Below are 54,694 nucleotides of genomic sequence, written 5' to 3'. Positions count from 1 at the left end.
CCATCAAGTGGCATTACGACCAAGGGAAGAAGAAGAAAAACGCAACTGGCGGACAGTAAGCGCCCGCCAAACACATCCTTGGCGCTGGCGCCGAGGTGCTCAAATGCCGTACCGATTTCGCTGGCGGTAGCGGTGCCAGCGCCAGACCCCGAGCGCAGGCGGTGCTCCACGCATCGAAATGACCTCGACGTGGTTACTTCGGCGTGAGCCGATACAGGCCGCCCTCGCGGTCGTCCTCGATCAACCACAACGCACCATTCGGCGCCTGCGCGACGTCGCGCACGCGAAAGCCGACCGTCCAGTGCTCGGCCGGTGTCGCGATCGCACCGTGCACTTCGATCCGGTGCAGGGCGCGGCTGACGAGGCCGCTCGCGAATGCTGAGCCCTTCCACGTCGGAAACATCGCACCGCTGTAGAACATCAGGTTGCCCGGCGCGAAAACCGGCGTCCAGTAGATCACGGGCTTGACGAGGTCGGGGCGCGTGTCGGGGCTCGCGATGGGCACGCCGTCGTAGTTCACCGCATAGGAGACAAGCGGCCAACCATAGTTCTTGCCCGGCTCGATCAGGTTGAGCTCGTCGCCGCCGCGCGGCCCATGCTCGAGTTCCCAAAGGCGGCCATCCGGTGCGAACGCGAGGCCGTAGGGTGTGCGATGCCCCGTGGTCCATGTCTCGGACGGCGTCAGATTGGCGCCGTCAAAGAGATAGATGCGCACAACCGGCGCGCGCTTGGCCGCCTGCGTATCTCTTGGCGGATCAATCACCGCAATCGACCGTGCACCGGTCTTGCCCTCCATGGGGTTGCCGGGAGCGGGGTTGCCGTCCAGGGTCAGTCGCAGAATCTTGCCGGCCGGTTGGTTCGGGTCTTGGGCGGGGGTGAAGCGCTGCCGATCGCCGGCCGTGAGGAAGAGAAACCTCTGGTCCGGCGAAAAGGCCACGGCAGCGCCGACCTGGCCCCCCTTGCCCTTGATCGGGTCGCGCCAGATGACCTGCAGGCCCTCCAGCGCGGCGGTGCCTGTGCCGATCTTGAGCGTCGCGCGGGCGAGCGCCAGGCTCGAGGTGCCCGGGATCTGCCCGGGTTCCGAATAGGTCAGGTAGATCGCCCCATCGTTCGAATAGGACGGGGCCAAGTAGACGCCGAGCAGGCCGTTCTGATTTTCGTACAGCACCGGCGGCACGCCAGTGACTTCCAGCTTTTGCCCAGATGGGGTCGCGAGGAAGAGCTTGCCGATTTTCTCGGTGATCAGCATGCGTCCGTCCGGCAGGAAGGCAATGCGCCATGGCAGATCGAACTGCGCGACCTTCGTGAGCTGGAACGGAGGCGATGGGGTGGGGGGCAGAGTTCCGGCATTGATCTGCGCTGCCACGGGCGTAGCACCGAGGAGCAACCAAGGGATGGGTCCGAACTTCGGCAAGTGCATGGTTCGCTCCTCAATGGATATTCCGAAGAGTACCGTGAGAGCACTGCCGAGCACCAGACTATCGGCGCGATGCGCGCTGAGTCTCGCTTTCCGGGACGTCTGCGGCTTCCGTTTCCGAAAGCTGCCTCTCACCCACGGCAGCTTGTGGCCGCAAGCAGTCTTTCCACTTAAATGATTCTTTGTCGCCTGTTTGAGCGCGATGCAGCGGTGTACTCAGGCGCCGCAGTTGTGCTGCATAAAAAAGCCACTGGCACACGGGAACGTGTTCAGTGGCTTTTCTTAGTGCTACTGGAATGCTAGCTGTCAGCGCTTGCTGGATAAGCGATAGAGGCCAATTTGGCTCTTATTTCGCGGCCGCCATGGCCTGCGCGATCCAGCCGTCAAAGGTTTTCTGGTGCGCCTTGATCCAGCTGTCGGTGTGGCGCTCGATGTCCTGCTGGCGGTTCTCGCCGTCCCGCAGGCGCCGGTTTTGGCGGCTGATGTCGCCAATCGGCAGTTCCATGACTTCGAACAGCTTGGCGGCGGCCGGGTTCTTTTCGACGAAGGCCTTGTTGGCCACGATGTACTCGTTGTTCAGCGGAAAACCGTAGTTCTTGCCATTGGGCAGACGCGTGTCCGTGCCCGCCTGCAGCCCTGGCATGGCCGAGAAAGGCACTTCGAGCCAGACGACTTCCTTGCCCGGGCGCAGCACGTTGCTCAGCCAGTAGGGCGTCCACGCGTAGTAGAGCACCGGTTTGCCGGCCTTGAAGCGCGCCACGGTATTGGAAATCAGCGCCGGGTAGTTGCCCTGCGTGTAGGTCACGGTGTCGCGCAGCTTGAAGGTGGTGAGGTGGTGCTCGATCACGGCTTCGCCGCCCCAGCCGGCGCTGGCGCCGATCAGGTCGGCCTTGCCGTCGCCGGTGCTGTCAAAGAGTTGGGCCAGCTTCGGGTCGGTGAGCTGGCTCAGGTGGGTGATCTTGTACTGGTCGGCGGTTTTCTTGTCGATCAGGTAGCCCTGGGCGGCGCCGGCCGAGTAAACGCCGCGGCGCGAGAGCTTGGCGTCGCCGCCGGCGGTCTTGTAGAACTCGGAGTGGTGCGGGTTCCAGTGGTTGGCGATGAAGGTGGCGTCGCCGTTGGCCACGGCCAGGTGGGCCGTCGGGTAGGCGACTTCCTTGATCGGCTGCACGTCGTAGCCGAGCTTCTCGAGCGCGCGGCTGACCAGGAGCGTCTGGAAGGTTTCCTCGGTCAGCGCGCTTTGCAGCGGCTGCACCTTCACGCCCTTGCCGGGCAGATCGGCGGCGGCGTGCGCTGCCAGGCCCAAGGCCAGCAGGCCGGCGGCGAGCAGGGTGGAGGCGAAATGGCGGGTGTTCATCATGCGGGGTTCCTTTGCGTGCGAAGAGAGGGAAACGGGCCGCCGGGGCGCATCGAAAAGGCGCCATCAGCTATCTTTCAAATAGCTGATGGCGCCCTATCGGTGAGCGCCTGGGGCCGATGGGGCTGTTACTTGGCGGCGGCCAGGGCCTGCGCGACCCAGCCGTCGAACGTCTTCTGGTGGGCCTTGATCCAGCCGTCCACGTGGCGCTCCACGTCCTTTTGCTTGTTCTCGCCGCTGTTCATGCGCTGGTTCTGCGCGTTGATGTCGGCCACGGGCAGCTTCATCAGCTCGAACAGCTTGGCGGCGGCGGGGTTCTTGTCGGTGAACGCTTTGCTGGCCACGATGCGCTGCACGTTGACGATGAAGCCGTAGTCGCGGCCGTCGGCCATCTTGGTGCTGGTCTTGGAGGGGTTGCCCACCTGGGCCGAGAACGGCACCTGCAGAAACACCGCCTCCTTGCCGGGGCGCAGCACGTTGCTGATCCAGTAGGGCGTCCAGGTGTAATAGAGGATCGGCTTGCCCTGCTTGTAGCGCGCCATCGTGTCGGCCATCAGCGCCGCGTAGCTGCCTTGATTGTGCGTGATGCTGCCGCGCAGCTGGTAGGCGTCGAGGTGGTGCTCGATCGCCAGTTCGCAGCCCCAGCCGGGGTTGCAGCCGGTCAGGTCGGCCTTGCCGTCGCCGTTGGTGTCGAACAGTGCGGCGATCTTCGGGTCCGAGAGCTGCGAGAGGTTCGTGATCTTGTACTGGTCGGCCGTCTTCTTGTCGATCAGGTAGCCCTGCAGCGAGTTGTTGACATAGGTGCTGTTGCGCCAGATCTTGGCGTCGCCGCCGGCGTTCTCGAAGAACGCGACATGCAGCGGGTCCCAGTGGTTGGCCAGGAAGGTCGCGTCGCCGTTGGCCAGCGACAGGTGGCCGGTCGCGTACTCGATCTCCTGCGCGGGCTTGACGGTATAGCCGAGCTTTTCAAGCGCGCGGGACACCAGCAGCGACTGGAACAGTTCTTCGGCCACTGAACTCTTGATCGGCTGCACGGTGATGCCCTTGCCGGGCAGGTCGGCGGCGGCGGCCGGGGCGGCCAGCCCCCAGGCGAGCAGGCCGGTGGACAGGATGGTGCGTGCGAGCGCGCGGGAAATGTTCATCGGGAGGGTCTCCTTTCGATTGCGGAAAAACGGGCGGACGCTGCAGCGCGTCACTGCGGCTGGGAGGCCAGCTGCGCCGCGGCGTCGGGCTGGCCCTTGGAGGCTGCGGCAGAGGCGTCGGCCGCGCGCGGCACGCGCCGGCGCAGGCTGCGCAGCACCAGGCCCGTGGGCCCGGTGTGCCACCAGTGGCGCACGCCGCGGCGCGGCTGGCCCAGCGACTGCGTGATGCGGTCGAGCGTGATGGCCAGCAGCACGATGCCCAGGCCGCCGACGGTGGCCAGCCCCATGTCGAGGCGGCCGATGCCGCGCAGCACCATCTGGCCCAGGCCGCCGACGGCGATCATCGAGGCGATCACGACCATCGACAGCGACAGCATCAGCGCCTGGTTCACGCCAGCCATGATGGACGGCATGGCCAGCGGCAGCTGCACCTTCACCAGCATTTGCCAGGGCGAGGCGCCATAGGCGCGCGCCGCCTCGATCAGGTCGGGGCGCACCTGGCGGATGCCCAGGTTGGTCAGGCGCACCAGCGGCGGCAGCGCGAAGACGATGGTCACGATCACGCCGGGCACGTTGCCAATGCCAAACAGCATCACCACGGGCACCAGGTAGACGAAGGCCGGCGTGGTCTGCATGGCATCGAGCAGCGGGCGCATCCAGCGCTGGGCGCGGTCGCTGCTGGCCAGGAAAATGCCCAGCGGCAGGCCGATCGCAAGGCAGAACACCAGCGAAGTGAGCACCAGCGACAGCGTGACCATGGCCTCGGACCAGATGCCCAGCATGGCCACGAGCAGCAGCGACACCACGGTGCCGACGGCCAGCGCCCGGCCGGCGAACTGCCAGGCCAGCAGGCCCAGCAGCGCAACCATCGCGAGCGAGGGCACGCTCTGCAGCAGCCCCTCGACACCGGTCAAAGTGCTGTCGATCGGGCCGCGCACGGTCTGGAAGAAGGGGCGGAAATGCTGCACCACCCAGTCAAGGCCCTGGTTGATCCAGGACTCGATGGGCAGCGAGCCGTCCCACAACTGGTGCAGCGCAAAGCCGTCACTGGCCGCATCGGCCGCGCCCATGGCGTCCAGGCCCGCGGCGGGCGCGTCCAGCCAGTCGCTGCCGGCGTCGGCGTCGCCCTCGGTGGGCGACAGCGCCGCCCAGGGGTCGTTGGGCGTGTCTGCCATCGGCGTGGGGGCGCTCGCGTCCCACGGCGATGGCTCGGCCGCCATCTCAGTCTGGCTGGCCCAGGGGTTGGTGTCGGTCGGCGGCGGCAAGGCGGTGGCGGTGCCGGCGGGGGCCGTCTGGTCGACCGTGGCAAGGGATTCGTTCATGCTCAAACTCTCGGGTCAGTGGGCCGCGGCGCCGGCGGTCTCGGGCACGGCGGCAGGCAGGAGAGGGAGGGCGGCGCTGGCCTCGATCGGCGGCGTGTCGCGGTCGAGAAAGCGCAGCAGCGTGGTCTTGCTGATGGCGCCGCAAAAGCGCCCGCTGTCGTCGACGACCGGCACCGCGTGCGGCGCATGCGCGACCTGGCCAAACAGCCCGGCGACCAGCGCGTCGGCCGCGATGGTCTGCACGCCGGGCAGGTAGGCGTGCTGCAGGCCCAGCGGGCCGACATGGCCGTGCAGCGCGGCGCGCAGCGAGTCGGCCGAGACCATGCCCAGGTACTGCTGGCGCGGGCTGACCACGTAGGCATAGTCGCGGTCGTGCTCTTCGAGCAGCTGCAGCGCGGCGCGGCAGCCGCGGTCACTGCGCTCGGAAACCACGGTGAACGCCTTGCGCGCGATGTCGGCTGCCTTGAACACCGCGGCGGCATCGACGCCGCGCACGAAGCTGCGCACGTAGTCGTTGGCGGGGTTGCGCAAGATCTCGTCGGGCGTGCCGACCTGCACCACATGGCCGTCTTTCATGATGGCGATGTGGTCGCCGATGCGCATGGCCTCGTCGAGGTCGTGCGAGATGAAGACGATGGTGCGGCGCTTGACCTCTTGCAGGCGCATCAGCTCGCTCTGCATTTCGGTGCGGATGATGGGGTCGAGCGCCGAGAACGCTTCGTCCATCAGCAGGATCGACGGGTCGGATGCCAGCGCCCGCGCCAGGCCCACGCGCTGCTGCATGCCGCCCGAGAGCTCGTCGGGGTAGCTGGCGCCCCAGCCCTCCAGCCCGACCTGGGCCAGCGCCTGCGCGGCCTGGTGGTGGCGCTCGGCGCGGCCGACGCCGGCCAGCTCCAGGCCCAGCGCGGTGTTGTCGAGCACAGTCAGGTGCGGCATCAGCGCAAACGACTGGAACACCATGCTGATGTCCTTGCGCCGCAGCGCGCGCATCTGCGCGTCGGACAGCTGGTTGATGTCCGTGCCGTCGACCAGGATGCGCCCGGCCGTCGGCTCGATCAGGCGGTTGAGCATGCGCACCAGCGTGGACTTGCCCGAGCCCGACAGGCCCATGACGACAAAGATCTCGCCGGCGGCGATGGTGAAGCTCGCGTTGAAGACGCCGATCGACTGGCCGGTGCGCGCGAGGATGTCCTGCTTGCTGACGCCTTGGCGCACCAGCTGCAGGGCGTCCTGGGGCGCATCGCCGAAAACCTTGAACACATGTTCGATGGTGATTTGTTTGGCCACGGGGGCAGGTCTCCTCGGTTGGGGGTGCGGCGCTGCAGCGGAAAATCCGATGCGGCGGCCACGCCCGGTGGTGCGGATGCACGCGGAACGAAAAAAATTGGACACGGGTGTGTGACCAGCAGGCACCTGCAGGGCGGCGAAGCCATGCGGTGCCCGTCGTGCGCTTCAAAAGAGGTCTGGGCAGAGGACTCTTGAATCACGCGGACAGCGGGCAAAGCCTGCACGCTGCCGGGGCATCAGGGCCGAAGCATCGGCCGGAGGTGGGCGCGGGGCCCGAAGGGCGATTTCCGCAAGGGAAACGCCGATTACCTGTATTGAAGGTTGTAAAACACACAGAAAGTATAAAAATTTAAGGTGTTTGAGTCAAAAAAATGGTTTTTCAAAATTTGCTATACGCGCGCGTTGCACAGCAGGTGCTGCACCAAAGTACGTGTTTTTTTGTCAATAACGTGCAAGCTTGTCAACCGAAACGCGGGTCTGCCACTTAATGGAGCTTGTGCGGCTTCGGCCGCACGGTCTTTTGGGGTTTGCGGTCTTGTGCCGCTGCACCGCCCCTGCCACTGCCCATGCACCCTTCAGCCTCCCGCAACCCTTTGATCGATGCGTTCAAGGGGTTGGCCTGTGCCGCCATCGTCTGGCACCACCTCGCGTTTTACGGACCCATGTCCGACATCGCCCAGCCGCTGTGGCCGGGGGCGGTGGCCTGGCTTTACGACTATGGTCGCATGGCCGTGCAGGTGTTCCTGGTGCTGGGCGGCTATTTGGCCGCTGCGAGCCTGGCGCCCCTGGGCGTGGCGCGGTTCGACAGCGCCTCTGTGCTGGTCACGCGGCGCTTTGTGCGCTTGGTCGTGCCCTACGCCGCGGCCCTGGTGCTGGCCGTGCTGGCCGCCGCGCTGGTGCGCCCCTGGCTCGACGACGCCAGCGTGCCGGGCGAGCCGAGCCTGCCGCAGCTGCTGGCCAATGCCTTGCTGCTGCAGGACATCGTGGGCGAGGAGGCCTTGTCGGCCGGCGCCTGGTATGTGGCGATCGACTTCCAGCTCTTCGCGCTGACCTGCCTGCTGTTCGCAGCCGTGCGCAGCGTGCCCGGGCTGGCGCCCCGGCGCAGGGTGCGGTGGGCGCAGGCCCTGGTGGTGCTGGCCACGGCGGCTTCGCTGTGGGGCTTCAACCGCGACAGCGGCCTGGACATGTGGGGCGTGTATTTTTTCGGCTCCTATGGCCTGGGCGTGCTGGCGTTCTGGGCCGTGCGCGCGCCCCGCGCCACCCGGTGGCTGGCGGTCATGGCGGTGCTGGGTGCGCTGGCGCTGGCACTCGACTTTCGGCTGCGCATTGCCGTGGCCTGGGCCGTGGCGCTGGGGCTGGTCGGGGTGATGCGCTCCCCGGCGGTGCCGGCCTGGCCCGGCATGGCAGCGCTGCAGCGGCTCGGGCAGATGTCGTACTCGATGTTCCTGGTGCACTTTCCGGTGTGCCTGGTGGTCAATGCGGTGGTGGGCCAGCTGTGGCCGCAGTCCCCGACCTGGAATGCCGCCGGCATGCTGCTGGCGTTCGGGCTGTCGCTGGTCGCAGGGCGGCAGCTGTACGAGCAGGTGGAGCGCCGTGTGCCGTCGTGGACGCTGGCGCTGCGCTGGCAGGCTGGCCTCGTCGGCACGGGCGTGCTGGTGGCGCTGGCCGACAATTTTCCGTGACGTGTGCGGCCACCGCGGGTCCGCAGGCCGTTTTCGGGCGCGTCGGGCGGTGTGCGCTCCCGGCGCCGGCGGTCCATGAACCACGCCAGAAACGGCAGCAGCACCATCGAGCCCGGAACCACCCAGATCAGCAGGTAGGGGCTCACGGAGGAGGCAGTGCGCATGGCCTCGCGCAGGTGGGCGCGTTCGTGCGCGCTCCAGTGGCCTTTGCGCCGCTGGCGCACTAGCCACACGACCGAGCCCTTGAGGGTCGCCATGTCGCGGCTCAGGCGGGTTTTTTCCCGGCTGTTGCCCGCCAGGAACGCGCCAAACCAGTCGGGTGCACGGTCCTTGCGCCGCTGGAAGGCGCTGCGCCGGGGCGCCTCGGGCGCGGGCGGGGAATCGGTGGGGTCAGGCGCCTGAACAGGCAAAAGGTCATGCCCGGCCGGCGCAGCTGTGCGGTGCGGGGCAGGGCAGGGCACGGTGGCGCCTCGGGTGCTTGCGTTCAGCGGTGCAGCTCGCCCGCGCGTTCGGGCTGGTAGATGACTTCGGTCACGCGCACCGTCATGGCCTTGCCGCCGGGGCCGGGCCAGGCCAGCTCGTCGCCCACGGACAGGCCGAGCAGCGCGCCGCCCACGGGGGCGAAGATCGAGATGCGGTCGGCGCTGCCGTCCATGTCGCGGGGGTACACCAGCGTCAGGCAGAACTCCTTGCCGGTTTCGACGATGGAGAACTTGACGGTGGAATTCATGGTGACCACGGTCGGCGGCACCTGTTCGGGGGGCAGCACATCGGCGCGATCGAGTTCGGCCTGCAGTTCGGCCTTGCCGGCCAGGGCACTGGCCGGGATGGCCGCCAGCAGGGCTTCAATCCGGTCCATGTCCAGCGACGACAGAATGATCGGTGGTTTGCGCACGATAACTACCTCAGGCAAGTCTTTAACACCCGACTGTAGCTGATCGGCAATGCTGTAGCACCCCACGCGGACAATCCCGGCGCGCCTGCGCCGGGCCGGGGGCGCGGTTTTTACTGCGGATGTGCCGCGCCGCGGCAGTCGGCGTAGATGTCTTGCGCGGGTTCGTAGACGCTGCTGTGCACGTCCATGAGACCGAGCACGGAATGGAAGTAGTTGTCGTGCGAGATGCGGCGCTCGGCCAGCGTGCGCTGCAGGCACGCGGTGGCGATGCCGCTGCGCTCCTGCATGCCGGGCGAGAGCCAGGTGATCCAGGGCACATGTTTCTGCACGTCCGGGGCCACCGCGTAGGGCAGGCCGTGCAGGTAGAGGTTGTTCTCGCCGAGCGACTCCCCATGGTCCGAGACGTAGACCAGGGCGGTCTGCGCATGGGCCGACCGCGCTTGCAGCCACTGCACCGTGGCGTCGAGGAACTGGTCGGTGGCAACGATGCTGTTGTCGTAGGCGTTGACCACCTGCTCGCGGCTGCACTCCTGCAGGGCGTTGGACTGGCATTCGGGCAGGAATTTTTTCTGCGCCGCGTTCGAGCGCTTGGCGTAGGCCGGTCCGTGGCTGCCCATCTGGTGCAGCACCACCACGGTGCCGCGTGCGCGCTGTTCGGCCGGAAGGGCTGCGATGCGCGCGTCCAGGTCCTTGAGCAGGACGGGGTCCTGGCACTCGCCGCCGGGGCACAGGCCCGGGTCTTGCAGGCCGGTGGTGCTGGCCTGCGCCACGCGGTCGCACACGCCCTTGCAGCCCGACTGGTTGTCCACCCAGAGCACGGCCAGGCCCGCGTGCTGCAGCACGTCGAGCAGGTTCTCGGAGTTGGCCGAGCGGCCCGTGAAGCCGCTGCGGCCCAGGTGCGAGAACATGCAGGGCACCGATGCGGCCGTGCTGGTGCCGCACGACCAGGCATTGCGCGCGCTGGCCAGGTCGGTGCGCGCCGACAGCCGCGGCGTGGTGGCCCGTTCGTAGCCGTTGAGCCCGAAGTTGGCGCTGCGCGCCGTCTCGCCGAGCACCAGCACCAGCAGCGGGGGAGCGGACTGCGTGGCGTAACTGGCGCCGAGCTTGGCGTCGCGGCCCAGCGGCAGCAGCGTGCCGGTGTCCATGCGCAGCGGCGTGGCGGCGGCGTAGCCGAGCGCGTACACGCTGTTGAGCGGGTTGATCAGGTAGCGCAGCTGGGTGTGGTTGCGCATGGTCGAGGCAAAGTCCTGGAACACCAGCAGCAGGCTGCCCAGGGCCAGCAGCGCCGCGGCGAGCAGCAGCAGGCCGTTGTGCAGCAGGTGGCGCCAGGCCCCGAGCGGGCGCACGGGCTGGCGCAGCAGCCACCACAGCGGCGGCCCGACCAGCACCAGCACGGTGGCGGCGAGGCGCCAGTTGAGCAGGTCGCCCGCTTCGCGCGGGTCGGTTTGCACCACGTTGATCAGCATGCCGGGGTCGATCACGATGCCGTAGCTCAGCATGAAATAGGCGCCCAGGGCAGCCACCAGCAGCATCGCTGCCAGCACCGGTTTGAGCACGCGGCCCCAGGCCAGCAGGCTGAGCAGGGCGAGATTGCCGGCCAGCACGATGGCTGCGAAAGCCAGGGCAAAGCCCAGACCGCGCAGGCCGCTGTGTCCGGGCAGCGCTGCGACCGCGCGCCACAGCGGCAGGTTGCAGGCTGTGGCAAGCCAGAGGCTGACCAGCAGCACCAGCGCGGCCGGATGGAGCGGGCGCCGTGCTGGCACGGCGGAAGCGGCCGCCGAGCGGCGGCGAAGGCTGGCGGGTGGCTGTTGCCAGCGCTGCAGGAATTCGGGCATGGAGCGCGATTCTAGGGCGCGTTGCTTAGGCGGGGATTAAGCCCCGCAGCCGCCGGTCAGCCCAGCGCCGCAGCGTGGTGGCGCAGGTGGTCGTCGATGAAGCTCTGGATGAAGTAGTAGCCGTGGTCGTAGCCGGCCTGGCGGCGCAGCGTCAGCGGCTGCCGGACGCGCGCGCAGGCGGCCTCGAAGGCTTCGGGCAACAGCTGCTTGTCGGTCAGGAATTTGTCGGCCAGGCCCTGGTCGATCAGGATGCCGCCGGGGTAGGGCGCAGTGGGCTGCGCGGCCATCAGCGCGCTGGCGTCGTGGTTGCGCCACTGGGCCTCGTCTTCCCCTAAGTAGCCGGCGAAGGCCTTGCGGCCCCAGGGGCACTGCGTGGGCGTGGCGATGGGGGCGAACGCCGACAGGCTCTTGAACAGGCCCGGGTGGCGCAGCGCCAGCGTGAGCGCGCCGTGGCCGCCCATGGAGTGGCCGAAAATGCCCACGCGCTCCAGGTCGATTGGCAACTGCTGGCCCAGCAGCGGCAGCAGCTCGCGCGTGAGGTAGCTCTCCATGCGCCAGTGCGGCTGCCAGGGGGCTTGCGTGGCATCGAGGTAGAAGCCTGCGCCGACGCCGAAGTCCCAGCTGTCGGCTTCGCCCGGCACGCCCGCGCCGCGCGGGCTGGTGTCGGGCGCAACCAGCGCCAGGCCTAGCCCGGCCGCCAGGCGCTGGGCGCCGGCCTTGGTCATGAACGTTTCTTCGTTGCAGGTCAGCCCGGCCAGGTAGACCAGCGCCGGCACCGTGGCGCCCTGCAGCGCCTGGGGCGGCAGGTAGACCGAGAACTTCATCGGCAGGCCAATCTCGCGTGAAGCATGCTGGTAGAAGCGCTGCGCGCCGCCAAAGCAGGCGTGGGCTTTGGTCAGTTCCAGGGAAACGGGGGACATGGTTAACTCCTAAAAAAAGAGCTGCTAACGCTGGTATCCAGGGCGTTAGCAGCTGTTTTGATGCGCAAACCCTGATGGGGATTGCGCTGTGCGCTCATCTTTTTAATAGACGACCACCGAGCGGATCGACTTGCCTGCGTGCATCAGGTCAAAGGCTTCGTTGATGTCGGTCAGCGGCATGGTGTGGGTGACGAACGGCGCCAGCTGGATCTCGCCGGACATGGCCTGCTCCACCATGCCCGGCAGCTCGCTGCGGCCCTTGACGCCGCCGAAGGCCGAGCCCAGCCATTTGCGGCCCGTGACCAGCTGGAACGGGCGCGTGGAGATTTCCTGGCCCGCGCCGGCCACGCCGATGACCACCGACTGGCCCCAGCCGCGGTGCGCGCACTCGAGCGCGGCGCGCATCACGTTGACGTTGCCGATGCACTCGAAGCTGTGGTCCACGCCCCAGCCCGTCATCTCGACGATGACCTGCTGGATCGGCTTGTCGAAGTCCTTGGGGTTGATGCAGTCGGTGGCGCCGAAGGTCTGGGCCAGGTCGAACTTGGCGGGGTTGGTGTCGATGGCGATGATGCGGCCGGCCTTGGCCATCTTGGCGCCCTGGATCACGGCCAGGCCGATGCCGCCCAGGCCGAACACGGCCACGGTGTCGCCTTCCTGCACCTTGGCGGTGTTCTTCACCGCGCCCAGGCCCGTGGTCACGCCGCAGCCCAGCAGGCAGACCTGCTCGGGGTTGGCGTCGGGATTGATTTTGGCCAGCGACACGGCCGCCACCACGGTGTATTCGCTGAAAGTGGAGCAGCCCATGTAGTGGTAGATGGGTTCGCCGTTGTACGAGAAGCGCGTGGTGCCGTCGGGCATCAGGCCCTTGCCCTGCGTCGCGCGCACGGCCACGCACAGGTTGGTCTTGCCGCTCTTGCAGAACAGGCATTCGCCGCATTCAGCGGTGTAGAGCGGAATGACATGGTCGCCGGGCCGGACGCTGGTGACGCCTTCGCCGACTTCGACGACGATGCCAGCGCCTTCGTGGCCGAGCACGGCCGGGAACACGCCTTCGGGATCGTCACCGCTGAGCGTGAAGGCGTCGGTGTGGCACACGCCGGTGTGCGTGATCTTGACCAGCACCTCGCCGGCTTGCGGCGGGGCCACGTCGATCTCGACGATCTGCAGGGGTTCTCCGGCTTTGAAGGCGACGGCGGCACGGGATTTCATGGGCGGATCTCTGGAAAAGGGAAGGACAGAAAGGGCAGAGGGCGCGCGGCGGCTGAAGGACAATGGCCTTGGCGCTGAACCCCTGGGCGATGCACTACTGTAGGGCATGCCCTGGGCCACCGCGGCCGCGATGGCCGATGGCGCGGCCGCTTTGTCCGAATGTCATCGAAAAACGCACGCCCGGCCATGGCGCCAGGGGCTCGGCCAGTTTGGCCGCTCGGTTGCGGGTACGCCCTGCTAGCGCAGTGCGCCTCCAGAACCTGCGTTGTTTCTTCTGTCTTTTGCCTGCAAGCCCCTTCATGGACCACCACCACGCCCACGCCCACCGCGTCGATCTCGTCGTTTACCCTGGATTCAAGGCGCTCGAAGCCGTGGGACCGATGTCGGTGTTCGACTACGCGAATGTCCACCTGCGTCAGCACGGCCGGCCCGACGGTTATGCGGTGCGCGTGGTGGCGGCCCGGCGCGGCGCCGTGCCGTCCGACACCCTGATGGCGCTGGACGCCACGCACACGCTGGCCGAGCTCGAAGAGGAGGGCAGCGCCGGCTGCACGGTGGTGCTGGTGGGCTCGCGCAACATCGAACAGGTGCTGGCCGCTTCGCCTGAACTGGTGGACTGGGCCGCGCGCGTGGCGCCGCACGTGCCGCGCATGATCGCGCTGTGCTCGGGCAGCTTCTTCCTGGCCGCCGCGGGTCTTCTCGACGGCCGGCGTGCGGCCACACACTGGAGCGTGGCCGCCGCGCTGCAGCAGCGCTATCCGCGCATTGCGGTGGACGCCGACGCGATCTATGTGCGCGACGGCCATTTGTGGACATCGGCCGGCGTGACGGCCGGCATCGACCTGGCGCTGGCCGTGGTGGAAGAAGACTTCGGTCACGCACTGGCGCTGGAGGTGGCGCGCGATCTGGTCATGTACCTCAAGCGCCCGGGCGGGCAGTCGCAGTTCAGCGTGCCGCTGGCCACGCAGACCACCGGCCACCGCGGCGTGCAGGCGGTGCAGCAATGGGTGCTGGCCCACCTGGCCGAACCTTTGGGCCTGGCTCAGATGGCGGCGCAGGCGGCGATGAGCGAGCGGCACTTTCGCCGCGTGTTCCAGCAGGAGACCGGGCAGAGCCCTTCGGCCTTCGTCGAGGCGGCGCGGCTCGAAGGCGCCAAGCAGCTGCTCGAAGCGCAGGGCGGCCTGCCGCTCAAGACCGTGGCTGCGCGCGTGGGCCTGGGGTCCGAGCAGGCGCTGCGCCACCTGTTCGTGCGCCGCCTGGGCATCACGCCGCAGGCGTACCGTGAGCGCTTTGGCGGGCAGGCGCGCAAGGATCGCCCATGAAAAAAGCCCGCAGGCGGCTGCGGGCTTTGTGGGGTGCCAGGCGGAGCGGGTCGGTCAGATGCCCTTTACGTCGCGGCGGACCGGACCGGTGTAGAGCTGGCGTGGGCGCCCGATCTTGTACTCGGGGTCGCTGATCATTTCGTTGAGCTGGGCGATCCAGCCCACGGTGCGGGCCAGCGCGAAGATGCCGGTGAACAGGTTCACCGGAATGCCCATGGCGCGCTGCACGATGCCCGAGTAGAAGTCGACGTTCGGGTAGAGCTTGCGCGAGACGAAGTAGTCGTCTTCGAGGGCGATCTTCTCGACCTGCTTGGCCAGTTTGAACAGCGGGTCGTTCTCCAGGCCCAGCTCGGCCAGCACTTCATTGCAGGTTTCCTGCATGAGCTTGGCGCGCGGATCGTAGTTCTTGTAGACGCGGTGGCCAAAGCCCATGAGCTTGACGCCCGAGTTCTTGTCCTTGACCTTCTCCATGAACTCGCCCACCTTGGCCACGCCACCCTGGCGCTGGATGTCTTCGAGCATGTTCAGGCAGGCTTCGTTGGCGCCGCCGTGGGCGGGGCCCCAGAGGCAGGCCACGCCGGCTGCGATGGCGGCAAACGGGTTGGTGCCCGAGGAGCCGCACAGGCGCACCGTGGAGGTGGACGCGTTTTGCTCGTGGTCGGCGTGCAGGATGAAGATGCGGTCGAGGGCGCGCTCGAGCACCGGGTTGACGACGTAGTCTTCGCACGGCGTGCCGAACATCATGCGCAGGAAGTTGCCGGCGTACGAGAGCTCGTTGCGCGGGTACATGTACGGCTGGCCCTTGCCGTACTTGTAGGCCATGGCCACCAGCGTCGGCATCTTGGCGATCAGGCGGATCGCCGAGATCTCGCGGTGCTCGGGGTTATTGATGTCGGTGCTGTCGTGGTAGAAGGCCGACAGCGCGCCGACCAGACCCGTGAGCACGGCCATAGGGTGGGCATCGCGGCGGAAACCGCGCAGGAAGAACTGCAGTTGCTCGTTGACCATGGTGTGGTCCAGCACCAGCTTGTGGAAGTCGGTGCGAGCGGCTGCGTCGGGCAGCTCCCCCTTGAGCAGCAGGTAGCAGGTGTCGAGGTAGTCGCAGTGCGTGGCCAGCTGCTCGATGGGGTAGCCGCGGTACAGCAGCTCGCCCTTGTCGCCATCGATGTAGGTGATGGCCGACTGGCACGAAGCTGTCGACAGGAAGCCCGGGTCGTAGGTGAACATGCCCGTCTGTCCATACAGCTTGCGGATATCAATGACGTCCGGGCCAATGTTGCCTTGGTAGACCGGCAGGTCCACGTTGGGGCTGCCGTTACTGAACGACAGGGTGGCTTTGTTGTCAGCTAGCTTCATTGTTACTTTCCTTGGGTTGCCAATGGTTGGTGTAGGACTGCCTGTGTCAGTGCGGCTGTGCGCTGGTGCGGCCACCTTGGCGCAGCATGCCGAGCACTTCGTGCACCTCCGGCGCGTCCAGCGCGCCTTCGGGCTCGCGCCGGCACAGCAACAGGTCCAGCAGGTCGTTGTCGGCCAGGTCCATCAAGGCCAGAAGGCCGTGGGCATGGCGCTGCGTCAACTGGGGTTCGAAGCGGGTGAAAAACTGTTCAATGAACAGGTCGTTCTCCAGCAGGCCGCGCCGGCAGCGCCAGTGCAGCTTGCTCAGTTCGCGCTGATCCAGCAGCGGCGAAGCCGCCGCTGCGCTGGGGATGGAGGTGTCATCCATGGCCCGGGCTCAGATGGCGCGGCGCACCATCAGTTCCTTGATCTTGCCGATCGCCCGCGTGGGGTTGAGGCCCTTGGGGCACACATCGACGCAGTTCATGATGGTGTGGCAACGGAACAGGCGGTAAGGGTCCTCGAGGTTGTCCAGACGCTCGGCCGTGGCTTCGTCACGGCTGTCCGCGATGAAGCGGTAGGCCTGCAGCAGGCCCGCCGGTCCGACGAACTTGTCGGGGTTCCACCAGAAGCTCGGGCAGCTCGTGGAGCAGCTCGCGCACAGGATGCACTCGTACAGGCCGTCCAGCTCTTCGCGCTCCTCGGGCGACTGCAGGCGCTCTTTTTCGGGCGGCAGTTCATCATTGATCAGGTAGGGCTTGATCGAGTTGTACTGCTTGAAGAACTGCGTCATGTCCACGATCAGGTCGCGGATCACGGGCAGGCCGGGCAGGGGTTTCAACACGATGGTGCCCTGGAGCGTGTTCATGTTGGTCAGGCAGGCCAGGCCGTTCTTGCCATTGATGTTCATGGCGTCCGAGCCGCAAACGCCTTCGCGGCAGGAGCGGCGGAACGACAGCGCCGGGTCTTGCTCCTTGAGCTTGATCAGGGCATCGAGCAGCATGCGCTCGTGGCCATCGAGTTCGATCTCGATGGTCTGCATGTAGGGCTTGGTGTCCTTGTCCGGGTCGTAGCGGTAGATTTGGAATGTGCGTTTTTGCATGGTTCTTCTCTCGTGGGGCGACCTGGTTAGAACGTGCGGACCTTCGGGGGCACGCTGGCCACCGTCAGGGGCTGGAGGTTCACCGGTTTGTAGGTCAGGGTGTTGCTGGCGCTGTGCCACAGCGTGTGCTTGAGCCAGTTGACATCGTCGCGGCCCAGCGGCGCCGTGGGGTGGTCGGCCGGGTGCTCGTAGTCGTACACGGTGTGCGCACCGCGGCATTCCTTGCGAGCCGCTGCCGACACCATGGTGGCCTGCGCCACTTCGATCAGGTTGTCCACTTCCAGCGCCTCGATGCGCGCGGTGTTGAACACCTTGGACTTGTCCTGCAGCGTGACACCGCCCACGCGCTCGCGCAGTGCGGCGATCTTCTCGACGCCTTCGTCCATGCTGGCCTGGGTGCGGAACACGCCTGCGTGCTGCTGCATGGTCGAGCGGATATCGCCTGCCAGCACCTGCGAGTAGATGCCGCCGGTGGAGCTTTCGAGTTGGTTGAGGCGCTCGAGCGTCCGGTCGGCCGCGTCCTTGGGCAGGGGTTTGTGCTCTTTCTGCTGCTGGTTGAACTCGACGATGTGGCGGCCTGCCGCCTTGCCGAACACCAGCAGGTCGAGCAGCGAGTTCGTGCCCAGGCGGTTGGCGCCATGCACGCTCACGGCCGAGCATTCGCCCACGGCGTAGAGGCCGTTGACGATGACGTTGCCCGAGCCGTCGTGCGCAACGACCTGGCCGTGGATGTTCGTGGGCACGCCACCCATCTGGTAGTGGATGGTGGGCACGACGGGAATGGGCTCGCGCGTGATGTCGACGTTGGCGAAATTGACGCCGATCTCGTACACCGAGGGCAGGCGCTTGTGGATGGTCTCCGCGCCCAGGTGGTCGAGCTTGAGCAGCACGTAGTCCTTGTTCGGGCCGCAGCCGCGGCCTTCCTTGATCTCCTGGTCCATCGAACGCGAGACGAAGTCGCGCGGCGCCAGGTCCTTCAGCGTGGGGGCGTAGCGCTCCATGAAGCGCTCGCCATTGCTGTTCAGAAGAATCGCGCCTTCGCCGCGGCAGCCTTCGGTCAGCAGCACGCCCGCGCCGGCCACGCCGGTCGGGTGGAACTGCCAGAACTCCATGTCCTGCAGCGGAATGCCGGCGCGCGCCGCCATGCCCAGGCCGTCGCCGGTGTTGATGAAGGCGTTGGTGGACGCCGCGAATATGCGGCCTGCACCGCCGGTGGCCAGCAGCACGGTCTTGGCTTCGAGGATGTACAGCTCGCCGGTTTCCATCTCCAGCGCGGTCACGCCAACCACGTCGCCGTCCTGGTCGCGGATCAGATCGAGCGCCATCCATTCAACGAAGAAATTGGTCTTGGCCTTGACGTTTTGCTGGTACAGCGTGTGCAGCATGGCGTGGCCGGTGCGGTCGGCCGCGGCGCAGGCGCGCTGCACGGCTTTTTCACCGTAGTTGGCGGTGTGGCCGCCAAACGGGCGCTGGTAGATGGTGCCGTCGGGGTTGCGGTCGAACGGCATGCCGAAGTGCTCGAGTTCGTACACGACCTTGGGGGCTTCACGGCACATGAACTCGACGGCATCCTGGTCGCTGAGCCAGTCGCCGCCCTTGATGGTGTCGTAGAAGTGGTAGTGCCAGTTGTCCTCGGACATGTTGCCCAAGGAGGCGCTCACGCCGCCTTGCGCTGCCACGGTGTGCGAGCGGGTGGGGAAAACCTTGGACAGCGAGGCCACGTTGAGGCCCGCGCGGGACAGTTCCAGGGCGGCGCGCATGCCGGAGCCGCCGGCGCCGATGATGACGACGTCGAACTTGCGCTTGGTGATGTTGGCGTTGGTGTAGCTCATTGATTTAGCCTTTGATCGCGGATTGGGGCGTGGGGATCACATGCGCCACAGGACTTGGAAGCCCCAGGCGGTGCAGCCGACGAGCCAGGCAAGCGTGAAGACCTGCAGCGCCAGGCGCAGGCCGACGGGCTTGATGTAATCCATCCAGATGTTGCGCATGCCCACCCAGGCGTGCCAGGCCAGTGCGATGAGGACGATGAAGGTAAGGAACTTCATCCATTGGCTGGCGAAGATGCCGGCCCAGAGGTCGTAGCCCACCGGGCCCTTGGAGAAGATCAGCTGGGCCAGCAGCGCCAGCGTGAACAGCACCATCAGTGCGGCGGTCACGCGCTGGCTCAACCAGTCGCGCAGGCCATAGTGGGCACCTACGACGGTGCGTTTGTATCCGTAGTTGTCGGACATAGTGGATTTCCTCTCAGTCAATCGTGGAGCGCCTGCCGTGCGGTCGGGCGCCGCCGGGTGGATCAGTACAGGCCGAACAGCTTGGCGCCCAGCACCAGCGTCAGCGCAATGCTGACCACCAGCGTGAACAGGGCCGATGTCTTGCCAAATTGCTTGTTGACGGCGTCGTGGCTGACATCCATCCACAGGTGGCGCATGCCGGCAATGAGGTGGTGCAGATAGCCCCAGACCAGGGCCAGCGCGACGAGCTTGAGCAGCCAGCCCGGAACGAACCCCAGGCCTGCGCTGAAGGCGGCGGTGAAGCGGCCGTACGAGATCTCGGAGGACACCGAGGTGTCGAACATCCAAAGGATGAAAGGCAGCAGCAGGAACAAGACCGCGCCGCTGGCGCGGTGCAGGATCGACACCCAGGCTGCCGGTGTCATGCGGTAGGTGGTCAGGTCTTTGAAGGCGTTGATGTTGCGGAATTCAGGCCGCTTTTTAGCTAGCTCGGTCATGTCAAGTGCTTTCGTGGATGTAACTGCTTGGTAATTCGTGCGCCGGGGAAAGGCAAAATTCTATTGCAATGCAGCAAGAGGAGTCGTGTCGACTCGCCATTCTCGACTTTTTGGGGCTTCGGCCAGCGTGGGGCGCCGGTGCCGTCAGCTCAATTCGTTGTGGTAGTGGTGGGTGTCGGTGCGGTAGAGGCCGCGGCGTAACTCCATGGGAACATCGTTGTACGTGTAAGCAACTCTTTCCACGCTCAACAGGGGCGTTGACGGGGTGACTTGCAGCAGCGCGGCCTGGGCGGCATCGGGCAGCACGGCGCGGATCTTTTCTTCGGCGCGCACCATGCGCACGCCAAAATCGAGCTCCAGCATGGCGTAGGTCGGGCCTGGGTAGCTGGCCATCTGCGCGGCCGTCAGACCCTTAAAGGCCTGGCCGGGCAGCCAAATGTCTTCGAGGATGGTGGGGACGCCGACGAACGACAGCACGCGGCGCGCCTGCACCACCGAGTCGCCGGGGCGAAGGCCCAGCGTGCGCGCGATCTCGGCACCAGCGCGAACGCGCCGGCATTCGAGAATGTGGCGCTCTGCCGGGCCCTCCACGCCGGCGTCGCCGGTATCGGGCAGCAGCTTCAGGAAGCGGTACTGCACCTGGCGCTCGGCGTGCGTGGCGACAAAGGTGCCCTTGCCCTGGCGGCGCACGACCAGGTTTTCGGCGGCCAGGTCGTCGATGGCTTTGCGCACCGTGCCCTGGCTCACGCGAAAGCGTGCCGCCAGATCCATCTCGCTGGGAATGGCTTCGCCGGGCTTCCATTCGCCGGCCTGCAGGCTCTGCAGGATCAATCCCTTGATCTGCTGGTACAGCGGGCTGAACGCAGGCGCGGGCAGTCCGGCCGGGCTGGGGGGCGGGGCGGAATCGTCTGGTGCAGGCAGGGGCAGGGATGACATGGGCGCGGTGGGTGCGTGGGTGCGCCGGAGCCTGGTTCGGCTGTCCGGCACGGCGCACATCATATCTTATATAAGACATAAGACAAATTGACGCGGTGCGGAAATCGGCGCTAAAATCCGGCCGCAGTTTGCGGGGCACGTGTTGCTGGTCACAGGCGCAGGTGGTCTCCGCCGCTCCCCTACCTGTTTCCCTTCACCTCTGGAGTTTCCACATGACCAAGAAGCCCGTCCGGGTGGCCGTCACCGGCGCCGCTGGCCAAATCGGCTATGCCCTGCTGTTTCGCATCGCCTCCGGCGAAATGCTGGGCAAGGACCAGCCCGTCATTCTGCAACTGCTCGAAGTGCCCGCCGAGGGCCCGCAAAAAGCGCTCAAGGGCGTGATGATGGAACTCGACGACTGCGCCTTCCCGCTGCTGGTGGAGATGACCGCCCACAGCGACCCCATGACCGCGTTCAAGGATGCCGACTATGCGCTGCTGGTCGGATCGCGCCCGCGCGGCCCGGGCATGGAGCGTGCCGAGCTGCTCGCCGTCAACGGCGCCATCTTCACGGCGCAGGGCAAGGCCCTGAACGCCGTGGCCAGCCGCAACGTCAAGGTGCTGGTGGTCGGCAACCCCGCCAACACCAATGCCTACATCGCCATGAAGTCGGCCCCCGACCTGCCGCGCAAGAACTTCACCGCCATGCTGCGCCTGGACCACAACCGCGCCGCCAGCCAGATCGCAGCCAAGACCGGCAAGGCCGTGGCCGACATCGAGAAGCTGACCGTCTGGGGCAACCACTCGCCCACGATGTACGCCGACTACCGCTTCGCCACCATCAACGGCGAAAGCGTCGCCCAGATGGTCAACGATCAGGAATGGAACGCCAACGTGTTCCTGCCTACGGTCGGCAAGCGCGGAGCCGCCATCATCGAGGCGCGTGGCCTGTCGTCGGCCGCCTCGGCTGCCAACGCCGCCATCGACCACATGCGCGACTGGGCGCTGGGCACCAACGGCAAATGGGTCACCATGGGCATTCCGTCGGACGGCCAGTACGGCATTCCGAAGGACACCATGTTCGGCTTTCCCGTGACCTGCGAAAACGGTGAGTACAAGGTCGTCGAGGGCCTGGACATCGACGCCTTCTCGCAAGAGCGCATCAACACCACCCTGGCCGAGCTGCAGGGCGAGCAAGACGGCGTCAAGCACCTGCTCTGAACCGGGCCCGGGGCCCCGCGTGCGCCAACGCACCGGGGGGCTCCGGTACCCGCCTTCCCATTTCCGCTCCGCCAGTGCCTTTTTATCCATGACCCATCCCCGCGACATCCTCCTGGGCGCGCAGGCGCAGTCGGGCTTTCTGCCCGTGTGCGACCACTACAGCGGCGTTGAAGCGCGGATGCGCAAAAGCCTGCAATTGCAGGCCGAGATGGCTGCGGAGTTTGGCGCCTGCGTCTTTGACGTCACGCTCGACTGCGAGGACGGCGCGCCCGTGGGCGGCGAGGCCGCGCACGCGGCGCTGGTGGCGGCACTGGCCCAGGGCGCGGCGCCCGGCGCGCGCGTCGCGGCCCGCGTGCACCCTGTGGACCACCCGGCCTTTGCCAACGACATCGACACCATCGCCGGCGAAGCCGGCCACCGGCTGTGCCACATCATGCTGCCCAAGGTCGAGTCCGTGGACGACGTGCTGTTGGCCGAAAAGGCGTTGCAACGCGCGTCGGCCGGGCACCTGCCACTGCATGTGCTGATCGAGTCGCCTGCGGCCGTGCACCGCGCCTTTGAGATCGCCGCGCACCCGCGTGTGCAAAGCCTGAGCTTTGGGCTGATGGATTTTGTCTCGGCCCATGGCGGTGCCATTCCGGCCTCTGCTATGACCTCGGCCGGGCAGTTTGCGCACCCGCTGGTGGTGCGCGCCAAGCTCGAGATCGCCAGCGCCTGCCATGCGCATGGCAAAGTGCCCTCGCATTGCGTGGTCACCGAGTTCAGCGACCTGGCCGCGCTGCAGGCCGCCGCCGGCCGCGCCGCGGGCGAATTGGGCTACACGCGCATGTGGAGCATCCACCCCGCGCAGATCCGTCCCATCCTCAAAGCCCTGGCGCCGGCGCAGGACGAAATCGACAACGCTTCCAAACTCATAGCTACTGGCGCAGCCGCCGATTGGGCTCCCATCAGTTTTGAGGGCGCTTTGCACGACCGCGCCAGCTACCGCTACTTCTGGCAGGTGCTCGAGCGCGCCCACCAGACGGGACGGCCGTTGCCACCTGCGGTACAACACTGGTTTTCTCCGTCCCCTTTCTGACCCTTTTCCGCTTTGCTGGAGCCCCTATGAAAACCCTGTTCGCATCTGCCCTGATGGCCCTGGTGTCCAGCCTTGCCACGGCCCAGACGCCGGCGCCTGCCGCCGCCCCTGCCTCCAAGCCCGCGGCAAAGGCCACGGCCAAGCCCACCGCCAAAGCCAAGAAAGAAAGCAAGGCCGTGGTCGCCAAGGCCCAGCCCACCAGCAGCCGCACGCAGCTCAAAAGCGCCACCAGCCAGGTGGCCACCGGCCTCATGGCGGCCGAGGCCGCGCTGACCCCGGCGGAGCTGGCCATTGCCGAACGCGTGCACGTGGGCCATATCCCGTGCGAGTTGGGCGCCAGTGTGCAGATCGACGCCGATCCCCAAGCACCGGGCCACTTCCATGTGGGCGGCAAGGGCTTCAAGTACCACATGGTGCCGGTCGCCACGACCACCGGCACGGTGCGGCTCGAAGACGCCAAGGGCGGCGCCGTCTGGCTGCAGATTGCCAACAAGTCCATGTTGATGGACCAGAAACGTGGCCAGCGCCTGGCCGATGAATGCATGAGCCCCGCCCAGGTGGTGGTGGCCGAGGCCATCAAGAAAAACCCCCCGCCCAGCGTGCTGGAAGCGCCGCCTGCCAAGTGACGGCGTCCCTGCCGGGTTGCACCGGCCCCCATTGATGAACCAGAAGTAACCGGAGAAAAAACTACATGTTGCAAGCCTACCGTGAACACGTGGCCGAGCGCGCAGCGCTGGGCATCCCGCCGCTGCCCTTGACCGCCAAGCAGACTGGCGCGCTGATCGAGCTGCTCAAGAGCCCGCCCGCGGGCGAGGAAGCGGTGCTGCTCGACCTGATCACGCACCGCGTGCCCGCCGGTGTGGACGATGCCGCCAAGGTCAAGGCCAGCTACCTGGCTGCCGTGGCGCACGGAACCGAAAACTGCACGCTGATCGGCCGCGAGAAGGCCACCGAGCTGCTGGGCACCATGCTGGGCGGCTACAACCTGACGCCGCTGATCGATCTGCTCGACGACGCCGCGGTCGCCTCCGTCGCCGCTGAAGCGCTCAAGAAGACGCTGCTGATGTTCGACCAGTTCCACGACGTCAAGGAAAAGGCCGACAAGGGCAACACCTTCGCGCAGGCCGTGCTGCAAAGCTGGGCCGATGGCGAGTGGTTCACCAGCCGCCCCGAAGTGCCGCAGAGCATCAAGCTCACGGTGCTCAAGGTCACCGGCGAGACCAATACCGACGACCTCTCTCCCGCGCCCGACGCCTGGAGCCGCCCCGACATTCCGCTGCATGCGCTCGCCATGCTCAAGAACAAGCGCGACGGCATCACGCCCGAGGAAGACGGCAAGCGCGGTCCGGTCCAGTTCATCGAAGACCTGCGCGCCAAGGGCCACCTCGTGGCCTACGTCGGCGACGTGGTCGGCACGGGCTCGAGCCGCAAGTCGGCCACCAACAGCGTGCTGTGGTTCACGGGCGAAGACATTCCGTTCGTGCCCAACAAGCGCTTTGGCGGCGTCTGCCTGGGCAGCAAGATCGCCCCGATCTTCTACAACACCATGGAAGACGCCGGCGCGCTGCCGATCGAGCTGGACGTGAGCCAGATGCACATGGGCGACACCATCGAGCTGCTGCCCTACGCCGGCAAGGCACTCAAGGACGGCCAGGTGATTGCCGAGTTCGAGGTCAAGAGCGAGGTGCTGTTCGACGAAGTGCGTGCCGGCGGCCGCATTCCGCTGATCATCGGCCGCGGCTTGACGACCAAGGCGCGCGAGGCGCTGGGCCTGGAGCCGTCGACGCTGTTCCGCCTGCCGCAAGTACCCGCCGCCACCGGCAAGGGCTTCACGCTGGCGCAAAAAATGGTCGGCCGCGCCTGCGGCCTGCCAGAAGGCCAGGGCGTGCTGCCCGGCACCTACTGCGAGCCGCGCATGACCTCGGTTGGCTCGCAGGACACTACCGGCCCGATGACGCGCGACGAGCTCAAGGACCTCGCCTGCCTGGGCTTCAGCGCCGACCTGGTGATGCAGTCCTTCTGCCACACCGCGGCCTACCCCAAGCCTGTGGACGTGAAGATGCACCACGAGTTGCCCGACTTCATCAGCACGCGCGGCGGCATCTCGCTCAAGCCCGGCGACGGCATCATCCACAGCTGGCTCAACCGCATGCTGCTGCCCGACACCGTGGGCACGGGCGGCGACAGCCACACGCGCTTCCCCGTGGGCATCAGCTTCCCGGCCGGTTCGGGCCTGGTGGCCTTTGCCGCGGCCACGGGCGTGATGCCACTGGACATGCCCGAGTCGGTGCTGGTGCGCTTCAAGGGCCAGATGCAGCCCGGCGTCACGCTGCGCGACCTGGTGCACGCGATCCCGCTCTACGCCATCAAGGCCGGTCTGCTGACGGTGGAAAAGCAGGGCAAAAAGAACATCTTCTCGGGCCGCATCCTCGAAATCGAAGGCCTGCCGGACATGAAGGTCGAGCAGGCATTCGAGCTGTCCGACGCGTCGGCCGAGCGCTCGGCCGCCGGGTGCACGGTGCGCCTGAACAAGGCGCCGGTCATTGAGTACCTGCAGTCGAACATCGTGCTGCTCAAGAACATGATCGCCCAGGGCTACGAAGACGCGCGCACCATCGGCCGCCGCATCCAGGCCATGGAAGCCTGGCTGGCCAACCCGCAGCTGCTGGAGCCCGACGCCGACGCCGAATACGCCGCCGTGATCGAGATCGACCTGGCCGAGATCACCGAGCCCATCGTCTGCTGCCCCAACGACCCCGACGACGCCAAGACGCTGTCCGACGTGGCCGGCGCTGCGATCGACGAAGTGTTCATCGGCTCGTGCATGACCAACATCGGCCACTTCCGTGCCGCGTCCAAGCTGCTCGAAGGCAAGAAGGACATTCCGGTCAAGCTGTGGATGGCGCCGCCCACCAAGATGGACGCGCAGCAGCTCACCGAGGAAGGCCATTACGGCGTCTTCGGCGCTGCCGGCGCGCGCATGGAAATGCCCGGTTGCTCGCTGTGCATGGGCAACCAGGCGCAGGTCAAGGAAGGCGCGACCGTGATGTCGACCAGCACGCGCAACTTCCCCAACCGCCTGGGCAAGAACACCAACGTCTACCTGGGCTCGGCCGAACTGGCCGCCATCTGCTCCAAGCTCGGCCGCATCCCGAGCCAGGCCGAGTACCTGGCCGACATGGGCGTGATCAAGCAAAGCAGCGGCCAGATCTACCAGTACCTGAACTTCGACCAGATCGCGGAGTACAAGGACGTGGCGGACGGCGTGGCCGCCTGACGGCCCACGCCCCCTGCGGCTGAAAGCCCGGCGCTCGCAAGAGCGCCGGGCTTTTTTACTATGATTTCAGTAGCTATCAGCGCTTGCTGGGTAAGCGCTAGGGGCCGATTTGGTCTGAATTTTTGTCGGACTCGAGCACGCGCGCCAGCAGCGCCCCGTCCACCGCGTCGGCCAGGGGAATGCGCACGCGCAGCGGGCTGCCGGCCGCGGCCTGCAGGGCCTGGCCATCGAGCCCCTGCATGGTTTCCAGGCGTATGGTGCGGTTGCCGCTCGGGTGCACGATCTCGATCAGGTCCCCCACCGCAAAGCGGTTCTTGGTCTCGACCTCGGCCCAGCCGTCCTGCAGCGCCTTGACCTCGCCGACAAACTGGCTGCGCCGCATCTGCGAGCTGCCGCTTTCGTAGTTCTGGTACGCGTGGGCGGGACGGCGCTCGAGAAAGCCGCTGGTGTAGCCGCGGTTGGCCAGGCCCTCGAGCTCGGTGAGGAGTTCGGGGTTGAACGGGCGGCCGGCCACGGCATCGTCGATGGCCCGGCGGTAGACCTGCGCCGTGCGAGAGACGTAGTACTGGCTCTTGGTGCGGCCTTCGATCTTGAGCGAATCGACGCCGATATCGACCAGCCGCTGCACATGCTCGACCGCGCGCAGGTCCTTGCTGTTCAGGATGTAGGTGCCGTGCTCGTCTTCCATGATGGGCATCAGCTGGCCCGGCCGCTCCTTCTCTTCGAGCAGGTAGACCTGGTCGGCCCGCGGGTGGCGCGCGCCGCCACCGCAGGCGGCAAAGGCGGCGTGGTCGTCTTCCTGGGCCTGGGCGAAATCGAAGTCGCCTTCCATGCGCTGGGCCATGGCTTCGCCGGTGGTGGGGTCCACGGCGGCTTCCTGCGTGGCGTAGCTCCAGCGGCAGGCGTTGGTGCAGGTGCCCTGGTTGCTGTCGCGCCGGTTGAAATAGCCCGAGAGCAGGCAGCGGCCCGAATAGGCGATGCACAGCGCGCCGTGCACGAACACCTCGAGTTCCATGTCGGGGCATTCCTGGCGGACCTTCGCGATCTCGTCGAGGCTCAGCTCGCGCGAGAGGATGACGCGCTGCACGCCCACCGTCTGCCAGAACTTCACCGCCATGAAGTTCACGGTGTTGGCCTGCACCGAGAGGTGGATGGGCACCTGCGGCCACTTCTCGCGCACCAGCATGATCAGGCCGGGGTCGGCCATGATCAGCGCGTCCGGGCCCATGGCGATGATGGGCTCGATGTCGCGCAGGTAAGTGCGTACTTTGTCGTTGTGCGGCAGCAGGTTGCTGGTGAGGAAGAATTTCTTGCCGCGCGCATGGGCTTCCGCGATGCCCTGCGCGATCTGTTCGACGCGGAATTCGTTGTTGCGCGCACGCAGGCTGTAGCGCGGCTGGCCGGCATAGACAGCGTCGGCGCCGTAGTCGTAGGCGGCGCGCATGCGCTCCAGCGAGCCGGCAGGCAGCAGCAGTTCGGGGCTTTTGGGGGTCATCGCGCGATTGTCGGACGGCAGCGAGGCCGGCGTTCTGCGCTGGCTCAGCAAAACGGCAGATCCCGGGCCCCTTGCGGCGCCCGGGGCCTGGTCAGTCCTTGGGACGGAAGCCGATTTCGAGCGCCGAGGGCACGCGCCCGTCCACGTCGCGTGGCAGGGTTTCGGTTTTGTCGAGGGCGCGCAGCACGGCGTCGTCCCAGGCCTTGTTGCCGCTCGACTGCACGAGCCTGGTGCCGACGATGGTGCCGTCGGGCGCGGCGCGCACCTGCACCACGGCGCGCGGGTTGCCGCTCACCGCATCGGGGTAGACGATGTTGGGCTTGACCTTGGCCGCGACCCTGCCGCCATAGCTGCCCGAGGGGCCGGAGTCCTGCTTGGCGCTGCCGGTAGCGGTGTCGCCGCCCGTGGCACCGGCGAGGCCCTGCATGCGGCGGATGTTTTCCTGCCGGCGGGCTTCGGCGGCCTTGGCGCTGGCCTTTTCGAGGGCCTCCTGCTTGCGCTGGTCTTCCTGCGCCTGGCGCTTCTTGTCCTCGGCGGCCTGCTTTTGCTTTTCCAGCTTCTCCAGCCGTTCCTTCTCGCGCTCGGCCTTCTCGGCTTTTTCGGCCTTCAGCTGCTCGATCTTTTCCTTTTGCAGGCGCTCTTTTTTCTCCTGCTCCAGGCGGTCGCGGCGCTCTTCTTCCTTGCGCTCTTTCTCGCGCTTGTCGCGTTCGAGCTGCTGCTGGCGCTCTTTCTTTTCCTTTTCGAGGCGCTTTTTCTCGCGCTCGACGGCGATGTCGGCCGCGCGCGTGTCGGGCTCGGCCTGGCGCGGTTCCGGAGGAGGTGGCGGCGGAGGGGGGGGGGGCGCGGGCTGGACAGGCTCGGGCGGCTGCGGTGTGGGCGCCGGGGGCTCGGCGGCGCGCGGTGCCGCCTGCTGGGGCACGGCAGACCACAACTGGGCTTCCACCGCAGGCTGGTCGCTCTCGCTCTTCCAGTTTACGCCCCAGGTCAGTGCGCCGATCAGCATCGCATGCACCAGCACCGCCAGCACCACGGCACGCAGGCGCGCGGGCGGGCGGGGCGGGGCAAACTGGTCTCTATCGTCGTGAAATTGCATGGGTTCAGGGGGGCCGGTGCGTGCGTGGACTCAGCCGCCCTGGCGCACGGACAGGCCGACGCGCTGCACGCCGGCGCGCTGCAGCGCGTCCATGGCCTTGACCACGGTTTCGTAGCTGACGCCCTTGTCGGCCGTGATCAGGATGGCCGTGTCGTCGGGTTGCCCGGCCTGCCAGGTGCGGGCGGCCTCGCCCAGCGCCTGCAGCGTCAGCGGGCGCTCGCTGCCGTCGGTCTTGAGCTGCACACTACCGTCCTGCTGCACGATCACCTGGCCAAAAGTCTTGGGCGGCTTGCTGCCTTTGCCGACCGAGGGCACGTTGATGGCGCTGGGCGTGAGCATGGGCGCGGTCACCATGAAGATGATCAGCAGCACCAGCATCACGTCGATGAAGGGCACCATGTTGATCTCGTTGATGGTGCGGCGGCCGCGGCCGCGGGATGCCATGGCGGGCATAGAGGCTCCTCCTTCAGTGGCCCGAGGCCGAGGCGGTGGGCTGCGCGCCCAGATTGCGCTGCAGGATGTTGGAGAACTCCTCGATGAAGGTCTCCTGCTGGTTGGCCACGCGGTCGATGTCGTGGGCAAAGCGGTTGTAGGCAATCACCGCCGGAATGGCGGCGAACAGGCCGATGGCGGTCGCCACCAGCGCCTCGGCAATGCCGGGCGCCACGGTGGCCAGCGTGACCTGCTCCATGCCGGCAAAGCCCGTGAACGCGTGCATGATCCCCCAGATGGTGCCAAACAGGCCCACGTAGGGCGAGACCGAGCCCACCGACGCCAGGAACGACAGGCTCGACTCGATCACGTCCAGCTCGCGCTGGAAGCTCGCGCGCATGGCGCGGCGCGCGCCGTCGAGCAGGGTGCCGGGGTCGATGATGCGGCGCTCGCGCAGCTTCTGGTATTCGCGCATGCCGCTGGCGAAGATGCGTTCCATGGGGCCGGCGTTCTTGGCGTTCTGCGCGGCGCTGGCGTAGAGGTCGTTGAGGCTGGTGCCCGACCAGAAGTCGCGCTCGAAGTCTTCGTTGAGCGAGTTCACGCGCTTGAGCGCGAACAGCTTGCGGAAGATCGCGGCCCAGCTGGCGACGGACACGCCCAGCAGCAGCAGCATGACGAATTGCACGACCCAGCTGGCGTTCAGCATCAGCGACAGGATCGACATGTCTTGGGAATTCATGAGAGTTGTTCCAGGAGGGAGTTCGGGATGCGTGCGGGGCGCAGGCTGGCGGCGTCCACCCAGCCGATGCGGATGGTGCCTTCGCTGACGAGTGTGGGCGCTGGGCCGCTGTGGCACTCATTCTTCAATAGCGCCTGCTGCCTGATTGTCAGCGATGCGCGGCCTGCTTCCTGCAGCTGGGCGGTAACAAGGAGTTCATCGTCGAGGCGCGCCGGGCGCAGGTATCGCACGCGCGCTTCGGTGACGACGAACATGCCGCCGCTGTGCTCGCGCAGCCGGCTTTGTTCGAGCCCGAGCGAGCGCAGCCACTCGGTGCGCGCGCGCTCGAAGAACTTGAGGTAGTTGGCATAGAACACGATGCCCCCGGCATCGGTGTCTTCCCAGTAAATGCGGACGGGCCAGATGAACGGCATGGGTTCCTCAGCCCAGCAGCCTGCGCAGTCGCGCCACCGATTCCTGCAACTGCGCCATCGAGTTGGCCGTGGAAAAGCGCACGAAACGCCCAGGCTCGAAGCTGCCAAAGTCACGCCCCGGCGTGACCGCCAGGTGCGCGCGGCGCATGAGCGCGTAGGCAAAATCCCAGCTTCCCTGCACGCCGAGCTTTTCGGCGGCGCGCGTGCAGTCGGCCCAGGCGTAGAACGCGCCGTCGGGCAGCACCGGCACCGCCAGGCCCAGCGCCTGCAGCTCGGGGATGAAGTAGTCGCGCCGGGCCTTGAACTCGGCGCGGCGGCGCTCGTATTCGGCAATGCTTTCGGGCTCGAAGCAGGCCAGCGCGGCGTGCTGCGAGATGGTGCTGGCGCAGATGAAAAGGTTCTGCGCCAGGCGTTCGACCACGGGCACCAGCACCTCGGGCACCACCATCCAGCCCAGGCGCCAGCCAGTCATGTTGAAGTACTTGCTGAAGCTGTTGATGCTGATGATGTTCTCGTCGATGGCCAGCGCAGTCTGGCCGAAGGCATCGTCGTACGACAGGCCCAGGTAGATCTCGTCGATCATCGTCACGCCGCCGCGCTCCTGCACCACGTTGTGGATGCTGCGCAGCTCATCGGGCGCGATCGATGTGCCCGTGGGGTTGGAGGGCGACGCCAGCAGCACGCCCCGGGTCTTGTCGTTCCAGGCGGCGCGCACCTTGTCGGCGCTGAGCTGGTAGCGCTCGTCCGCCGTGGTCGGGAGCAGCACGGCCGTGCCCTCGGCGGCGCTGACGAAATGGCGGTTGCAGGGGTAGCTCGGGTCGGGCATCAGCACCTCGTCGCCGGCGTCGATCAGTGCCAGGCAGGCCAGCTGCAGCGCGGCCGAGGCACCGGCCGTGACGACGATGCGCCGCGCCGGCACGTGGACGCCGAAGCGCTGCGCGTACCAGCCGCTGATGCGTTCGCGCAGCGCGTCGAGCCCCAGCGACTGCGTGTACTGCGTGGCGCCGCTGTGCACCGCGCGCGTGGCGGCCTCCTGCACCAGCGGCGGCGCGGTGAAGTCGGGCTCGCCGATGTTCAGGAAGACCATCGGCTCGCTGCTGCCGGCCACCTCGCGCGCCAGGCTCTGAGCGGCCTTGGCCACTTCCATCACGTAAAACGGTTCGATGCGCTCGGCGCGGCGGGAAATCTTCATGGGAACAGGCCTTGGCCGCGCAGGGCGCGGAGGGGTCACAGGAATGGGCGAAAGGGCAGGCGGCACGCGTCGCCGCAGTGCTCAGGCTTGCGGCGCGTCCGGCGCAGCGGCCTGCGGCGCAGCGGCGCCCGGGGGGGGCGGCGCGGGCCGGCCCTTGTCGGCCGCCACTTCGGCGGCGCGTAGCTGGGGCGCCAGGCCGCCGAGCACGGCGTTCACGTATTTGTGGCCGTCGGTGCCGCCAAACTCCTTGGCCAGCTCAATGCATTCGTTGAGCACCACGCGCCAGGGCACGTCCAGGCAGTGCTGGAACTCGAACACGCCGATCCACATGGCGGCGTGCTCGATGGGCGAGATCTCGGCCATCTTGCGGTCCAGCACCGGCGTGATGAGCGCATCAAGGTCGGCGGCCGTGTTGATGCAGCCGTGCAGCACGGCGTTGTAGTGCGCTGCGTCGGCCTTGTGGAAGCCCGAGAGGTCGCGCGTGAACGCGTCGATGGCCTCGGCGCTGTTGCGGCCCACCAGGTGCTGGTAGAGCGCCTGCAGCACGAATTCGCGCGCGCGGCTGCGGTTGGACTTGGACGCCGCCTTGCGCGCCCCGGTGCTGGTCAGGCCGGTGCGCTGGGGGGACGCCTTGGCCGGCGGGGGGGAAGTGCTGTCGCTCACGCCACGTCCTCCAGCAGGTTGGCCATTTCGACGGCGACGCGGGCCGCATCGCGCCCCTTGTCGGTCTGGCGGGCGATGGCCTGTTCGAGGTTTTCGGTGGTGATGATGGCGTTGGCCACCGGCACCTGGTAGTCGAGCGCGATGCGCGTCACGCCCGCGCCCGATTCGTTGGCCACCAGTTCGAAGTGGTAGGTCTCGCCGCGGATGATGCAGCCCAGCGCGATCAGCGCGTCGTACTGGTCGCGCTCGGCCAGGGCCTGCAGCGCCACGGGCACTTCGAGCGCGCCCGGCACCAGCACGTGGGTGATCTGCGCCTCGGGCACGCCCAATGCCAGCAGCTCGCTGCGGCAGGCACTGGCCAGTGCGTTGGTGATGCCTTCGTTGAAGCGGGCCTGGACGATGCCGATGTGCAGCTTGCTGCCATCGAGCCTGTCCGCTGTTCCTTTGTCTGCGCCAAACATGTGTTTATTCCTTGGGGATGTAACCGGTAATTTCGAGTCCGTAGCCCGCCATGCTGGGCATGCGGCGGGGTTGGCCCATGAGCTGCATTTTTTGCACGCCGCATTCGCGCAGGATTTGCGCGCCCACGCCGTAGGTGCGCAGGTCCATGCGGCCACGCTCGGGCGCCTGGGCCGCGCGGGCCTTGCCCTCGAACTGCGCCAGAAGCTGTTCGGCACTTTCGCCGCAATTGAGCAGCACGGCCACGCCATGGCCCTGCGCGGCGATGTACTGCAGGCTGGTGTCCAGGCCCCACGAGTGCGTGGAGCGCTGCACTTCCAGCGCATCGAGCACCGACAGCGGCTCGTGCACGCGCACCGGCACGGCCTGGTCGGGCTGCCACTGGCCCTTGACGAGCGCAAGGTGCACGGCCTGGCTGGGCTCGTCGCGGAAGGCATGGGCGGTGAACTCGCCGTAGGCGGTCTGCAGCGTGCGCTGGCCCACCTTCTCGACCAGCGATTCGGTGCGGCTGCGGTGCTCGATCAGGTCGGCGATGGTGCCGATCTTGATGCCGTGCTCGGCGGCGAACACCTGCAGGTCGGGCAGGCGCGCCATGGTGCCATCGTCTTTCATGATCTCGCATATCACGGCGGCGGGGCTGCAGCCGGCCAGCGCGGCCAGGTCGCAGCCTGCCTCGGTGTGGCCGGCGCGCATGAGCACGCCGCCATCGACCGCCTGCAGCGGAAAGATGTGGCCGGGCTGCACCAGGTCGCTGGCCCGGCTGCCCGCGGCCACCGCCACCTGGATGGTGCGCGCGCGGTCGGCGGCCGAGATGCCGGTGGTCACGCCCTCGGCGGCCTCGATCGAGACGGTGAATGCGGTGCTGTAGACGGTGCCGTTGCGCGCGGCCATGGGCGGGAGCTTCAGGAACTCGCAGCGCTCGCGTGTGAGCGTCAGGCAGACCAGGCCGCGGCCAAAGCGCGCCATGAAGTTGATGGCCTCGGGCGTGACATGGTCGGCGGCCAGCACCAAGTCGCCTTCGTTTTCGCGGTCTTCCTCGTCCACGAGGATGACCATGCGCCCGGCGCGCATTTCGGCCACGATGTCTTGCACCGGCGAGATGGGTGCGGGAGGTTGGGGGGGTGTCATGGAGGCTTTCGTCGGGGGGGCCGCAGGGGGTGCGCAGCGTACAACGCAGGTTCCCCGGTGCGGGCGTTGGCTGCAGCGGCAACCCGCTTGGCAACGCCCCAAAGAACATGCGATGCGGCGCTGCCGCACGTTGGGCCGGTCCGTGCTGGGCACGCCGGTCCGCAAAAAGGGGGGATTTTAGTGCAGCCCGGCGGGGCTTATGCGCGATGGGGCCAAGGCGGCCGGCGCGGCATGGCGCCGCGGTCCCTGGGGCAGCGCGGGCACGCCCTCAGCCAGTGGCCTTTTCGAGCACCACGTCGGTCTCCGGGTAGGCCATGCAGGGCAGCACGCAGCCGCCTGCGCGCTCTTCGGGCGACAGGCCCGGCCATTCGATCTCGTAGCGCACGCGGCCCTCGACCAGCTGGCCGATGCAGGTGCGGCAGGTGCCGTTGCGGCATGAACTGGGCCAGTCGAGGCCGCCTTGTTCCAGCGACACCAGCAGCGGCTGGTCGGGCCAGGCGTCGCACTGCGCGCCGGTTTCGGTGCGGGCGGTGAAGAACGGGATGCTCAGAGGGGACAGATGGGATGCGGTCATGGGATTCAAAGGGAGAGGGCTGAAGCGCGCGGGGATGCCAAGGCATGCCCACCACCGGGTCAGCGCTTGCTGCAGCGAAACGGAATTATGGAGGTGGGGCAGGCGGTCCATGCCGCAAGCGGCGCACTGCACCCGGATCGGCGTCGGCCTGCACATGGCAGCGAACTGCGGGACCCGGTTCATGCGGTCAGACATTTCAGCGTCCGTGCCCGCCTCCGTGGGTGTGCCCGCGCTCGTTCCAGGCTTTCAGCGCCTCGATCAGCGTGTTGAGCTGCGCACCGTTGGCAAAACGCAGCGCGCGCACGTGCACCGTGCGCTGGACCCAGGCGTCGAGCGCCTGCGCGCTGGGGTTGCGCACCACACCCTCGCGCCCGAGTTGGTGCCACAGCGCCCAGACCATGCGCTCCTGGGGGCTGGCGGCGGCCTGGAACGGGTCGAAGCGGGCGCGCGCGTCGGGCTGGCGCACCGTGGGCTGCACCATGCCCCCGCGCTCGGCCAGCTGCTGCATGTGGTCGCGCACGGCGCGCCGCTGGCGCTCCGTCATGTCCTTGCTGCTGGTCTGGCCGGTCAATTGGGCCAGCAGCGCGCGGTAGTCGCCATCGGACAGGCCGAGCTTGGATTTGAGAACGTGGATGGCTGCGGTGTGCTTGGTGGCCATGCGGCAAAGTCCTTTCGCCCCGCGCGGCTGCGGCGCTTGCGCGAGGCAACCGCGCCAGGCCTCCTCCACTTGGAGGGCCGCGGGACGCTTTCAAGCTTTGCCGCACGCCATGCCCCGTCTGGGAGGCGACAGGCTTCGTGCAGGGCCGACGGCGCCGAGCCGAACCCCCCGCTGGCTTCAGCCCAACGCCACCTGCGGTGGGCCGGAAGGGTGGGGCACCGATTGGCGCTCGAACACCAGCAGCAGGTTGTTGGCGGGCAGGGCGTGGCGCGCGGCCAGGCGCAGGCCGGCGTGGGCGGCTTCGCGCGCCACATCCTCCAGGCGGCGGATGCCCCAGGCCGGGTCGCGCTCGCGCAGGTTGGCGTCGAACGCCAGGTTGCCGGGCGCGGTGGGCACGCCGTCTTCGAGGTAGGGCCCATAGGTCACGAGCCGGCCGTGCGGCGCGAGGTGGCGCGCGGCGCCCTGCATCAGGCCGGCGCAGCAGTCCCAGGGCGCGATGTGCAGCATGTTGGCGCAGTACATCAGGTCGAACGGCTCGGCAAAGGCCGGCTTGGCGCTGGGCCAGCGCGGCGCCCGCACGTCCAGCAGCACGGGCGCGAGCACGTTGTGTGCGCCGGCGTGCGCGCACCAGGCGGTGATGGAGGCGAACGCGTCGTCTTGCGCATCGCTGGGCTGCCAGGTCCATTGCGGCAGGTGGGCGGCGAACCAGGCCACGTGCTGACCGGTGCCGCTGGCCACTTCGAGGGCCCGGCCGCTGGCCGGCAGCAGGGCTTGCAGGTGCGCCAGGATGGGCGCGCGGTTGCGCTCGGCGGCAGGGCTGTGCTGGGGCAGGGACATGAAAATAGAGGAAAAGTGGCTGTAACGCAGACGGGGAAAGCGCTGAAAGCTATCAATAAAAGAGCGTCGGATGCGCGCTCCGCGGCGGGCTGTGGCTGCTTAAAAAACAGGCGATGCAGCGCAATGCCTTGCAAATCAAGCACTTGGCGATGCCATACAAGGCTTGTCCGCAGTTATCCACATGATTGTCCAGTGCCGGCCGGGATAACCGGGGCATAGGGACCAGCGGATTGCCTTAAAAACAGGCAATGCAGTGAATGTCCTTATGCATCAGTCACTTGCGCGTGCCATACAGGGCTTGCCAAAACTTGTCCACAAGATTGTCCAGCGCCGCCAGGGATAACCACAGGCTGTGGGTCACTCGGTGACCTGCACGCCTTTCCAGAACGCCACGCGGCCGCGCACCATGTCGGCCTCGGGCTTGGGGTCGGCATAGGTCCAGGCGGCTTCGGGGTTGAGTTCGCCGTTGATCAGCAGCGACAGGTAGGTGGCCTGGCCCTTCCAGGGGCACATGGTCTTGTGGTTGCTGAAGGTGAAGTATTCGTGCCGCAGCGCGCTCTCGGGGAAGTAGTGGTTGCCTTCGACCAGCACGGTGTCGTCGCTCTCGGCAACGACCACGCCATTCCAGGTGGCTTTCATGGGGGGACTCCTTGGGCAGCCGGGGGCCGCATTTGTGCAAAAAATGTCTCTATCGCTTGCTGTGTATGCGTCTAAAGCTATCAAAAGTATAGTAGCTCAGGGGCAGCGCGCAGCGCGTGGAGCAGGGGCAGCACCCTTGGCGGACCGCTGCGCCTTGGCCAGAATGCGCGGCATGACCACCTTACGCGATTATTCCCAAGGCGCCGCCTTTGTGCGCGGCCAGTATGTGCCCATCGGCGAGGCCGCCATTCCGATCACCGACTGGGGCTTCCTGCGCTCGGACGCCGCCTACGACGTGGTGACGGTGTGGGACGGCAGCTTCTTCCGCCTCGACGCCCACCTCGAGCGCTTTGCCCGTAGCTGCGCGCGCTTTCGCCTCGACCCGGGCCTGGCGCCGGCGCAGATCACCTCGGTGCTCGCGCAGTGCGTGCGCCTGTCGGGCCTGCAAAGCGCCTATGTGGAAATGGTCACCACGCGCGGCCAGCCGCCCTGGGGCTCGCGCGACCCGCGCCTGGCGGTCAACCAGTTCTGTGCGTTCGCCGTGCCCTATGTGTGGATCGCCAACGCCGAGCAGCGCGAGAAGGGCCTGAACCTCGTCGTCAGCCGCGTGCAGCGCATTCCGGCCACCAGCGTGGACCCGCGCGCCAAGAACTACCACTGGAACGACCTCACCATGGGCCTGCTGGGCGCGCTGGACGCGGGCGGCGACACGGTGGTGCTGACCGACAGCGCGGGCAACGTCGTCGAAGGCCCGGGCTTCAACCTGTTCTGCGTGAACGCGCAGGGCGTGCTGGTCACGCCGCTGGACGGCGTGCTCGAAGGCATCACGCGGCGCACCGTGATCGAGATCGCGCAGGCGCGGGGCCTGCCGCTGCAGCTGCGCGCGCTGCCGGCCGGCGAGCTGCGCGGCGCGCGCGAGGTGTTCGTGACCAGCTCGGCTGGCGGCGTGCTGCCGGTCACGCGCGTCGATGGCGTGCCGGTGGGCAGCGGCGCCCCGGGCCCGATCACGCGCCAGCTCGGGCAGACCTATTGGGACTGGCATCGCGACCCGCGCTACAGCCTGGCGGTCGATTCGGTGCCTGCGGTGGATGTGCCGGACGCGGTGGCCGCCGGCGCCTGAGTGTGCGCAGGCCGCTCAGTCGAACAGCGCGTCGAACCCGTCCTCCGGCACGAAGCGGCGCTCGCGCAGGCACAGCCGCGTCGGGCCGGGCAGCGCGCGCTCGGGCACCGTGTGGCGCGCGTCGCCGGGGTAGCAAATCACGCGCAGGCCATCGCGGTCGAACGCCTCGGGCAGGATGGTGGGCGGGCGCTGGCGGCGCGCGGCATCGAGCACGCTGCGCACGTTCGCGTGGCGTGCCAGGTGCGCCAGGCTCATGATCTGCGGCGGCGCCAGGTCGATGCGGCCGTCGCGGTACTGCTCCAGCGCCGTGCGCGGCGCAAGCCACACGCTGTCGGTGGTTTCCGCGTTGTCGTGCAGGGCGGTCTGGTCGGCCGGCGCCTGGGCCACGAAAAAGCGCGTGTCAAAGCGCCGCGAGGCCATCGACGGCGCCAGCGGCGTGATCCAGCGCGACCACGGCGCGAGCTGGCGCGTCTGCAGGCGCAGCCCCAGCGTGGCCAGCACCGCGGCGAACGGCAGCCCGGCCTGCAGCAGCGCGCGGGCGCGCAGCGCATCGACGCGCTGCGGCGCGCCGGCCGGCTCGGCCAGCAGCAGGCCGCATTCCTCGAGCGCCTCGCGCAGCGCCGCCACGTAGAGGCCGGCCGCGGTGGGCGCGTCGGTGCCCGGCTCGTTCAGGCCGGCCTGCAGCGCGCTAGGCGCCTGGTCCAGGCAGGTGGCGGCATCGAGTTGCGCGTCCGCGGCGTCGAGCTTGCCGCCGGGGAACACATAGACGCCCGCCATGTTCGAGGCCTTGGCATGGCGGCGCAGCAGCAGCACCTGCATCTGCTCCGGCGTGTCGCGCAGCAAGACCACCGTGGCGGAGGCGCGGGGCGTTTCGGGGGCGGCGTGGGCAGCGGGCTGCATGGCATGGGCTTTCGGCGGCGCCGGCAGTCACGCGGTGGACTGGTGGGCGCTGGGGGGTGGCGTAGAGTGCGGCGCGGGGCGCAGCCGCAAGCGGTGGCGCCCATTTTCCACATTCACAGAATCAGGGAGCGACTGCGGTATGGACATCGATTTCAAGGGCCGTGTGGCCATCGTGACGGGCGCCGGCGGCGGCCTGGGCCGCCAGCATGCGCTGGCATTGGCGGCACGCGGCGCCAGGGTGCTGGTCAACGACCTCGGCGGCAGCGTGCATGGCGAGGGGGGCTCGGCGAGCGCGGCGCAGGCGGTGGTGGACGAAATCCGCGCCGCCGGCGGCGAGGCGCTGGCCAATGGCGCGTCGGTGACCGACTTTGCCGCCGTGCAGGCCATGGTGCAGCAGGCCGTCGATGCCTGGGGCCGGGTCGATGTGCTGGTCAACAACGCCGGCATCCTGCGCGACAAATCGTTCGCCAAGATGGACATGGCCGACTTCCGCCTGGTGGTTGACGTGCACCTGATGGGCGCGGCCCACTGCTGCAAGGCCGTGTGGCCGCACATGGTGGCGCAGCAGTACGGCCGCATCGTCATGACGACCTCGTCCACCGGCCTCTACGGCAACTTCGGCCAGGCCAACTATGGGGCGGCCAAGCTGGCGCAGGTGGGGCTGATGCAGACGCTGGCGATCGAGGGCGGCAAGCACAACATCCGCGTCAACGCCCTGGCGCCCACGGCGGCCACGCGCATGACCGAGGGCCTGATGCCGCAAGAGGTGCTCGACGCCCTGCAGCCCGAGGCCGTGGTGCCCGCCATGCTGGTGCTGGCGCACGAGAGCGCGCCCACGCGCACCGTCCTGTGCGCGGGCGCCGGCTCGTTCGAGGCCGCGCACATCACGCTCACGCAGGGCATCCATCTGGGCTTGGGCGCCGATGTGCCCGAGCAGCTCGCCGCGCGCCTGGCCGAGGTCACGGCGCGCGCCGGCGAGCAGGTGCCCGCCAGCGGCGCCGCGCAGGGCAGCGCCGAGGTGCAGAAGGCGCTGGCGGCCCGCGGCTGAGCCGCGCACCGGGCCTGTGCAGCACACTTTACCGGTGCTGTGCTGGCCCGCTGCGGGTTTTCCGCCATCCGCGCAGCCCTTGAGTCAGCGCCAAGCAGGCCCGCGCTGGCCGTGCTAAGTTCCGGCCGATCCAAAAAGATCGGCAACGACACATGAGCACTTTGCAGCAAAGAATCGACGCGCAGCCCCCCGAACGCCTGGGGGGCATCCGCCGCGGCATCGAAAAAGAGGGTCTGCGCGTGCTGCCCACCGGCGATCTGGCCCTGACGCCGCACCCCGCGGCGCTGGGCTCGGCGCTGACGCACCCGAACATCACCACCGACTACAGCGAGTCGCAGATCGAGCTGATCACCGGCGCCCACCGGGGCGTGCAGGACTGCCTGGACGAGCTCACGCAAGTGCACCAGTTCGCGCTGCGCGCGCTGCGCGAGCAGGGCGACGAGATGCTGTGGGCGTCGAGCATGCCGTGCCGCCTGCCCACCGACGAGACCATTCCGCTGGCGCGCTACGGCAGCTCCAACGTCGGCCGCGCCAAGAGCGTCTACCGCATGGGACTGGGCCACCGCTACGGCCGGCGCATGCAGACCATCTGCGGCATCCACTACAACTGGTCCATGCCGGGCGTGGACAGCGAGCAGTATTTCGCGCTGATCCGCAACTTCCGCCGGCATGCCTTCGTGCTGCTGTACCTGTTCGGCGCCTCGCCCGCGCTGTGCCCGTGCTTTGCCCAGGGCCGCCCGCACGCGCTGCAGCGCCTGAGCGACCAGGCGCTGTACCTGCCGCATGCGACGTCGCTGCGCATGGGGCGCCTGGGCTACCAGAGCGACGCGCAGGCCACGCTGGCCGTGAGCTACAACGGCCTGCAGGGCTACGCCGATTCGCTGCACGAGGCGCTCACGCAGCCCTATCCGGCCTACGAGGCCGTCGGCATCCGCAACCCCGGCGGCGACTACAACCAGCTGGGCACCAGCCTGCTGCAGATCGAGAACGAGTTCTACGGCACGATCCGCCCCAAGCGCGTGATCCAGCCCGGCGAGCGCCCGCTGCACGCGCTGCGCGAGCGCGGCGTCGAATATGTCGAGGTGCGCCTGATGGACCTCGACCCGTTCGTGTCCGTGGGCATCACGGCCGAGACCATGCGCCTGCTCGACGTGTTCCTGCTGCACTGCCTGCTGTCCGACAGCCCGCCCGACACGCCGGCCGAGATCACCGAACTCCAGCACAACCAGCACCTCACGGCCGCGCGCGGGCGCGAGCCCGGCCTGCGCCTGCTGCGCAACGGGCAGAGCGTGCCGCTGGTCGACTGGGCCGCGCAGGTGCTGGGCGAATGCGTGCCGCTGGCCGCAGCGCTCGACGCCACGCACGCCAGCGGCGACTACAGAGCCGCCCTGGCCAGCGCGTGCGCGCTGCTGGCGCAGCCGGCGCAAACGCCCTCGGCGCGCGTGCTCGCGCAGATGGCCCGCGCCCACGGCAACAGCTTCACGGGCTTTGCGCTGGGCCAGTCCGAGCGCGCGCGCGACGCGCTGCTGGCCCTGCCCTGGAGCGCAGAGCAGCAGGCGCACCACGCCGCGCTGGCCGAGCAGTCGCTGGCGGCCCAGAAGGCCATCGAGGATGGCGACACGCTGCCGTTCGAAGAGTGGCGCCAGCACTACATGGCCGCCCAGGGCCTGGGCTGATCGGCCGCCGCGGGCACCGGCGCATTCGGCCATGAGCACCCGCACCGCACTGCGCCTGCGCATGGCGGCACGCATCCGTGCGATGCGGCGCGTGGCCCTGAGCCATTACGTGCTCAACGGCCTGGCCGGGGCCCTGGGCCTGCTGCTGATCTCGACCGCGGTGCACCTGTGGCTGGGCGCGCTCGCGGCAGCGACGGCCACCGTGGGCGTGATCGTGGCGATTCCGCCCGACAACGTGGCACCGCAGCGCGGCAAGTTCTGGCAGATGCTCCCGGCCCCGCTGCTGAGCATGCCGCTGTTCTTTGCGGTGCAGCTGCTGTACGCCTCCCCGCTGGCGCTGGGCCTGCTGCTGGTGCCGGCCACCTTCCTGGTCTTTCTGGGCATGGCCTGGGGCAAACGCGGCGCGCCGGTCGCCATCGCGATCATGCTGGCCACGGTGTTCGCCATGGCCGTGCCGGTCCACCAGGGGGGCGACGCCCTGGCGGCGGCGCTGTCGACCACGCTGTATTTCGGCCTCGGCGCGGTGCTCTACCTGCCGTATGCGCTGCTGATCAACCGGCTGTTCAACGCGCGCTACCGCGTGCAGCTGCTGGCCGACGCCTTGCTGTCTGTCGCCGCGCTGCTGCGCGTGCAGGCGCGCCAGTTCGCCCCGATCCGGCCCGGCAGCGCGCCGGCGCCGCTCACGGGCCAGCTGCTGCGCCAGCATGCCGCCCTGGCCGAGCAGCTGCAGGCGGCGCGCGACGTCGTGCTCGAGTCGCCGAACACGCCGCGCCGCCAGCGCCTGGTCGGCATGCTGGTGCAGGTGCTCGAAATGCGCGACCACCTGCTGGCCTGCGAGCTGGACCTGGACGCCGTGCGCGCCCAGCCGGGCCAGGCGTCGGCCCTGGCGGGCCAGCGCGCCGTGCTGCAGGCCCTGACCGCCGAGGTAGCCCGGCTGGCCGATGCCTTGCTGCTGGGCCGCCGGCCTACGCCGTTCCCGAGCCTGCGCCCGCGGCTGGTCGGCGCCGCGCTGCCCCACGAGACCGAAGGTGCGGGTTTCACGCCCTCGCTGCTGGCGCGCGGCCTGGCCGCGCGCATCGGCCACATCAACGACGAGGTGCTGAGCCTGATCGCGCTGGCGCGCGGCGAGGCCGAGCCCGATCTGGCGGTCGTGCGCGCCAACTGGCAGATGTTTGTCAGCCCGACCACCTGGTCGTGGCGGCCGTTCGCCGGCCTGTGGCGCTGGGAGGCGCCGGCGCTGCGCCACGCCATGCGCGCCGCGCTGGCGATTGCGGCCGGCTACGCCGTGGCGCAGCTGCTGCCCTGGGGCACACATCCTTATTGGATGCTGGTGACGATCGTGGTGGTGCTGCGCGGCAGCCTGGCGCAGACGCTGGAGCGGCGCAACAGCCGGGTGGCGGGCACCTTGCTGGGCTGCGTGCTGGCGCTGGGCCTGCTGTCGGCCCACCTGCCGCCGCTGGCGCTGGTCATCTGGATCACGCTGGCGCAGGGCGTGGCCCATGGCTTTGCGGTGCGCCGCTACCTGGTCACGGCAGTGGCTGCGACCACGCTGGGCCTGTTGCAGGCGCACATGCTCAACAACGGGGGCAGCACCGCGTTTGCGCTGCTCGAGCGCGTGGCCGACACGCTGATCGGCACCGGCATCGCCTGGGCCTTTTCCTATGTGCTGCCGTCGTGGGAGCGCACGCAGCTGCCCGCGCTGGTGGCGCGCACGCTGGCCGCACAGGCCCAGCATGCGCGCGTGTCGCTGGGCCTGGGCCAGCTGCAGGCGGTGGACAACGCGCCCGAGCTGGCCTGGCGCCTGGCGCGGCGCGAGGCCTACGACAGCCTCTCGGCGCTGGTGCAGGCCACGCAGCGCTCGCTGGCCGAGCCGCGCGCCGTGCGCCCGCCGCTGGCGGCGCTCGAGCACCTGCAGGCGCGCGGCTACCAGCTGCTGGCGCAGCTCACGGCCGTCAAGACCCTGCTGCTGCTGCGCCGTGGCCTGCTGCAGGCCGAACAGGTGCAGGCGCCGCTGGAGCAGGCGGCCGAGCGCATCGGCACCCTGCTGCTGGGCAAGGCCCCCGCCGACGCGCCCGAGGCCGGGGCGTCGCCCGGGCCCGAGCCGCTGCCCAGTCCGTATGAGAGCGACCTCAGTGCCTGGCTGCTGCGCCGCCTGCGGCTGGCCACGGAGCTGGCCGCCCTGATGCGTGCCGATGCCGACCAGGTGCTGGCCTCGCTCGTGGCCACCGTGCCCGACCTGCCCGTGGCAGGCGCGGTCGACGCGGAAGCGCCGGTGGTGGAGAATCAAAAAACATAGTTGTAGACGCTTTCTGCATCAGCGCTGGAGGCCGATTTGGCTTGAAATCTGCGGTCAGCCGCCGACCGGGCCGGCGCTCAGCGCGGGCGCGCCGACCGGTGGGCCGCGAGGCGCCGCAGGCCGTAGCGCCCCAGAAACGCGCAGCCCAGGATGAGCGCAAACCAGCCGACCAAGTAGGCCTGGCGCATGAGGTCCTGCACGCTGGCCGATTTGGCGACATAGGGCGCCAGCAGCACGACGGCGCCGATCAGCGCGCAGGTCATGCCCTTGATCAACAGTTCGTTGTCTTCCTTGTTGCGGGGGCGTCGGGCAGGGGGCTTGGGCAGGGGCATGGCAGAGGTTCAAGGGCACGGGGATGGGAGCGCGATTATCCTTGGCACCCCCCGACCCCCCGAAAAAGCGAAAGATCTCCCCATGGCCATCCAGTGGTTTCCCGGTCACATGCACCTGACGCGCAAGGCCATTGCCGAGCGCGTGAAAGACATCGACGTGGTGATCGAAGTGCTGGACGCGCGCCTGCCCGGCTCGAGCGCCAACCCGCTGCTGTCCGAGCTCACGGGCCACAAACCCACGCTCAAGGTGCTCAACAAGCAGGACGTGGCCGACCCCGAGCGCACCACGCTGTGGCTCGACTGGTACAACGCCCGGCCGGACACGCGCGCCGTGGCGCTCGACGCGCAGGATGCCGCGCCCGCGCGCAAGCTCATCGACGGCTGCCACCAGCTCGCGCCGAACCGCGGCGGCATGGCCAAGCCGATGCGCGTGCTGATCTGCGGCGTGCCCAACGTCGGCAAGTCGACGCTGATCAACACGCTCAGCGACAAGCGCCAGGCCAAGACCGGCGACGAGGCCGGCATCACCAAGCTCGAGCAGCGCATCGTGCTGGCCGACGACTTCTACCTGTGGGATACGCCCGGCATGCTCTGGCCGCGCATCACCGTCGAGCAAAGCGGCTACCACCTGGCCGCCAGCGGCGCCGTCGGCCGCAATGCCTACGACGAGGAACTGGTGGCGCTGGAGCTGCTGCGCCGCCTGCAGCAGCACTACGCGCCGCTCCTGGAGGCGCGCTACAGGCTCGGCCTGGCCAGCGACGCGGTGGCGCAGATGCACGACGAAGAGCTGCTCGAAGCCATCGGCAAGAAGCGCGGCGCCATGCAGGGCGGCGGGCGCGTCAACCTGCAGAAGACGGCCGAGATCGTTCTGACCGACTTCCGCAGCGCGATCCTGGGCCGCATCACGCTGGAGGTGCCGGCCGAGTTCGAGGCCTGGAGCGCGGTCGCCGCGGTGCAGGAGGCCGAGCGCGCGGCGCGCAAGGAAGCGCGCAAGGCCAAGCCCCAGCGCAGCCAGCGCTGAACCGCCACCGCGTTGTGGCGAACGCCCACGAAAAAGCACCCGGTGCCGCCGCATAGCAGCACCGGGTGCTTTGTTTCAGGCCGGCGCAGGGCCTTACTTGTTCTTCAGCTTGCCGCGCGGCGCCACGGCGGTGACGGGCGGCGTGGGCCGGTCGGACACCGAGCCGCCTTCCTTGGGCGGCGAGGTGTCTTTCTTGGGCTTTTTCGCCATCTTGTTGTTGTGCATCTGTCCTTTGGCCATACGTCCTCCGTGTCGGTCTCGGGATGGGACCTCATGTGCCAATGGTACGGCACAAGCACCCTCCGCCTGGGCTGGCGGGGGCTCTCAGGCGGCCTGTGCGGACAGGCGGATGCTGCCCTCGCGCACGAAGCGGTCGAACTCGTCGCGCGGGATCGCCGTCAGGCCCGCGGCCTGGTTGTCTGCGGTCCAGCTCAGCGTGACGCTGTCGGGGGCGAAATCGAGGTCCACCGGCCCGAGCGGGATCGTCAGCGGCGCGCCGTCGCCGGGGGTGTAGGTCACGGGGCCGGTGATGGTGGCTCGTTGGCTCATGTCTGCTCCTTCAAAACAAATGGGCGATCGCATGCGCACGCCGTGGCGCGGCAAAGTCCCATTGGGCGCGCGTGGCGCGACCCTGTCTGTCAGACCACATCCCCTATGCGCGGTGTGCGTTGCCGCCGCGGTGACAATTGGGTCCATGAAACCTCTTTTTTCTCTGCGACTGCCGGTCGGCCCCAGCCAAAACGATCCCCAGCCGCTGGTCATCTACCACGGCCGCCGCTGCCCCGATGGGTTTGGCGCGGCGCTCGCCGCCTGGCTCTATTACGGCGACAGCGCCCAGTACCTGGCGCTGGACCACGGTGAAATCCAGGCGCTGGCCGACCTGCCGGCGCTTGAGGGCCGCGCGGTCTACATCCTCGACTTCTCGTTCCCGGCCGACCTCCTGCGCGGCATCGAAGAGCGCGCCGCCAAGCTCGTCATGCTCGACCACCACAAGAGCGCGGCCGAAAAGCTCACGGGCTTTGCCTGCCGTTGCGGCGTGGTGCACTTCGACATGACCAAGTCGGGCGCGCGCCTGGCGTGGGAATTCTTCCACCCCGAGCAGCCGATGCCGGCCCTGCTCAAGTACATCGAAGACCGCGACATCTGGAAGTGGGAGTTCGCCGAAAGCGCGGGCTTCCTGTCGGCGCTCGACATGGAGCCGCAAGAGTTCGCGCGCTGGCAGGAGATCGCCGCCTACAGCCCGGCGCAGCTCGACGCCTTCATGGCGCGCGGCGCCGCCATGGACGAGAAATACCGCAAGCTCGCGGCCGACATCGCCGAGGGCGCGCAGCCGCTGGTGTTCAACGGCGTCGCGGGCCTGATGGTCAATGCCCCCGGCATGTTCCACAGCCTCGTGGGCGACCTGCTGTCGGCCCAGACCGGCACGTTTGCGCTGATGTGGAGCGCCGGCAGCGGCGGAGTGAAGGCCGGCCTGCGCTCGCAGCGCAACTTCGACTGCATCGCCCTGGCCGAGAGCATGGGCGGCGGCGGTCACGCCCAGGCCTGCGGCTTCAAGATGGGCACAGCGCGCCTGCCAGAGCTGCTCAGCGGCACGTTCAACGCCGTGCCCGCGCGCGCCGCCTGAGCCTAGGCGCCGGGCAGGGCGGCGGGCGCCGGTTCCGCGTCCACGCGGCGCCACGCAAACCGCTGCTGCAGGCGCAGCCAGTCGGCCGCATCGGGCACGCTCGCCTGCAGCGCGGCCCAGTCGCACACCAGCTCCAGGTCACGCCCCGTCATGGGGTGCGGCACCGTGATCGCCTGGGCGTGCAGCCACAGCCGCGTCCGGCCCAGACGCTCGGCCCACCAGCGGTTGAGCGGGCCCTTGCCGTGTGTGGCGTCGCCCAGGATCGGATGCGCCAGGTGCTTGAGGTGGCGGCGGATCTGATGGCGCCGGCCGGTGCTCGGCACGGCTTCGACCAGCGAGGCGCGCGTGCTGGCGTGGCGTGCGTCGAACGCCTCGGCCAGCTCCAGCCGCGCCAGGCAGCGAAAGCGCGTGTGCGCGTCCTGCGCCGGCGCGCCCTGCGGGGCGTCGTCGGGCTGCAGCGCGTGGTCGACCTCGGCGGCATCGGGCAGCCAGCCGCGCACCAGCGCCACATAGCGCTTGTGCGTGCGCTGCTGCTCGAACGCCTGCGCCAGCGCGCGCGCAGCCTCGCTGTGCAGCGCCATCACCAGCACGCCGCAGGTGCCCTTGTCGAGCCGGTGCACCGGGTACACGCGCTGGCCCAGCTGGTCGCGCAGGGTCTGCACGACAAAGCGCGTCTCGCCCGCGTCGAGCCCGGTGCGGTGCACCAGCCAGCCGGCGGGTTTGTAGAGCGCGACGAGGTGCTCGTCGCGCCAGAGAATGTGCAGCGGCGGGGCCATCAGCTGCGCGCGGGCGCGTCGGCCGCCTGCTCGAATTGGTCCACGGTGCGCAGCGACTTGAACAGCAGCGCCCAGCCGCCGACCACGGCGAGTGTGCACAGCCCGCCGACCACGGCCGCGGGCACGGCGCCTAGCCAGGCGGCGCTGGTGCCGGCGCGGAACTCGCCGAGCTCGTTGGACGAGCCGATGAACAACATGTTGACCGCGTTGACGCGCCCGCGCATCGCGTCGGGCGTGGAGAACTGCACCAGCGCGCCGCGGATGTAGACGCTCACCATGTCGGCCGCGCCGGCCACCAGCAGCGCCGCAAACGACAGCCAGAACAGCGTCGACAGCGCGAACACCAGGTTGGCCGCGCCAAAAATGGCCACTGCGATGAACATGGTGCGGCCGACATGGCGGTTGAACGGGCGCAGGCTCAGGTACAGGCCCGCGCCCACTTCGCCCACCGCGATGGCGCTGCGCAGCGCGCCCAGGCCCGCCGGGCCGACGTGCAGCACCTCGCTCGCGTAGATCGGCAGCAGCGCGACCACGCCGCCCAGCAGCACGGCGAACAGGTCGAGCGAGATGGTGCCCAGAATGATCGGCCGCGAGCGCATGAACACCAGGCCCGCGCCAAAGCGCTGCCACATGCTGCCCTGCGTGGGCGCGAGCGGCCCGGCGTGCGCCACCGCCACGCGCGCCAGCAGCAGCGCGCCCAGCGCAAAGCAGACCAGGCACAGCGCATAGGTGAGCCGGCCGCCGCCCAGCGCATACAGCACGCCGCCCAGGAACGGCCCGCCAATGCTGGCCGCGCGCATCAGCATGCTGTTGGCGGCAATCGCCGGCGCCAGCTGCGCGCGCGGCACGATCTGCGGCAGCAGGCTTTGCAGCGCCGGCCCCGAGAACGCGCGCGTGCAGCCATACAGCACCAGCACCGCATAGATGCCGGTCACGCCGGCGGTGGCCTCGGCCGACAGCCACCACAGCAGGCCGCTGCACAGCGCGCCCACGCTCCAGCTGGCGGCCAGGATGCGCTTGCGGTCGAAGCGGTCGATCAGGTCGCCGGCCGGCAGCAGCAGGCACAGCATCGGAATGAACTGCGCCAGCCCCACATAGGCCAGCGCGAGCGGATCGTGCGTGGTGTCGTAGACCTGCCAGGCCACGACCACGGCCTGCACCTGCGTGGCGAACACGGCCACCAGGCGGGCGATCAAAAAGGCGACGAAGCCGGCGTGGCGGTAGACGCTGGCGGGGGCGGCGGCGAGAGAGGTCACAACAGGGAGGGGTCCGGCGCCCGGAGGCGGGCCGTGGACTATACCTGCAGCCATGCCAAAAAATTGGGCACCGCGTTGCAGCCCAATGCCGGCGCGGGTTTGGCGGATTGTACCGAAGGTTTTCCACAGAACAGCCCACAGCGGCTGGGTATAAGTACAAACCCTAGGTTGTTGGCGCTGTCACCGTGCTGCCACAAAGCGCCGCAGCCTGCCGGCGCGGGGGTTTCAGGTTATTTCAATGAAATAGCGCTCCAGCCCTTGCACAGTCAGCGCTGTATGCTATTTAATTAATAGCATTCTTGCGCTGCGCCATTTTCTCGATCACCGCGCTGCCGCGCAGGGATGGGTGGTTGCCTCCTTTTAAGGCAGGCCGCGCAAACCCAGTGCCGGCGCGGTGTGCGGGGCTTGTGCACGCGCTTATCCACACGGTGCTGCACATTCGGCGGGCATAACCGCAGAGCGGCGGAAAAGCCACGCGCCAGCGCGGCGGGCGCGCGCGCATCACCGACAATGGCGGGTTGCCGCCGGGGCCCGCCGCGCCCTTTCTTTTCCACCGCTTTGCTGAAAGCCAGTTCTCTGTGATCAAGGGCATCGTTGCGTCCGTGCTGGCTTCGGTCCTGTTTGGCGCCATCTACTACCTCTCGCCGCTGCTGGCGCCGCTCGATGGCGAGCAGATCTTTGGCTGGCGCGTGCTGCTCACGCTGCCCTTCACCACCGCCTTCCTGCTCTGGCGCGGCGACGGCAGGAACGTCTGGGCGCTGTGGCTGCGCGCGCGCCAGGCGCCGCGCACGGCGCTGCTGCTGCTGGCCAGCTCCGCCATGCTGGGCGTGCAGCTGTGGCTGTTCATGTGGGCGCCGCTGCACGGGCGCGCGCTGCCGGTGTCGCTGGGCTACTTCCTGCTGCCGCTGGTGATGGTGCTGACCGGGCGCGTGTGCTTTGGCGAGCGCCTGTCGGCCGCGCACAAGCTGGCCACGGCGCTGGCCGCCGCGGGCGTGGCGCACGAGCTGGTGCGCGCCGGCGGCATGTCGTGGGAGACCGGGGTCGTCGCGCTCGGCTACCCCGTCTATTTCGTGCTGCGCCGGCGCCTGGGCTCGGACCACCTGGGCGGCCACTGGCTCGACATGGCACTGCTGGTGCCCGCGGCGCTGTGGTTCATGCTGCGCGCGCCGTCGAGCCTGCCGCTGGTGTCCGGGCACCCGGTGCTGCTCGCGCTGCTGCCGCTGCTCGGCGCCGTGAGCGCCGTGGCGCTCGCGCTGTACATGGCCGCGAGCCGCTGGCTGCCGATGGGGCTGTTCGGCCTGCTCTCCTACGTCGAGCCCGTGCTGCTGGTGCTGGTCGCACTGCTGCTGGGCGAGAGCGTGGCACCGGGCCAGTGGCCCACCTATGGCCTGGTGTTTGCCGCCGTCGGCGTGCTCGTGCTCGACGGCGCGCGCCAGCTGGCGCCCGAGCGCCGCGCCCGTTCCCCCGCCTGAATCGGGCACATTTCTTGTTTTTTCTTTCAGCACCACAGGACGACACTATGAGCGACACCATCCGCATCGGCATCGCCGGCTATGGCAACCTGGGCCGCGGCGTTGAAGCCAGCATTGCCCGCAACCCCGACATGGCCCTCGCGGGCATCTTCACGCGCCGCGCGCCCGCGCAGCTCACGCCGCTGCACGCGGGCGCGCCGGTGTTCCCGATGGACGCGCTGGCGCAGCACCAGGACGCCATCGACGTACTGATCCTGTGCGGCGGCTCCAAGGAAGACCTGCCGCGCCAGGGCCCCGAGTTGGCCGCGCTGTTCCACACCGTGGACAGCTTCGACACCCATGCGCGCATTCCCGAGCACTTCGCTGCCGTCAACGCGCCGGCGCTGGCCAACCGCAAGACTGCGCTGATCTCGGCCGGCTGGGACCCGGGCATGTTCTCGATCAACCGCGTGATGGGCGAGGCCCTGCTGCCCGACGGCGCCACCTACACCTTCTGGGGCAAGGGCCTGAGCCAGGGCCACTCCGACGCCATCCGCCGCGTGCCCGGCGTGGCCGGCGGCGTGCAGTACACGCTGCCCGTGCCCGCGGCCGTCGAGCAGGTGCGCAGCGGCACGCGCCCCCAGCTGTCCACGCGCCAGAAGCACACGCGCGAATGCTTCGTCGTGCTGCAGGACGGCGCCGACGCGGCCGCCGTGCGCGAGGCCATCGTCACCATGCCGCACTACTTCGACGAGTACGACACCAGCGTGCACTTCATCAGCGCCGAGGTCCTGCAGCGCGACCACGGCGCGATGCCCCATGGCGGCTTCGTGATCCGCAGCGGCAACACCACGGCCGAGGCCACGCAGGTGATCGAGTACGGCCTCACGCTGGGCAGCAACCCCGAGTTCACGGCCAGCGTGCTCGTGGCCTATGCGCGCGCCGTGCACCGCATGGCGCAGATGGGCCAGCACGGCGCCAAGACCGTGTTCGACGTGCCGCCCGGCCTGCTCTCGCCCAAGAGCGCCGAGCAGCTGCGCGCAGAGCTGCTGTAGAAGGCCCATGGACGTCCTGATCCTGGCGGCGCTGATCGCCTTCGGCGCCCACCTGCTCAAGTCGCGCTACCAGGCGCGGCGCATTGCGCTGCTGGGCAGCCACCTGGCGCAGTTCCAGATCGAGAAGCTCATGGAGAACCTGACCCAGGGCTACCTGCGCGCGCTGGGCGAGAGCGATGCCGGGCGCCGCGAGCAGGTCTGGAACCTGCTGGCCGGCACCGAGGTGGCGCTGTGCGAGCAGTTCAAGCGTTTCGCCGCGGACTTCGCCCGCGTCGATGCAGAGGAGACGCGCGTGAGCAAGCTGCCGATCGCGCTGCCCTATGCCGACCGGCTGCTGCCCGCGGCCACGTTCGACCTGCGCCAGGCGCTGCAGATCCATGCGCAGGGCATCGAGGCGGCCGCGCGCAACGAGGCCGGTCGCAGCCTGCGCGACAAGGCCTTCACGATGTCGGCCGAGCTGTTCCTGATGCAGCACAGCTGCCACTGGTTCTGCAAGTCGAAGACGGTGGCGTCGGCGCGCATGCTCGCGCGCCACCAGACCTCGCACGACCAGCTGCTCGCCGCGGTGTCGCCGGCCACGCGCAAGGCGTATGGCGCATTGGTCGGGCGCTGAGGCGTGTGGTGGATTGAGTTTCAGTGAAATCGGCCGCAAACGCTTGCAGGGCAAGCGCAAGCAGCTATGAAAAGCGAAGTGCACGGTGGCCTTTTAAAATCACCGGAACCGGCCGCCAGGCGCTTGCCCCCGCGCGCCCCGCGGCCCGGTCGCCCGCAAGAACACGCCCCAAGGAGTGCCAGGTTTTGAGTCTGTCCCACACGCGCGAGTGCGCCCCCGTTCCAGCCGCAGGGCCGCGGCGGCTGCGGCGCGCCGCCTGGGCGGGCGCGGCCTGCCTGTCGGCCCTGCTCGCGGGCTGCGGCACGGAGGCCAAGCGCTTTGCGCCGCAAGAAGACTTCGGCTCCGGCACCACCTATTCGCGCCTGTTCGACGCCACCCCGGCGCAGACCTGCGAGGCCGCGCGGCGCGCCCTGCTCAGCCAGGGCTACATCGTCGGCACCGCCAAGGCCGAACTGGTGGAGGGCCAGAAAAACTTCCAGCCCGCGGCCGAGTCGCACCTGCAGATGGTGATCCGCGTGGTCTGCGTGCCCGACAGCGCCGACGGCAAGATCAGCCTGGGCTTTGTCACCGCGCTGCAAGAGAGCTACACGCTCAAGAAGAGCAACAACTCCGCCAGCCTGGGCGTCGGCGGCGTCGGTTCGGTCTCGCTGCCCTTCATGTCGGGTGGGGGCGAGTCGCTGGTCAAGGTGGGCAGCGAGACCATCGCGTCGGGCAGCTTCTATGAAAGCTTCTTCGACCTGGTCAAGGGGTATCTCGCGACCGACGCGGCGCAGCTGCCCGACTGAGCGCTCATTCGTCGCCGCTGCCCGCCAAGGCGCGCACGCCCGCCGCGCCCACGTCCACCGCCGTGCCCACCACGGCGGCGCCGACCTTCACGGTCGTTGCCACCACCGTCACCGCCGCATCGGCCACGGCCACCACGGCGCAGCCGCTGCAAAGGGCGCAAACGAGCAAGGCAAAAAGGGCAGAGCGCATGGTGGGGAGCGGGGGCAATGTGGAGAAGGCACCGATTGTGCCGCCTGGGCGCCCGCGCGGGCGCCCCGGGGCGGCGTGGTAAATTCGCGGGCTTGAATCGGCATGTAACCCTTGTTACATATGTGCCGATAGCTATCTTTTCGATAGCACAACTCCCCCTCTTTCCGGACGCAACGCGACCGGCCCGTACCCAAGGACTCCCTCTGTGATCACGTTCCAGCTCGATATCGCCCAGACCGTCGGCATTGCCGCCGTCCTGTTGGTGGTGGGCGAATTCATCAAAAAACACGTCAGCGTGCTGACCCGCTATTTCATTCCCGGCCCCGTGATCGGCGGCCTGCTGTTTTCGCTGATCGCGCTGGTCGGCCACGAGAGCGGCAGCTTCACCTTCGAGTTCTACGACAACATGCGCGCCTTCCTGATGATGGTGTTCTTCACCACCATCGGCTTTTCGGCCAGCTTCGAGCTGCTCAAAAAAGGCGGCGTGGCCGTGGCGGTGTTTCTGCTCGCGGCCATCGGCCTGGTGCTGATCCAGAACACGCTCGGCGCGGCGCTGGCCAGCGCGCTGGGCCTGCACCCGCTGATCGGCGTGGCCGCGGGGTCGGTCTCGCTCACCGGCGGCGTCGGCACGTCGGCGGCCTTCGGCCCCTTGCTGGAGCAGGCCGGCGCGGCCGGTGCCCTGCCCGTGGCCATTGCCGCCGCCACCTACGGCCTGGTCGCCGGCTGCGTGGTGGGCGGGCCGCTCGGCTCGCTGCTGGTGCGGCGTTACCGCCTGCAGGGCCCGGCGGGCCAGGGCCCTGCCGCGGTCGAGCACATCGCCACGGCGCCCGAAACCGGCGAGACCACCGACAAGACCGTGATGTACGCCTCCATCCTCATCACCCTGGCCATTGGCGTCGGCACGCTGCTGGTGGACTGGCTCAAGGGCCTGGGCATCACGCTGCCGTCGTACCTGGGCCCGATGCTGGTGGCGGCGCTGATGCGCAACGCCATCGACCTGCGCAAATGGCCGCTACCCATGCGCCAGTTCGAGGTGGTGGGCAATGTGTCGCTGGCCTTCTTCCTGGCGATGGCGCTGATGTCGATGAAGCTCTGGGAGATGGCGCACGTGGCCGGGCCGCTGCTGGTGATCCTGCTGGCGCAGACGGCGGTGATGTTCGCCTATGCCTACTGGGTCACGTTCCGCGTCATGGGCAAGGACTACGACGCGGCCGTCATGGCCTCGGGGCACTGCGGCTTCGGCATGGGCGCCACGCCCAACGCCATGGCCAACATGCAGGTCTTCACGACCAGCCACGGTCCGTCGGTCAAGGCGTTTTTCGTGATTCCGCTGGTCGGCTCGCTGTTCATCGACTTCTTCAACGCGGTGATCATCACCGGCTTCATGAACTACCTGTCGTAGGCGCCGCGGGCGCGCGGCGCCCGGTCCGGCTCAGGCCGCCAGGAACAGCGCCGGGTCCACCATGGTGCGGTTGAGCACCACGCCCCAGTGCAGGTGCGGCCCGGTCACGCGGCCGGTGGCGCCCACGGCGCCCAGGCGCTGGCCGGCCTGCAGCACGTCGCCCACCTGCACGCCGATCGCGCTCAGGTGGCACACCATGCTCAGCAGACCGCCGCCGTGGTCCAGCCACACCGTCTGGCCGTTGAAGAAATAGTCGCCCGTGTCGATCACCCGCGCGGCCAGCGGCGCCACGATGGGCGTGCCGGTGGGCGCGGCAATGTCCATGCCGCTGTGCGGATTGCGCGCCTGGCCGTTGAACACGCGGCGCAGCCCGAACGAGCCCGAGCGCCGCCCCGGCGTGGGCACCTGCATGGCCTGCAGGGTGGGCAGCGGCTGGCTGAACGTGGCCATGACGCGCGCCTGGTGGTCGCGCTCGCGCTCGTAGCGCGCCTGGTCCTCGGGCGACAGGTCCACCGTGCGCGGCGCCACCGTCAGGCGCTGCTCGGCGTAGCGCTGCGGAGCGATGTCGAAGGCCAGCGTGCGCTCGGGTTCGCCCGGCGTCCGCACCGTGACCTCGCCGTGGCCCGGCGCCTGGGCCAGCGCCAGGCCGAGCACGGCCGTCCAGGCGATGGCGTCCCCGACCACCAGCACCGGCACGCCAGCGCCGGTGAACACCTGCGGCCTCTCGCGCGCCGGGCCCAGCGCCAGGCGGGCCACCCCGCCGGGCACCGCGCGTGCGCGC

At 68.5% G+C, this 54,694-nt stretch carries 55 protein-coding genes; 17 read left to right on the top strand and 38 right to left on the bottom strand.

All coding sequences use genetic code 11. The features are described 5' to 3' along the window. Nucleotides 1–193: 193 nt before the first annotated feature. The 5 genes from B2J86_RS14330 to proV form a co-directional block, all read right to left on the bottom strand. Nucleotides 194–1,420: a PQQ-dependent sugar dehydrogenase gene (locus B2J86_RS14330; RefSeq protein WP_173025961.1), complete on the bottom strand. Its 1,227-nt coding sequence runs from the start codon at nucleotides 1,418–1,420 to the stop codon at nucleotides 194–196. A gap of 343 nt (nucleotides 1,421–1,763) precedes the next feature. After that, nucleotides 1,764–2,774, bottom strand: a complete 1,011-nt coding sequence (gene proX, locus B2J86_RS14325; protein ID WP_169169352.1) for a glycine betaine/L-proline ABC transporter substrate-binding protein ProX — start codon at nucleotides 2,772–2,774, stop codon at nucleotides 1,764–1,766. Between the two features lie 125 nt (nucleotides 2,775–2,899). Further along, nucleotides 2,900–3,913 carry a glycine betaine/L-proline ABC transporter substrate-binding protein ProX gene (gene proX, locus B2J86_RS14320; RefSeq protein WP_169169353.1) on the bottom strand — a complete coding sequence of 338 codons (1,014 nt, stop codon included), beginning with the start codon at nucleotides 3,911–3,913 and terminating at the stop codon, nucleotides 2,900–2,902. Between the two features lie 50 nt (nucleotides 3,914–3,963). Next, nucleotides 3,964–5,235 (bottom strand): glycine betaine/L-proline ABC transporter permease ProW, encoded by a 1,272-nt coding sequence (gene proW / locus B2J86_RS14315; protein WP_256368404.1) that lies wholly within the window; start codon nucleotides 5,233–5,235, stop codon nucleotides 3,964–3,966. A 15-nt stretch (nucleotides 5,236–5,250) separates the two neighbouring features. After that, complete coding sequence (gene proV / locus B2J86_RS14310) at nucleotides 5,251–6,522, bottom strand: glycine betaine/L-proline ABC transporter ATP-binding protein ProV (protein WP_173025960.1); 1,272 nt, start codon at nucleotides 6,520–6,522, stop codon at nucleotides 5,251–5,253. A gap of 566 nt (nucleotides 6,523–7,088) precedes the next feature. Between proV and B2J86_RS14305 the strand changes: the two genes are divergently transcribed. Next, complete coding sequence (locus B2J86_RS14305) at nucleotides 7,089–8,204, top strand: acyltransferase (RefSeq protein ID WP_173025959.1); 1,116 nt, start codon at nucleotides 7,089–7,091, stop codon at nucleotides 8,202–8,204. Nucleotides 8,205–8,688: 484 nt separating this feature from the next. Here the strand turns inward: B2J86_RS14305 and rnk are convergent, their stop codons facing one another. The 4 genes from rnk to B2J86_RS14285 all read right to left on the bottom strand — a co-directional run bounded on the left by rnk (nucleotide 8,689) and on the right by B2J86_RS14285 (nucleotide 13,066). Further along, entirely contained in the window at nucleotides 8,689–9,102 is a 414-nt protein-coding gene (rnk, locus tag B2J86_RS14300) for a nucleoside diphosphate kinase regulator (RefSeq protein ID WP_169634391.1), read from the bottom strand. Nucleotides 9,103–9,209: 107 nt separating this feature from the next. Next, nucleotides 9,210–10,934 (bottom strand): phosphoethanolamine transferase, encoded by a 1,725-nt coding sequence (locus B2J86_RS14295; protein WP_173025958.1) that lies wholly within the window; start codon nucleotides 10,932–10,934, stop codon nucleotides 9,210–9,212. A gap of 56 nt (nucleotides 10,935–10,990) precedes the next feature. After that, nucleotides 10,991–11,854 (bottom strand): S-formylglutathione hydrolase, encoded by an 864-nt coding sequence (gene fghA, locus B2J86_RS14290; protein WP_305792585.1) that lies wholly within the window; start codon nucleotides 11,852–11,854, stop codon nucleotides 10,991–10,993. Between the two features lie 102 nt (nucleotides 11,855–11,956). Continuing rightward, complete coding sequence (locus tag B2J86_RS14285; RefSeq protein WP_169169357.1) at nucleotides 11,957–13,066, bottom strand: S-(hydroxymethyl)glutathione dehydrogenase/class III alcohol dehydrogenase; 1,110 nt, start codon at nucleotides 13,064–13,066, stop codon at nucleotides 11,957–11,959. A 299-nt stretch (nucleotides 13,067–13,365) separates the two neighbouring features. On the opposite strand from B2J86_RS14285, the gene B2J86_RS14280 reads away from it, so the two are divergent. Next, nucleotides 13,366–14,388, top strand: a complete 1,023-nt coding sequence (locus B2J86_RS14280; RefSeq protein WP_173025957.1) for a GlxA family transcriptional regulator — start codon at nucleotides 13,366–13,368, stop codon at nucleotides 14,386–14,388. A 54-nt stretch (nucleotides 14,389–14,442) separates the two neighbouring features. Here the strand turns inward: B2J86_RS14280 and B2J86_RS14275 are convergent, their stop codons facing one another. From B2J86_RS14275 to B2J86_RS14245, 7 genes are all read right to left on the bottom strand, one after another. After that, nucleotides 14,443–15,744, bottom strand: a complete 1,302-nt coding sequence (locus B2J86_RS14275) for a citrate synthase (RefSeq protein WP_173025956.1) — start codon at nucleotides 15,742–15,744, stop codon at nucleotides 14,443–14,445. Between the two features lie 46 nt (nucleotides 15,745–15,790). Further along, on the bottom strand, nucleotides 15,791–16,111 hold the full coding sequence (locus B2J86_RS14270; protein WP_169169360.1) for a succinate dehydrogenase assembly factor 2: 321 nt from the start codon (nucleotides 16,109–16,111) through the stop codon (nucleotides 15,791–15,793). Nucleotides 16,112–16,120: 9 nt separating this feature from the next. Next, complete coding sequence (locus B2J86_RS14265; protein WP_169169361.1) at nucleotides 16,121–16,825, bottom strand: succinate dehydrogenase iron-sulfur subunit; 705 nt, start codon at nucleotides 16,823–16,825, stop codon at nucleotides 16,121–16,123. A 26-nt stretch (nucleotides 16,826–16,851) separates the two neighbouring features. Then, nucleotides 16,852–18,657 (bottom strand): succinate dehydrogenase flavoprotein subunit, encoded by a 1,806-nt coding sequence (sdhA, locus tag B2J86_RS14260; protein WP_169169362.1) that lies wholly within the window; start codon nucleotides 18,655–18,657, stop codon nucleotides 16,852–16,854. Between the two features lie 36 nt (nucleotides 18,658–18,693). Next, nucleotides 18,694–19,059, bottom strand: a complete 366-nt coding sequence (sdhD, locus tag B2J86_RS14255) for a succinate dehydrogenase, hydrophobic membrane anchor protein (protein ID WP_169169363.1) — start codon at nucleotides 19,057–19,059, stop codon at nucleotides 18,694–18,696. Nucleotides 19,060–19,121: 62 nt separating this feature from the next. Beyond that, the gene (gene sdhC, locus B2J86_RS14250; protein WP_169169364.1) at nucleotides 19,122–19,556 is read right to left on the bottom strand and encodes a succinate dehydrogenase, cytochrome b556 subunit; all 435 of its coding nucleotides are present in this window, start codon (nucleotides 19,554–19,556) and stop codon (nucleotides 19,122–19,124) included. A gap of 144 nt (nucleotides 19,557–19,700) precedes the next feature. Beyond that, the gene (locus B2J86_RS14245) at nucleotides 19,701–20,492 is read right to left on the bottom strand and encodes a GntR family transcriptional regulator (protein ID WP_169169365.1); all 792 of its coding nucleotides are present in this window, start codon (nucleotides 20,490–20,492) and stop codon (nucleotides 19,701–19,703) included. A 212-nt stretch (nucleotides 20,493–20,704) separates the two neighbouring features. Between B2J86_RS14245 and B2J86_RS14240 the strand changes: the two genes are divergently transcribed. From B2J86_RS14240 to acnB, 4 genes are all read left to right on the top strand, one after another. Then, nucleotides 20,705–21,691, top strand: coding sequence for a malate dehydrogenase (locus B2J86_RS14240; RefSeq protein ID WP_173025955.1), 987 nt, complete (start codon nucleotides 20,705–20,707; stop codon nucleotides 21,689–21,691). A gap of 88 nt (nucleotides 21,692–21,779) precedes the next feature. After that, nucleotides 21,780–22,769, top strand: a complete 990-nt coding sequence (locus B2J86_RS14235; protein WP_173025954.1) for a CoA ester lyase — start codon at nucleotides 21,780–21,782, stop codon at nucleotides 22,767–22,769. A gap of 26 nt (nucleotides 22,770–22,795) precedes the next feature. Further along, entirely contained in the window at nucleotides 22,796–23,395 is a 600-nt protein-coding gene (locus tag B2J86_RS14230; RefSeq protein ID WP_169634381.1) for a hypothetical protein, read from the top strand. A gap of 65 nt (nucleotides 23,396–23,460) precedes the next feature. Further along, complete coding sequence (gene acnB, locus B2J86_RS14225; RefSeq protein WP_169169369.1) at nucleotides 23,461–26,046, top strand: bifunctional aconitate hydratase 2/2-methylisocitrate dehydratase; 2,586 nt, start codon at nucleotides 23,461–23,463, stop codon at nucleotides 26,044–26,046. Between the two features lie 97 nt (nucleotides 26,047–26,143). Here the strand turns inward: acnB and yegQ are convergent, their stop codons facing one another. From yegQ to B2J86_RS14160, 13 genes are all read right to left on the bottom strand, one after another. Beyond that, the gene (gene yegQ / locus B2J86_RS14220; RefSeq protein ID WP_173025953.1) at nucleotides 26,144–27,541 is read right to left on the bottom strand and encodes a tRNA 5-hydroxyuridine modification protein YegQ; all 1,398 of its coding nucleotides are present in this window, start codon (nucleotides 27,539–27,541) and stop codon (nucleotides 26,144–26,146) included. Between the two features lie 91 nt (nucleotides 27,542–27,632). Then, entirely contained in the window at nucleotides 27,633–28,634 is a 1,002-nt protein-coding gene (tolA, locus tag B2J86_RS14215; RefSeq protein WP_173025952.1) for a cell envelope integrity protein TolA, read from the bottom strand. A 30-nt stretch (nucleotides 28,635–28,664) separates the two neighbouring features. Further along, nucleotides 28,665–29,087 (bottom strand): biopolymer transporter ExbD, encoded by a 423-nt coding sequence (locus tag B2J86_RS14210; protein WP_169169371.1) that lies wholly within the window; start codon nucleotides 29,085–29,087, stop codon nucleotides 28,665–28,667. Between the two features lie 13 nt (nucleotides 29,088–29,100). Next, nucleotides 29,101–29,805 carry a protein TolQ gene (tolQ, locus tag B2J86_RS14205; protein ID WP_169169372.1) on the bottom strand — a complete coding sequence of 235 codons (705 nt, stop codon included), beginning with the start codon at nucleotides 29,803–29,805 and terminating at the stop codon, nucleotides 29,101–29,103. Further along, nucleotides 29,802–30,218 carry a tol-pal system-associated acyl-CoA thioesterase gene (ybgC, locus tag B2J86_RS14200; RefSeq protein ID WP_169169373.1) on the bottom strand — a complete coding sequence of 139 codons (417 nt, stop codon included), beginning with the start codon at nucleotides 30,216–30,218 and terminating at the stop codon, nucleotides 29,802–29,804. The genes tolQ and ybgC overlap by 4 nt, the downstream gene beginning before the upstream one ends. Nucleotides 30,219–30,225: 7 nt before the next feature. After that, nucleotides 30,226–31,410: a pyridoxal phosphate-dependent aminotransferase gene (locus B2J86_RS14195; protein ID WP_173025951.1), complete on the bottom strand. Its 1,185-nt coding sequence runs from the start codon at nucleotides 31,408–31,410 to the stop codon at nucleotides 30,226–30,228. A gap of 81 nt (nucleotides 31,411–31,491) precedes the next feature. Continuing rightward, nucleotides 31,492–32,073: a transcription antitermination factor NusB gene (gene nusB / locus B2J86_RS14190; protein WP_169169375.1), complete on the bottom strand. Its 582-nt coding sequence runs from the start codon at nucleotides 32,071–32,073 to the stop codon at nucleotides 31,492–31,494. Further along, entirely contained in the window at nucleotides 32,070–32,534 is a 465-nt protein-coding gene (ribH, locus tag B2J86_RS14185; RefSeq protein ID WP_169169376.1) for a 6,7-dimethyl-8-ribityllumazine synthase, read from the bottom strand. Before ribH ends, nusB begins: the two co-directional genes overlap by 4 nt. Before the next feature lie 4 nt (nucleotides 32,535–32,538). Continuing rightward, nucleotides 32,539–33,660 carry a bifunctional 3,4-dihydroxy-2-butanone-4-phosphate synthase/GTP cyclohydrolase II gene (gene ribBA, locus B2J86_RS14180; RefSeq protein WP_169169377.1) on the bottom strand — a complete coding sequence of 374 codons (1,122 nt, stop codon included), beginning with the start codon at nucleotides 33,658–33,660 and terminating at the stop codon, nucleotides 32,539–32,541. 268 nt (nucleotides 33,661–33,928) lie between these two features. Then, the gene (locus tag B2J86_RS14175; protein ID WP_173025950.1) at nucleotides 33,929–34,234 is read right to left on the bottom strand and encodes a 2Fe-2S iron-sulfur cluster binding domain-containing protein; all 306 of its coding nucleotides are present in this window, start codon (nucleotides 34,232–34,234) and stop codon (nucleotides 33,929–33,931) included. Between the two features lie 196 nt (nucleotides 34,235–34,430). Continuing rightward, nucleotides 34,431–34,892 carry a regulatory protein GemA gene (locus B2J86_RS14170; RefSeq protein WP_173025949.1) on the bottom strand — a complete coding sequence of 154 codons (462 nt, stop codon included), beginning with the start codon at nucleotides 34,890–34,892 and terminating at the stop codon, nucleotides 34,431–34,433. Nucleotides 34,893–35,069: 177 nt separating this feature from the next. Continuing rightward, on the bottom strand, nucleotides 35,070–35,729 hold the full coding sequence (locus B2J86_RS14165; protein ID WP_173025948.1) for a DUF938 domain-containing protein: 660 nt from the start codon (nucleotides 35,727–35,729) through the stop codon (nucleotides 35,070–35,072). Between the two features lie 357 nt (nucleotides 35,730–36,086). Continuing rightward, on the bottom strand, nucleotides 36,087–36,368 hold the full coding sequence (locus tag B2J86_RS14160; protein ID WP_173025947.1) for a DUF427 domain-containing protein: 282 nt from the start codon (nucleotides 36,366–36,368) through the stop codon (nucleotides 36,087–36,089). Between the two features lie 172 nt (nucleotides 36,369–36,540). Here B2J86_RS14160 and B2J86_RS14155 point away from each other — a divergent pair, with 172 nt between their 5' ends. Then, nucleotides 36,541–37,488 carry an aminotransferase class IV gene (locus B2J86_RS14155; RefSeq protein ID WP_173025946.1) on the top strand — a complete coding sequence of 316 codons (948 nt, stop codon included), beginning with the start codon at nucleotides 36,541–36,543 and terminating at the stop codon, nucleotides 37,486–37,488. A 15-nt stretch (nucleotides 37,489–37,503) separates the two neighbouring features. On the opposite strand, the gene B2J86_RS14150 is transcribed toward B2J86_RS14155, so the two are convergent. Then, complete coding sequence (locus tag B2J86_RS14150) at nucleotides 37,504–38,388, bottom strand: NUDIX hydrolase (protein WP_173025945.1); 885 nt, start codon at nucleotides 38,386–38,388, stop codon at nucleotides 37,504–37,506. Between the two features lie 139 nt (nucleotides 38,389–38,527). Between B2J86_RS14150 and B2J86_RS14145 the strand changes: the two genes are divergently transcribed. From B2J86_RS14145 to B2J86_RS14135, 3 genes are all read left to right on the top strand, one after another. Next, entirely contained in the window at nucleotides 38,528–39,436 is a 909-nt protein-coding gene (locus tag B2J86_RS14145) for an SDR family NAD(P)-dependent oxidoreductase (RefSeq protein ID WP_173025944.1), read from the top strand. 152 nt (nucleotides 39,437–39,588) lie between these two features. Further along, nucleotides 39,589–41,112, top strand: coding sequence for a glutamate--cysteine ligase (gene gshA, locus B2J86_RS14140; protein ID WP_173025943.1), 1,524 nt, complete (start codon nucleotides 39,589–39,591; stop codon nucleotides 41,110–41,112). Nucleotides 41,113–41,143: 31 nt separating this feature from the next. Continuing rightward, nucleotides 41,144–43,408: an FUSC family protein gene (locus tag B2J86_RS14135; RefSeq protein WP_173025942.1), complete on the top strand. Its 2,265-nt coding sequence runs from the start codon at nucleotides 41,144–41,146 to the stop codon at nucleotides 43,406–43,408. 77 nt (nucleotides 43,409–43,485) lie between these two features. Here B2J86_RS14135 and B2J86_RS14130 read toward each other — a convergent pair whose 3' ends face one another. Beyond that, entirely contained in the window at nucleotides 43,486–43,740 is a 255-nt protein-coding gene (locus B2J86_RS14130; RefSeq protein WP_169170825.1) for a hypothetical protein, read from the bottom strand. Between the two features lie 82 nt (nucleotides 43,741–43,822). Here B2J86_RS14130 and ylqF point away from each other — a divergent pair, with 82 nt between their 5' ends. Next, a complete protein-coding gene (gene ylqF / locus B2J86_RS14125; RefSeq protein ID WP_169170477.1) occupies nucleotides 43,823–44,761 on the top strand; it encodes a ribosome biogenesis GTPase YlqF in 939 nt (312 codons plus the stop codon). A gap of 93 nt (nucleotides 44,762–44,854) precedes the next feature. Here ylqF and B2J86_RS14120 read toward each other — a convergent pair whose 3' ends face one another. Both B2J86_RS14120 and B2J86_RS14115 read right to left on the bottom strand, forming a co-directional pair. After that, nucleotides 44,855–45,001 carry a hypothetical protein gene (locus B2J86_RS14120; RefSeq protein ID WP_169170476.1) on the bottom strand — a complete coding sequence of 49 codons (147 nt, stop codon included), beginning with the start codon at nucleotides 44,999–45,001 and terminating at the stop codon, nucleotides 44,855–44,857. An 84-nt stretch (nucleotides 45,002–45,085) separates the two neighbouring features. Then, entirely contained in the window at nucleotides 45,086–45,310 is a 225-nt protein-coding gene (locus tag B2J86_RS14115) for a hypothetical protein (protein WP_169170475.1), read from the bottom strand. A gap of 145 nt (nucleotides 45,311–45,455) precedes the next feature. On the opposite strand from B2J86_RS14115, the gene B2J86_RS14110 reads away from it, so the two are divergent. Beyond that, nucleotides 45,456–46,385: a DHH family phosphoesterase gene (locus B2J86_RS14110; protein WP_169170474.1), complete on the top strand. Its 930-nt coding sequence runs from the start codon at nucleotides 45,456–45,458 to the stop codon at nucleotides 46,383–46,385. 2 nt (nucleotides 46,386–46,387) lie between these two features. Here B2J86_RS14110 and B2J86_RS14105 read toward each other — a convergent pair whose 3' ends face one another. The 3 genes from B2J86_RS14105 to B2J86_RS18015 form a co-directional block, all read right to left on the bottom strand. Then, entirely contained in the window at nucleotides 46,388–47,161 is a 774-nt protein-coding gene (locus tag B2J86_RS14105) for a pseudouridine synthase (RefSeq protein ID WP_169170473.1), read from the bottom strand. Continuing rightward, nucleotides 47,161–48,471, bottom strand: a complete 1,311-nt coding sequence (locus tag B2J86_RS14100) for an MFS transporter (RefSeq protein ID WP_173025941.1) — start codon at nucleotides 48,469–48,471, stop codon at nucleotides 47,161–47,163. The genes B2J86_RS14105 and B2J86_RS14100 overlap by 1 nt, the downstream gene beginning before the upstream one ends. 229 nt (nucleotides 48,472–48,700) lie before the next feature. Beyond that, nucleotides 48,701–49,009, bottom strand: coding sequence for a hypothetical protein (locus tag B2J86_RS18015; protein WP_216842410.1), 309 nt, complete (start codon nucleotides 49,007–49,009; stop codon nucleotides 48,701–48,703). Between B2J86_RS18015 and rarD the strand changes: the two genes are divergently transcribed. The 4 genes from rarD (at nucleotide 48,996) to B2J86_RS14080 (ending at nucleotide 52,321) form a co-directional block, all read left to right on the top strand. After that, on the top strand, nucleotides 48,996–49,889 hold the full coding sequence (rarD, locus tag B2J86_RS14095; protein WP_173025940.1) for an EamA family transporter RarD: 894 nt from the start codon (nucleotides 48,996–48,998) through the stop codon (nucleotides 49,887–49,889). The two genes, B2J86_RS18015 and rarD, sit on opposite strands and share 14 nt — an antisense overlap. 47 nt (nucleotides 49,890–49,936) lie before the next feature. Continuing rightward, a complete protein-coding gene (locus B2J86_RS14090) occupies nucleotides 49,937–50,923 on the top strand; it encodes a diaminopimelate dehydrogenase (protein WP_169170470.1) in 987 nt (328 codons plus the stop codon). A gap of 7 nt (nucleotides 50,924–50,930) precedes the next feature. Further along, nucleotides 50,931–51,536 (top strand): hypothetical protein, encoded by a 606-nt coding sequence (locus tag B2J86_RS14085; protein ID WP_173025939.1) that lies wholly within the window; start codon nucleotides 50,931–50,933, stop codon nucleotides 51,534–51,536. 242 nt (nucleotides 51,537–51,778) lie between these two features. Continuing rightward, nucleotides 51,779–52,321, top strand: coding sequence for a DUF2242 domain-containing protein (locus tag B2J86_RS14080; RefSeq protein WP_169634387.1), 543 nt, complete (start codon nucleotides 51,779–51,781; stop codon nucleotides 52,319–52,321). Nucleotides 52,322–52,325: 4 nt separating this feature from the next. Here the strand turns inward: B2J86_RS14080 and B2J86_RS14075 are convergent, their stop codons facing one another. Next, nucleotides 52,326–52,511: a hypothetical protein gene (locus tag B2J86_RS14075; RefSeq protein ID WP_173025938.1), complete on the bottom strand. Its 186-nt coding sequence runs from the start codon at nucleotides 52,509–52,511 to the stop codon at nucleotides 52,326–52,328. A 205-nt stretch (nucleotides 52,512–52,716) separates the two neighbouring features. On the opposite strand from B2J86_RS14075, the gene gltS reads away from it, so the two are divergent. Further along, nucleotides 52,717–53,913, top strand: a complete 1,197-nt coding sequence (gene gltS, locus B2J86_RS14070; protein WP_173025937.1) for a sodium/glutamate symporter — start codon at nucleotides 52,717–52,719, stop codon at nucleotides 53,911–53,913. A gap of 30 nt (nucleotides 53,914–53,943) precedes the next feature. On the opposite strand, the gene B2J86_RS14065 is transcribed toward gltS, so the two are convergent. Next, on the bottom strand, nucleotides 53,944–54,694 hold a 751-nt coding region (locus B2J86_RS14065; RefSeq protein ID WP_173025936.1), incomplete at its 5' end, for a peptidoglycan DD-metalloendopeptidase family protein.

The organism is Acidovorax sp. SRB_14, from assembly GCF_012932145.1.
GTDB lineage: Bacteria > Pseudomonadota > Gammaproteobacteria > Burkholderiales > Burkholderiaceae_C > Simplicispira.
This window is presented reverse-complemented; position numbering and strand designations above follow the sequence as displayed.

Bases quoted from the DNA above. Each gene is read 5' to 3' on its own strand.
- B2J86_RS14195 (WP_173025951.1), bottom strand. From the start codon at position 31,410: ATGAAGATTTCCCGCCGCGCCGAGCGCATCGAACCGTTTTACGTGATG.
- B2J86_RS14305 (WP_173025959.1), top strand. From the start codon at position 7,089: ATGCACCCTTCAGCCTCCCGCAACCCTTTGATCGATGCGTTCAAGGGG.
- proX (WP_169169353.1), bottom strand. From the start codon at position 3,913: ATGAACATTTCCCGCGCGCTCGCACGCACCATCCTGTCCACCGGCCTG.
- sdhC (WP_169169364.1), bottom strand. From the start codon at position 19,556: ATGACCGAGCTAGCTAAAAAGCGGCCTGAATTCCGCAACATCAACGCC.
- B2J86_RS14270 (WP_169169360.1), bottom strand. From the start codon at position 16,111: ATGGATGACACCTCCATCCCCAGCGCAGCGGCGGCTTCGCCGCTGCTG.
- B2J86_RS14155 (WP_173025946.1), top strand. From the start codon at position 36,541: ATGACCACCTTACGCGATTATTCCCAAGGCGCCGCCTTTGTGCGCGGC.
- tolA (WP_173025952.1), bottom strand. From the start codon at position 28,634: ATGCAATTTCACGACGATAGAGACCAGTTTGCCCCGCCCCGCCCGCCC.
- tolQ (WP_169169372.1), bottom strand. From the start codon at position 29,805: ATGAATTCCCAAGACATGTCGATCCTGTCGCTGATGCTGAACGCCAGC.
- B2J86_RS14275 (WP_173025956.1), bottom strand. From the start codon at position 15,744: ATGAAGCTAGCTGACAACAAAGCCACCCTGTCGTTCAGTAACGGCAGC.
- B2J86_RS14145 (WP_173025944.1), top strand. From the start codon at position 38,528: ATGGACATCGATTTCAAGGGCCGTGTGGCCATCGTGACGGGCGCCGGC.
- B2J86_RS14170 (WP_173025949.1), bottom strand. From the start codon at position 34,892: ATGGCCACCAAGCACACCGCAGCCATCCACGTTCTCAAATCCAAGCTC.
- acnB (WP_169169369.1), top strand. From the start codon at position 23,461: ATGTTGCAAGCCTACCGTGAACACGTGGCCGAGCGCGCAGCGCTGGGC.
- B2J86_RS14085 (WP_173025939.1), top strand. From the start codon at position 50,931: ATGGACGTCCTGATCCTGGCGGCGCTGATCGCCTTCGGCGCCCACCTG.
- B2J86_RS14115 (WP_169170475.1), bottom strand. From the start codon at position 45,310: ATGAGCCAACGAGCCACCATCACCGGCCCCGTGACCTACACCCCCGGC.
- B2J86_RS14075 (WP_173025938.1), bottom strand. From the start codon at position 52,511: ATGCGCTCTGCCCTTTTTGCCTTGCTCGTTTGCGCCCTTTGCAGCGGC.
- B2J86_RS14295 (WP_173025958.1), bottom strand. From the start codon at position 10,934: ATGCCCGAATTCCTGCAGCGCTGGCAACAGCCACCCGCCAGCCTTCGC.
- proW (WP_256368404.1), bottom strand. From the start codon at position 5,235: ATGAACGAATCCCTTGCCACGGTCGACCAGACGGCCCCCGCCGGCACC.
- B2J86_RS14160 (WP_173025947.1), bottom strand. From the start codon at position 36,368: ATGAAAGCCACCTGGAATGGCGTGGTCGTTGCCGAGAGCGACGACACC.
- ybgC (WP_169169373.1), bottom strand. From the start codon at position 30,218: ATGCCGTTCATCTGGCCCGTCCGCATTTACTGGGAAGACACCGATGCC.
- B2J86_RS14135 (WP_173025942.1), top strand. From the start codon at position 41,144: ATGAGCACCCGCACCGCACTGCGCCTGCGCATGGCGGCACGCATCCGT.
- B2J86_RS14265 (WP_169169361.1), bottom strand. From the start codon at position 16,825: ATGCAAAAACGCACATTCCAAATCTACCGCTACGACCCGGACAAGGAC.
- B2J86_RS14150 (WP_173025945.1), bottom strand. From the start codon at position 38,388: ATGCAGCCCGCTGCCCACGCCGCCCCCGAAACGCCCCGCGCCTCCGCC.
- sdhA (WP_169169362.1), bottom strand. From the start codon at position 18,657: ATGAGCTACACCAACGCCAACATCACCAAGCGCAAGTTCGACGTCGTC.
- B2J86_RS14240 (WP_173025955.1), top strand. From the start codon at position 20,705: ATGACCAAGAAGCCCGTCCGGGTGGCCGTCACCGGCGCCGCTGGCCAA.
- B2J86_RS14330 (WP_173025961.1), bottom strand. From the start codon at position 1,420: ATGCACTTGCCGAAGTTCGGACCCATCCCTTGGTTGCTCCTCGGTGCT.
- B2J86_RS14120 (WP_169170476.1), bottom strand. From the start codon at position 45,001: ATGGCCAAAGGACAGATGCACAACAACAAGATGGCGAAAAAGCCCAAG.
- B2J86_RS14210 (WP_169169371.1), bottom strand. From the start codon at position 29,087: ATGCCCGCCATGGCATCCCGCGGCCGCGGCCGCCGCACCATCAACGAG.
- B2J86_RS14245 (WP_169169365.1), bottom strand. From the start codon at position 20,492: ATGTCATCCCTGCCCCTGCCTGCACCAGACGATTCCGCCCCGCCCCCC.
- yegQ (WP_173025953.1), bottom strand. From the start codon at position 27,541: ATGACCCCCAAAAGCCCCGAACTGCTGCTGCCTGCCGGCTCGCTGGAG.
- B2J86_RS14130 (WP_169170825.1), bottom strand. From the start codon at position 43,740: ATGCCCCTGCCCAAGCCCCCTGCCCGACGCCCCCGCAACAAGGAAGAC.
- B2J86_RS14280 (WP_173025957.1), top strand. From the start codon at position 13,366: ATGGACCACCACCACGCCCACGCCCACCGCGTCGATCTCGTCGTTTAC.
- proX (WP_169169352.1), bottom strand. From the start codon at position 2,774: ATGATGAACACCCGCCATTTCGCCTCCACCCTGCTCGCCGCCGGCCTG.
- B2J86_RS14165 (WP_173025948.1), bottom strand. From the start codon at position 35,729: ATGTCCCTGCCCCAGCACAGCCCTGCCGCCGAGCGCAACCGCGCGCCC.
- B2J86_RS14285 (WP_169169357.1), bottom strand. From the start codon at position 13,066: ATGAAATCCCGTGCCGCCGTCGCCTTCAAAGCCGGAGAACCCCTGCAG.
- B2J86_RS14100 (WP_173025941.1), bottom strand. From the start codon at position 48,471: ATGGCTGCAGGTATAGTCCACGGCCCGCCTCCGGGCGCCGGACCCCTC.
- B2J86_RS14235 (WP_173025954.1), top strand. From the start codon at position 21,780: ATGACCCATCCCCGCGACATCCTCCTGGGCGCGCAGGCGCAGTCGGGC.
- B2J86_RS14175 (WP_173025950.1), bottom strand. From the start codon at position 34,234: ATGACCGCATCCCATCTGTCCCCTCTGAGCATCCCGTTCTTCACCGCC.
- B2J86_RS14105 (WP_169170473.1), bottom strand. From the start codon at position 47,161: ATGGCCCCGCCGCTGCACATTCTCTGGCGCGACGAGCACCTCGTCGCG.
- gshA (WP_173025943.1), top strand. From the start codon at position 39,589: ATGAGCACTTTGCAGCAAAGAATCGACGCGCAGCCCCCCGAACGCCTG.
- ribH (WP_169169376.1), bottom strand. From the start codon at position 32,534: ATGTTTGGCGCAGACAAAGGAACAGCGGACAGGCTCGATGGCAGCAAG.
- ribBA (WP_169169377.1), bottom strand. From the start codon at position 33,660: ATGACACCCCCCCAACCTCCCGCACCCATCTCGCCGGTGCAAGACATC.
- sdhD (WP_169169363.1), bottom strand. From the start codon at position 19,059: ATGTCCGACAACTACGGATACAAACGCACCGTCGTAGGTGCCCACTAT.
- fghA (WP_305792585.1), bottom strand. From the start codon at position 11,854: ATGTCCCCCGTTTCCCTGGAACTGACCAAAGCCCACGCCTGCTTTGGC.
- B2J86_RS14110 (WP_169170474.1), top strand. From the start codon at position 45,456: ATGAAACCTCTTTTTTCTCTGCGACTGCCGGTCGGCCCCAGCCAAAAC.
- B2J86_RS14230 (WP_169634381.1), top strand. From the start codon at position 22,796: ATGAAAACCCTGTTCGCATCTGCCCTGATGGCCCTGGTGTCCAGCCTT.
- B2J86_RS18015 (WP_216842410.1), bottom strand. From the start codon at position 49,009: ATGCCCTTGATCACAGAGAACTGGCTTTCAGCAAAGCGGTGGAAAAGA.
- ylqF (WP_169170477.1), top strand. From the start codon at position 43,823: ATGGCCATCCAGTGGTTTCCCGGTCACATGCACCTGACGCGCAAGGCC.
- B2J86_RS14090 (WP_169170470.1), top strand. From the start codon at position 49,937: ATGAGCGACACCATCCGCATCGGCATCGCCGGCTATGGCAACCTGGGC.